This is a genomic window from Azospira inquinata (genome assembly GCF_018905915.1).
Lineage (GTDB): Bacteria > Pseudomonadota > Gammaproteobacteria > Burkholderiales > Rhodocyclaceae > Azospira > Azospira inquinata.
The window spans coordinates 744,767-800,911 of sequence record NZ_CP064782.1; the positions used below are offsets into that span (position 1 = coordinate 744,767).

Here is a 56,145-nt window from a genome sequence, read left to right on the forward strand (position 1 = left end):
GCATGGCTTTTTTGTATGCTGTGTCTCCAACCGGCAACTAGGACCGGCTTTTCACGGAGACCATCATGACCTTCACCACCCCGGATTTATGCGACGCCCACGAGTCTGCCATCGGCAAGACCCTGCGGGTGGTCACCCCCATGTTTAAGCGCTACGGCGCCCGTCCCCGTTTTGTGGGGCGCATCGTCACCCTCAAGGTGTTCGAGGACAATTCCCTGGTACGGGAAGCCCTGAATCAGCCTGGGGAAGGCAAGGTACTGGTGGTGGATGGGGGCGGCTCCCTGCGCTGCGCCCTGCTCGGCGACCAGCTGGCGTTTCTTGCCAACGACAAGGGCTGGGAAGGCATTGTGGTCTATGGCTGCATTCGGGATTCGGCGGAAATCGCCCGCATCGACCTGGGCGTCCGGGCCCTGGACACCCATCCCCAGAAGAGCATTAAGAAAGGCGTGGGGGAGAATAACGTGCCCGTCACCTTCGGCGGCGTAACATTCCATTCGGATGAATGGCTTTACGCTGATGAAGATGGCATTCTGGTTTCCGCCACGCCCCTGCTGTAGGGCCTGGGGAAGCGGCGAGGCGGCGCCGGAATACCGCCCTGCACCGGCCCCGGTCATTTCACGCCGGCAAACGCCGTTTCGCAATATGAAAATGCAATTTTAATATGATGATTTAAATAGAAAAAATAATGTCTTCTGTCTTATATAAGACATGATTCCCCAGCTCCTTTTGTCGCTATACTTTTTTCCCATCGACGGACCGTTGTAGAGGGAAGTCGAAACCATCCCCCACGACATTTAGAGAGGAACCAAAGATGACCACTCGCGAACAACAGATCGCTGCGCTGGAAAAAGACTGGGCCGAGAATCCCCGTTGGAAGGGTATCAAGCGGGGTTACACCGCTGCCGACGTGGTGCGTTTGCGCGGTTCCCTGGTTCCTGAAAGCACCTTTGCCCGGGCTGGCGCGGAAAAGCTCTGGGAACTGCTGCACACGGAAGACTACATCAACTGCCTGGGCGCCCTCACCGGCGGTCAGGCCATGCAGCAGGTCAAGGCGGGCATTAAGGCCATCTACCTGTCCGGCTGGCAAGTGGCCGCTGACAACAACTCCTACATGGCCATGTACCCGGACCAATCCCTGTATCCGGTGAATTCCGTGCCCACCGTGGTGGAACGGATCAACAGCGCCTTCCAACGGGCCGACCAGATCCAGTGGTCCAAGGGCATCCAGCCCGGCGACAAGGGTCATGTGGATTACTTCGCCCCCATCGTGGCCGACGCGGAAGCCGGCTTCGGCGGCGTGCTGAACGCCTATGAACTGATGAAGTCCATGATCCGGGCGGGCGCTGCCGGGGTGCACTGGGAAGACCAACTGGCCTCCGTGAAGAAGTGCGGCCACATGGGGGGCAAGGTGCTGGTGCCCACCGCCGAAGCCATCCAGAAGCTGATCGCCGCCCGTCTGGCCGCCGACGTCATGGGGGTCCCCACCCTGGTGATCGCCCGGACCGACGCGGAAGCCGCCGATCTGCTCACCTCCGACGTGGATGCCAACGACCTGCCCTTCTGCACCGGCGAACGGACCGCGGAAGGCTTCTACCGGACCAAGAAGGGCCTGGATCAGGCCATCTCCCGGGCCGTGGCCTACGCCGAATACGCGGACCTGGTGTGGTGTGAAACCGGCACCCCGGATCTGGAATTCGCCCGCAAATTCGCGGAAGCGGTCCATGCCAAGCACCCGGGCAAAATGCTGGCCTACAACTGCTCCCCGTCCTTCAACTGGAAGAAGAACCTGGACGACGCCACCATCGCCAAGTTCCAGCGGGAACTGGGCGCCATGGGCTACAAGTACCAGTTCATCACTTTGGCCGGCATCCACTCCATGTGGTACAACATGTTCGATCTGGCCCAGGACTACGCCCAGCGCGGCATGTCCGCCTACGTGGAAAAGGTGCAGGAGCCCGAATTCGCCGCCCGGGACCGGGGCTACACCTTCGTTTCCCACCAACAGGAAGTGGGCACCGGCTACTTCGACGACGTGACCACGGTGATCCAAGGGGGCGTCTCCTCCGTGACCGCCCTGACCGGTTCCACGGAAGAAGAGCAGTTCCACTAAAGAACGGTTTGCATCATCCCTTCTCCCTCCATTCAGGGAAAGCCGGTACCGGTGGTACCGGCTTTTTTTTGCCCGCTCAACGGGGCCCTTCCCAGAGAACGCCGTCCCCAGCCCGCCTGATACAAGCCAGTACAAAGCCCTCGGAATGCCTGTGGTATCTTGAAAAGACACACTCATATCGAGGAGCCCCATGCACGTCGAGACTCCCCTCATCTCCACCATCGTCGCCGGTCTGGTTCTGGCCTTTGCCTTCGGCAGCCTGGCTCTGCGCCTGCGCTTACCACCCCTGATCGGCTATCTGGTAGCCGGTATCCTGGTGGGCCCCTTCACCCCCGGCTATGTGGCGGACCAGTCCCTGGCCCAGGAATTGTCCGAAATCGGGGTCATTCTCCTGATGTTCGGGGTGGGCCTGCATTTTTCCCTGAAGCACCTGCTCTCCGTCTGGACCATCGCCGTACCCGGCGCCCTGGCCCAGATCGCCCTGGCCACCCTGATGGGGGCGGGCCTGGCCTACGGCTGGGGCTGGAAGCCCGGTGCCGGGCTGGTCTTCGGCCTGGCCCTGTCCGTGGCCAGCACCGTGGTACTGCTCAAGGCGCTCCAGGAACGGGACCAGGTGGACAGCCAGGATGGCCGCATCGCCGTGGGCTGGCTCATTGTGGAAGACCTGGCCATGGTCCTGACCCTGGTGCTGCTCCCCGCCCTGGCCGGTTTTCTCGGCGGCAAGGAAAGCGCCCAGGGCAGCACCAGCCTGGGGCTCACCCTGCTCCTCACCCTGGGCAAAGTCGCCGCCTTCGTGGCCGTCATGCTCCTCATCGGCCGCCGCTTCATCCCCTGGATGCTGGAACGGGTGGTGTGGACCGGCAGCCGGGAGCTGTTCCGCCTGGGGGTGCTGGCCACCGCCCTGGGGGTGGCCTACGGGGCCTCCCAACTGTTCGGGGTGTCCTTTGCCCTGGGAGCTTTTTTCGCTGGTATGGTGCTGGCTGAATCCGAATTCAGCCAGCGGGCAGCGGAGGAATCCCTGCCCCTGCGGGACGCCTTTGCCGTGCTATTTTTTGTCTCCGTGGGCATGCTCTTCGATCCCCGGATTCTCCTGGAAGCGCCCCTGGCCGTGCTGGCCACCTGCTTCATTATCCTGGTGGGCAAATCCCTGGCCGCCTGGGCCATCGTCCGCCTGGGACGCCGCTCCCAGGCCACGGCCCTGACCATTTCCGCCAGTCTGGCCCAGATCGGGGAATTCTCCTTCATCCTGGCCAGCCTGGGCCTGAGCCTGGAACTGTTGCCGGAGCGGGGTTACACCCTGATCCTGGCGGCGGCCATTCTTTCCATCATGGCCAATCCCCTGGCCTTCCGTCTGGCGGACCGGTTCGGGGGCAACGCCAAGGCAACCTGAGGCCCCCAGGTTTACCCCACGCCTATACTGAAAGTCGTATGATAGACGGGATCGTCTCCCCCGCTGCCGGGGCTAGGCGATACGCCCAGCAGAATATTTCCAGTATAGGAAAGGAGACAAACCATGCCGCAGCGCCTTGTTCGTGATGTGATCTCCAACCGCCCGCCCGTCAGCGTCAGTCCCCAAACCACCGTCCGTAAAGCCGCCCAGACCATGACCCTGACCGGGGTAGGCGCGGTGCTGGTGATGGAACGGGGAAAAATCCAGGGTATTTTCACGGAGCGGGATGCTCTCAACCGGGTGCTGGCCGTGGGCCTGGACCCGGACACCACCCCGGTGGATGGGGTCATGACCGCCCATCCCCGCTGTATGGAAGCGGACCGGCCTTTGAGCTACGCCATGGAAGTCATGCATGACAGCGGTTTCCGCCACATGCCCGTGACCGCCGACGGGGAAGCCGTCGGGGTCATTTCCATGCGGGACGCCCTGGGGGTGGAATTGATCCACCTGGAACAGAACGTGAATGATCTGGAGCACATCGCCCAGTCCCTCTGAGCTTTCCCTGCCCGTTCCCCCATCCCCGCCCCGTCTCCCGGGGCGGTTTCGTTTTCAGGCCTGCCGTTCCCAGTATTCCGGATTGCCGTAGGTGTTTTTCAGGTGGTCCATAAAAAGCCGCACCCGCAAGGGCAGATGGCGACGCTGGGGAAAAACGGCGTAAATGCCCACGGGGGGCGCCGCCAGCTCATCCAGCACGGGCACCAGGCGCCCCGCCGCCAAATCCCGCCCCACCTCCCACATGGAGCGCCAGGAAAGGCCCATCCCGGCCAGGGACCATTCGTGGAGCACGGCCCCGTCATTGCATTCCAGGCGCCCGCTCACCTTGATCATCACCGTTTCCCCGGGCCGCTCCGGATCGCTGAAGGTCCAGCCCCGCTGGGGCCCCAGGGACAGGCATTCATGGCGGGCCAGCTCCTCCAGGGTCCGGGGCGTTCCGGTCCGGGCCAGATAGGCGGGGGCGGCCACCACCACCCGGCGCATTTCCCCCAGTTTCAGGCTCACCAGGCTGGAATCAGACAATTCCCCGATGCGCACGGCGCAGTCGATGCCCTCGTTCACCAGGTCTACCAGCCGGTCTGACAGGTCCAGATTTACCGTCACCTCCGGATTGCTTTCCAGGAATTCCCCCACCAGGGGGGCCACATGGCGCCGCCCGAAACCGGCGGGGGCGGACACCTTGAGGTGGCCCGCCGCCTTCACCCCTCCCAGGCTCACGGAAGCCTCCGCATTGGCCAGATCGTTGAGAATACGGCTGCAATCTTCAAGAAAGGCCGTGCCCTCAAAGGTAAGGGAAAGCTTGCGGGTGGTGCGGATCAGCAGGCGCACCCCCAGGCGGGCCTCCAGGGCATCCAGGCGGCGGCCGATAATGGCCGGGGTGACCCCTTCCCGGGCGGCGGCGGCGGAAAGACTGCCCTGGGTCGCCACATCCACAAAGGCGGAAATCTGCTTGAAGGTATCCATGGGCTATTTATACAAAAAGTAAAAAATCATTACCGATTTATGGGGCTTATCTTTTACCTCGGGCAACAATACACTGTTTTCCAACCGAGGCAAGGCTATGCCCCTCGCCTTTTTTCCCTCCCCTCCGGTGGAAAACCATGGCCCTGCAACGCCCCATTACCGCCATCGCTTTCGACGCCTACGGCACCCTGTTCGACGTGTATTCCGTGGGCGCTCTGGCGGAGCAGCTCTTCCCTGGCAAGGGGGAGGCCCTGGCCCGGCTGTGGCGGGAACGGCAGATCGACTACAGTCGCATCCGCAGTATGAGTGGCCGCTACAAGCCCTTCTGGGCCATCACCCAGGATGCCCTGCACTTCGCCGCCGCCAGCCTGGGGCTGGACCTGGGGGCGGACAAGGGGGCCCGGCTCATGCACCAGTATTCCTGCCTCTCCGCCTTTCCGGAAAATCTGGGGGCCCTGAAAGCCTTGAAAGCCCTGGGCCTGCCCCTGGCCATTCTTTCCAACGGCAGCCCGGAAATGCTGGAAATCGCCGTCAAAAGCGCGGGCATGGCCGGGCTCTTTGACCACCTTCTCTCCGCCGACACGGTGGGTCAGTACAAGACCGCCCCTGCCGTGTACCAGCTGGGGCCCGACGCCTTCCGCTGCCCGGCCCGGGACATTCTCTTTGTTTCCGCCAATGCCTGGGATGCCTGTGGGGCCACCTGGTTTGGCTACACCAGCTTCTGGGTGAACCGGGCAGGCCAGCCCCTGGAAGCCCTGGACGTGGAACCCACGGCCCGGGGCCGCCGCCTCACCGATCTGGTGACCTGGCTGCAAGGGGAGGAAACGGCATGATGGGCAGCCAATGGCTCCTGGTGGGCGGGGGCGCCTTTTTGGCCGGGGGCATGAACGCCCTGGCCGGAGGCGGCACCTTCTTCTCCTTTCCGGCCCTACTGGCCGCCGGGGTGCCCCCGGTGATGGCCAATGCCACCAACACGGTGGGCCTATGCCCGGCCAGTCTGGCCGGCGCCTGGGCCTATCGCCGGGAAGCTTGGCGCCATGGCTCCTGGGCCCTGGTTCTGGCCCTGTTCTCCCTGGTGGGCGGGCTGGCGGGGGGACTGCTGCTTCTGGCCACGGGGGACGCGGCTTTTTCCCGGCTGATTCCCTGGCTGCTCCTCATCGCCACCGAGCTATTCGCCTTCAGCCGCCCCATCGCCCATCTGGTGGCCCGGGGCAAGCAACGGTTTCTGGGCGCCGTCCAAGGGGATCGGCGCCCCGGCAGTCCCGGGGGCGCTCTCCTGCAACTGGCGGTGGCCGTGTATGGGGGCTTCTTTGGCGCCGGGATGGGCATCCTGACCCTGGCGGCCCTGTCCATCCAGGGCTTTGAGGACATGCAGGAACTCAATGCCCTGAAAAACCTGACTTCTGGCCTGAATTACGCCGTTTCTGCCCTGACCTTCATCATCGCCGGGGCGGTCAGCTGGCCCCATGCCCTGCTCATGCTGGTCACCGGTCTGGCCGGGGGCTACGGCGGCGCCCGCCTAGCCCGGCGCATCCCGGGCCCCTGGCTTAAAGCCCTGGTGGTCGGCCTGGGCACCCTGCTGACCCTGATTTATTTTCGTAAGACCTACTTTCTTTAGTCACCGTACCCACTTTTCAACAAGGAGCCACCATGAGTCTGAATCTTCCCGCCGGCGTGGCCATTACCGGCCCCCTCCTGCCCCGTTTCGACCAAATCCTTACCCGGGAGGCCCTGGAACTGGTGGCCAAGCTGCACCGGGCCTTTGAACCCCGGCGCCAGGAGCTGCTGAAGGCCCGGGCCGCCCGCCAGGCCCGCATGGACGCGGGGGAAATGCCCGACTTTCTGCCGGAAACCAAGCACATCCGGGAAGGGGACTGGAAAGTGGCCCCCGTGCCCCCCGCCCTCCACTGCCGTCGGGTGGAAATCACCGGGCCGGTGGAACGGAAGATGATCATCAACGCCTTCAATTCCGGCGCCGATTCCTACATGACGGACTTTGAGGATTCCAACAGCCCCAACTGGTACAACCAGATCCAGGGCCAGGTGAATCTGTTCGACGCCATTCGCCGCAACATCAGCTTCACCAACGAGGCAGGCAAGGAATACCGGCTCAACGACAAAATCGCCACCCTGCAAATCCGTCCCCGGGGCTGGCACCTGGACGAAAAGCACGTGACCGTGGATGGCCAGCGGGTTTCCGGCGGCATTTTCGACTTTGCCCTGGTGTTCTTCCACAACGCCAAGGAACAGCTGGCCCGGGGTGCCGGTCCCTACTACTACCTGCCCAAGATGGAATCCCATCTGGAAGCCCGGCTGTGGAACGACATTTTCGTCATGGCCCAGGACCACATCGGCCTGCCCCAGGGCACCATCAAGGCCACCGTGCTGGTGGAAACCATCCTGGCCACCTTTGAGATGGAAGAAATCCTCTATGAGCTGCGGGAACACTCCGCCGGGTTGAACGCCGGGCGCTGGGACTACATTTTCTCCTGCATCAAGAAATTCAAGAAGAACAAGGACTTCTGCCTGGCCAACCGGGGCGCCATCACCATGGAAGTGCCCTTCATGCGCAGCTACGCCCTGGCCCTGGTCCAGGCCTGTCACAAGCGGGGCGCCCCGGCCATGGGAGGCATGAGCGCCCTGATCCCCATCAAGGGCGATCCGGAAGCCAACGAAAAGGCCCTGGGCGGCATTCGCCGGGACAAGGCCCGGGACGCCAAGGACGGCTACGATGGCGGCTGGGTGGCCCACCCGGGTCTGGTGCCCATCGCCATGGAAGAGTTCGTCAAGGTGCTGGGGGACAAGCCCAACCAGTTCGCCAAGCAGGTGGAAGGCAGCTTCGGGCCCAAGGACTGGCTCAACTTCCAGCCCGAACAGCCCATTACGGAAACCGGCCTGCGCAACAACATTAACGTGGGCATCCACTACCTGGGCTCCTGGCTGGCTGGCAACGGCTGCGTGCCCATCCACAACCTGATGGAAGATGCGGCCACCGCCGAAATCTCCCGCTCCCAAGTGTGGCAGTGGGTGGTGAGCCCCAAGGGCGTCCTGGACGACGGCCGCAAGGTGACCGCCGACATGGTGCGGGCCATGATCCCGGAAGAACTGGCCAAGGTGAAAGCCACGGTGACCGCCCAGGGGGAAAAGACCGAGACCTACGACCAGGCCGCCGGGATTTTCGAAACCATGAGCTTGAGCGAAGACTTCCCCGAGTTCCTCACCCTGCCCCTCTACGAGGCCATGGAATAACAAAGCGTCACCCCAACCCCAAGGAAGCAAAAGCCCCGGCCAAGGCCGGGGCTTTTTTTATGGGCGGCGGTCCCAAGGGCTGACCGCCCGGTCCGCTTTAGTCGAAGCGCCGCACCAGCTCGGCCATGGACTGGCGGCGCTTTTCCGGCTGGGGATTTTGCCGGTAGCCGAAGGCCACCATGAGGGCGGGGCGGAAGTGGGCCGGGTCCATGGCGCACTGGTCGGCCAGAACGGCGGTGACGCCTTCCGGATCGAAACCTTCGATGGGGCAGGAGTCGATGCCCAGCAGGGCGGCCACGGTCATCATATTGGCCAGGGGGATGTAGCACTGCTTGGCGGCCCAGTCCCAGATGGCCCGGTCGCTTTCCAGGAGCTTGAATTCCTGGGTCTGGAAATTGCCCAGCACGGCCCGGCGCTTGTCCGCCACCTCCGGGGGCAACTGGTCCACCGCCGCCAGATGGTGAGCGATGTAGGGGCTGTCATAGCGCATGTCCAGGCCGGTGCGGGCCAGAAGGATGACGAAGTGGCTGGCGTTATCCAGCTTGGTCTGGGCGCCCCAGGCCGGCCCCCAAAGCTTCTGCCGCAGGGCCGGATTCTGGATCACCAGGAATTGCCAGGGTTCCATGCCGAAGGAGCTGGGGGACAGGCGGGCCGCTTCCAGGAGGACCTGGAACTGGTCCTCCGGAATTTTCCGGGCCGGGTCAAACACCTTGCAGGCGTGGCGAAAGCGGAAGGCCTCCAGAATGGCTTCCGGGGCGAGGGTCAGGGGCGCGTTCATGGGGCAATCTCCTAAGAAAAGATGGGGTTGAAAAATATGAGGAAAAAACTGGGCGCCCAGGGGCATGGATAGGCGATCTAGCCTTTGGCCCCCGGCCCATGGGCTGAGGGAGCCGGGTTCCAGGGGAATGGGTTAAAGATTGGCTTAATCCGCCACTCTATGACCCCATAACCCTCTCAGGCTGATCCCTAGGGGCTAACAGGGGTAGGGCAGAGAAGAAGGCCGCCCTGCCTGGCTCTCCCGCCATTTTTTGGGAAGGGGGCGGCACCAATGTTGGTGGGCCACCGCCCCCCGCCTCACCTTCCAACCAGCCGGGTCCTGCTGGAAATGGGCGGCAGACGGGCAGCGGAAGCTAGCGGGCATCCAGCTCCCCCCTTCCGGCCCCGAATCAGGCTGGGAAATACCCCGGATAGCTGGTGTAGCCCTGTTCTCCGCCGCCAAACAGGGTGGCCGGGTCCGGCTGGGCCAGGGGCAGGTTTTCCTCCAGGCGCCGGGGCAGGTCCGGGTTGGCGATGAAGGGGCGGCCAAAGGCCACCAGATCCGCGTATCCGGCACCCAGCACGGCCTCCGCCCGGGCCCGGTCGTAGCGGCCAGCCACCACAATGGCGCCGTGGAAGGCCTGACGCAGGTCCTGGCGGAAGGAATCGGGCACCGTGGGGGCATCGTCCCAATCCGCCTCGGAGAGGTGGAGATAGGCCAGTTTCAAGGCATCCAGCTCACCGGCGGCATAAAGAATGGTGGGAATGATGTCCGGGCAATTCATGTTGCGGGCGGTGATGTAGGGGGCCAGCCGCACCCCGGTGCGGGAGGGGCCCACGGCCTCCGCCACGGCCCGGGTCACTTCCAGGAGAAAACGGGCCCGGTTTTCCCGACTGCCGCCGTAATCGTCCTGGCGCCGATTGGAGGTGGTGCGCAGAAACTGGTCGATGAGATAGCCGTTGGCACCGTGGATTTCTACCCCGTCAAAGCCCGCTTCCAGGGCATTCAGGGCCGCCCGCCGGTAGTCCAGGACAATGCCCTGGATTTCCTCCTGGCGCAGCTCCCGGGGCACGGGGCAATCCAGGAGGTGGCCCTGGCCGTCCCCCCCCGCCACCCACACCTGGGCGTCCGGCGCCAGGGCGGTGGGGGCCACGGGCAGGGCCCCGGCGTGGAAGACGGAGTGGGACATGCGCCCCACGTGCCAGAGCTGGGCGAAAATCCGCCCCCCGGCCCGATGCACCTGATCCGTCACCCCCTGCCAGCCTTCCACCTGGGCGGCGGTGTACAGGCCCGGGGTCCAGGAATAGCCCTGGCCCTGGCGGGAAATCTGGGTGGCCTCGCTGACGATCAGCCCGGCCCCGGCCCGCTGGGCGTAGTACTCCCCCATCAGCCGGTTGGGGATGTCCCCGGGCTGGCTGGTGCGGCAGCGGGTCATGGGGGCCATGACGATGCGGCTGGGCAGCTCCAGGGCGCCAAGGCGGAAGGGGGAAAACAGCAGTTCGCTCATGGAATTCTCCTCGCCGCGCCCGTCCGGGGCGGCTACCGTGGGAAAGCAATCGGGAACCATTATGGCCCCGGGCACCCCAGAGAAAAAGCGCCGTTTCGGCATATAATTTTCAACATTTCATTGATAATGAGCCGACCATGGACCGCCTCACCGATCTGGCCCTCTACGTGGCCGTGGTGGATACGGGCAGCATGAGCGCCGCCGCCCGGCGCCTGGAAACCACCCCGGCCCAGGTGAGCAAACGGCTTCAGCTCCTGGAAGCCAGCCTGGGCGCCCGTCTCCTCCACCGCACCACCCGGCGCCTCACCCCCACCACGGAGGGGGAACGGTTTCTCGAGCGCTGCCGCAACATCCTGGAAGAGGTGCGGGAAGCGGAGGCGGAAATCCGGGCCGAACAAAGCCAGCCCGCCGGGATCATCAAACTCACCGCCTCCGCCTCTTTCGGCCGCCGCCACATCGCCCCCGCCCTGCCCCAGTTCCTGGCCCGCTACCCGGCGGTGCAAATCCACCTGCTGCTCACGGACGCGGTGGTGGATCTGGTGGAAGAAGGGCTGGATCTGGCCATCCGCATCGGCGCCGCCCCGGACAGTCGGCTGGTGGCCTTTCCCCTGGCGGTAAATCGCCGGGTGCTCTGCGCCAGCCCGGCCTATCTGGCCACCCATGGCCGCCCCCAGACCCCGGAAGACCTGGCCGGGCACAACTGCCTGCTCCTGGACCGGCCCGGCATTCGGGAACAGAGCTGGCGCCTCCAGGGCCCCACCCAGCTGCACCGGGTCAAGGTGCGGGGCAATCTGGTGGTGAACAACGGGGAAGTGATCGGCGCCGCCGCCGAGGCGGGTCTGGGCATTGCCATCAAATCCACCTGGGACATCGGGGAAGCCCTGGGAGCCGGGCGCCTGGAGCGGGTCCTGCCCGACTACCGGCTGCCGGAAGCGGATCTGGTGGCCCTCACCCCCCACCGCCGTCACCTGCAACGCAAGGTACGCCTGCTCATCGACCACCTGAAACAGCACTTTGGCCCGGAACCCTATTGGGATCGGGAGACGACAACCGGGGAAGGAAGGGGCCCCGCTGCCCCCCAACCGGCAGCGGAAGACGGGGCAAGGGAAAACGGGGGACAAACGGCGGACTAAGCCGGAGGCACGCGCCACCTGGGCCGGGCCCCCAGAAAAGAAGGGGGCGGCCTAAAACCCAGGCGGGATGCCCAATGCCCCTCGGAGAGTCGGGGAGTGGAAGAAAAGAGGGAAAAGGAAAACGCCCAGGCAGCGTCACCGAGAGGTGGCCCTGCCGCTGCCCAGCCCTCGTCGGCGCTAGCGGAGCCTGGCGGCAACGCCTCCCCGAGACCCTTACAGGGAGGCCCCCGGCGCCGATCAGGCCTTAACCTGCATCAGGCTCAGCAAATAATCCACGGCCCCGGGGAAATCCGCCACCACCTTGGCGGGGGCGGGGGACATGCGGGTTTCGTCCCCAGGCCGGTATTTGCCGGTTTTCACCAAAATGCCCGGAATGCCCAGGGACTGGGCTCCCAGCACGTCGTCCCGCCAGTCGTCACCGATCAGCACCGCTTCCCCGGGGGGAACCCCCAGTTCCCGCAGGGGGCTGAGGAAAAACAGGGCGGCCGGTTTACCCGCCACCTCCGCCGCCACTCCGGCCCCGCATTCCAGGGCGGCCACAAAGCCCCCCAGATCCAGGGTCAGGCCGTCCGCCTCCTGAAAATAGCGGTTGCGGGCCATGGCGATAAAAGGATGGCCCGCCATGATGAGGCGGAAGGCCTTATTCATGGCGTCAAAGGAGAAATAGGAGCCCGCGTCCCCCAGCACCACCGCATCCGGCTCTTCCCCGTCCGGCCCCACCTCCTCCCGAATATCGGGATGGACCAGATAGTAGGGGTGGAGCCCCTGGTCCTTCACCAGTTGGCAGGTAGCCTGAACCGCCGTGCGCAGCTCCTCCGGCTGAATATCAAAGCCCAGGCCCTGGAGCAGGCGCACCAGGGCGGACCGGGGGGAACGGGTGGTGTTGGTGAGAAAACGCAGGGGAATACCCGTGGCCCGGAGCCGCCCCAGGGCTTCCACCGCCCCCGGAATGGCCTGGTTCCCCACATGGAGCACCCCGGCCAGGTCAATGAGAATGGCCCGGGGCCAGGGGCCGGCAGCGGCAGGAAGGGAGAAAGGGGGCATAAAGGGCCATCAAAGGGAAAAATCAGGCGCCATGCTAGCGCTTCCCCGGGGGAAAAGGGAGCCGAATAATTCCGCTTTTGCTGCACCGCACCCACCAACCCGGCGCCCCCATTGGCTGGGGGCGGGACATCATTTTTTTTGATGGGGGAAAAAGTGGAAAAAAAGCATTGATCAATTACTTGTAACCCATCAAATCTTTGCTCGGCCTCTATTACCCAAGCCAACAGATTAAAACTTACCCACTCCGAATAATTTACGGAATAGGAAATAGCCCCCCCTGACATTAAAATTCAGCACAAGCACAACCAAACAGAAAGCAATCAATCTTGGCAAAGCTTACTTATTCTTTTAACGGGTTGCAATGTTTCAGCATCTATAACCCCCAAGCTGCAACCCAGCTTTTCAGAAAACAGTAACGCATTAGTTTTAATAACACTAGCACCGCCAATAACTTTATATCGCCTACCTTCTTCTAGCTGCCCACCAAATACAACACTGCACACCGCATCCCCCGAAGAGCGACGCGAACTACTTGAATAGGAAATAAAAATTGGCCCATCCGTTGGCACCTGAATCTCTTTCCCCGTTTGATAATCGCCAGCCTTCATCTCAAATAAATTGCCATAGTGATAAACCTTATCTTTTTTACCGTTGCTATCATGCAAAGCAGCACAGCTATCCAAACCAATTGTCAGACTCGCCCTATCATTCTTTTGCAAGACTGGCTCCAACTCGTTTACAAGAGTAGCTTTTGGCCCAGTCTCAGGAGGTATATAAGTTTTGTATTCATAATGGGTAGTTCCCCCAGCGCACGCCCCAAGGAATAGAGAAAGAACGCAAATATATCGCCGAGAGCTTAATGAAACATATTTCATCTTTTTCTCACAATAGAAAATTTCTTCAAGAACATTAAAGCCAGAATAAAATCCCCACAAACAGACAACCAGAGTCGCAAATATAACTCCTCCATCGACCTAGCGGAAGAGAAGCCAATAAAATAGCATCACAACAAAAAATAATAGCTCCCGGCTTTTGGTGTTAAGAACACTCGAAGGAACTTAGCCGTTATTTTCCAATAACTACAAAATCCAGATAATTTTCAATGCACTAGCTAATCAAGCCATAAGATATGGCCTTGCTTTTTGTGATGTAATTTATCTCTTGTTGCGACTTTTTTGGTGAAGCCCAAATAGGGTACGCACTGATCCAAGGGAGAAACCGGTATTTCCAGCGCATACCGGTATGAAGGAATAAGTATTCCTTCCTCCGTTTGGTCCTCCTACCTTACCGCGCTAGAATAGCCGGGCCGGGCTTTCAAGCCCGGCATCGTTCGTCTTCAGGGCGGGGTGAAATTCCCCACCGGCGGTAAGGCTCCCCGTGGGCCGAGCCCGCGAGCGCTTTTTCCCGCGGTTTGGGGAAAAAGGTCAGCAGATCCGGTGTAAAACCGGAGCCGACGGTCACAGTCCGGATGAAAGAAGACGCCGCCAGGAACCCGGGGCGGGGGATGTTTTGCGTCCTCCACCCCGGGCGGAGCATTGCCCGTTGCCGCCCCATCCCCCCACCGTCCCTCCTTCGGGAACGGGTGGTCTGGCCCATGGGAAAAGGCGACCGGTCCCCCAAGGACCGGCGCTGGCTCGCCCCGCCCCCCGGTTCCGGCCGGTTCCCCGCATTGGGGTCCCGGCCTTTGCGCGCCTCCCCCTGAAACGTTTCTTGTCCCTTTTTTGTCAGGAGCGTTTCATGTCCCACATGTTGTCCCCCCAAATCCTGGGCCGTCCCGCCCCCACTCCCGCTCAACTGGTTCCAGAGCAGGTGGATGAAGCCGTACACCGGGCCCTGGCGGCCCTGAAACAGGGCCTGGCCGTGGTTTTGCAGGATGACCCGGACCGGGAAAACGAAGGGGATCTGGTGATCCCCGCCGCCACCATGGACGAAGCCATGATGGCTTTGTTCATCCGGGAGTGCAGCGGCATCGTCTGCCTCTGCCTGGAGGAAGCCCAAGCCCAGGCCCTGGACCTGCCCCCCATGGTGGCGGATAACCAGAGCCGCTATGGCACCGCCTTCACCGTCACCATTGAGGCCCGGGAAGGGGTAACCACCGGGGTTTCGGCCCGGGACCGGCTCACCACCATCCAGGCCGCTACCCGGGCAGGCGCCCGTCCCGAGGATTTGGCCCGGCCCGGCCACGTCTTTCCCCTCCGGGCCCATTCCCAGGGGGTACTGGGGCGACGCGGCCACACGGAAGGATCGGTGGATCTGGCCCGGCTGGCAGGCTTTGCCTCCGCCGCCGTGCTCTGCGAATTGATGAACCCGGACGGCACCATGATGAAGGGCTCGGCCCTGGCAGAGTTCGCCGCCAGCCACGGCTTTCCCCTGCTGAGCATTGCCGAACTGGCGGATTACCGCCTGCGCCACCACTGTTAAGCCCTGGGGGCGGGCCTGGAGTCCGCCCCTTTCTGCCCCGGCGGCAATCCTGGCCGCCGGAAATGCCTTCTTCCCCCTAGCCTCGCCCCGGGGCATCCCCCTCCGCCCCCTGAACGGCCTCCTCCCCGGAGAGCCAATATCCATGAGGCATAGCGCCTGGTCGAACATAATCAGAAATAGCTAATGCTAGGGATTGTGCGGGAGGCCACCCTAGCCGAACATCCGCCTGCCTAGAAAAGCCATAATAATGGTGAGATTAACCCTCACCTGGGAATTGTCATGCGCCATCCCGCCGCCCGTCTGCTTCACATCGATCCCTCCGCCACCTTCCGTGCCATCGTCGCCCAAACTGCCAAGGACGAAGGGTGGCGCGCCCACGGTTGCATTTCCGTGGAGGAGGCCCTGGCCCATCTGGACCATCACCCCTGCGACATGGTGGTCTGCGCCGCCCTGATCGGGGCGGAAAGCTATAAGGATCTGGTGGACCAAATCCGGCGCCGGGAAGACCAGCAGCAGATTCCCATCATGCTGCTCACCACCGGCACCCCGGAAATGGCGGAACAGGCCATGCAGGACGGCATCACCGAGGTGTTCTACAAGGACCACCTGGAAGATTTCGGCTTTTACCTGCGCATCGCCCGGGAGCACGAAACCAGCCTCACCCCGGCGCCCATGAAGCGGGCCCTGCTGGTGGAAGACGACAAGGCCCAGGCCAAGTTTCTCCAATGCGTCCTGGCCGACCTGGGTTACCAGGCGGTGCTGGCCTCCACGGCGGAAGAGGCCATGGCCCAGGTGGAGGCGGAAGACTGGCATTTGGCCGTGGTAGATCTGGTGCTGGCCCAGGGCCAGTCCGGCAATGCGGTAATCCGCTACATCCGCAGCCACGGCCTGCGCAACCGCATGCCCATCGTGGTTATTTCCGGCCTGCTGGACGAGGCCCGGCGGGTGGAAGCCCTGCGTTCCGGCGCCAATCTCTATGTGGAAAAGCCCATCCAGGCCGACACCCTGGGCCTCTACATCCGCAATCTGGAGGCCATCCATGGGGGCGGCCAGCAGAATGGGGACGCGGGCCTGGGGGACCGGATTCGTTCCCTCACGGAACGGGAACGGTCGGTGTACGAACTCATGGCCGGGGGCCATTCCGACAAGCAGATCGCGGAACGGCTGGGCATCAGCTTCTGGACCGTGCGCACCCACGCCGGGCGCATTTTCCGCAAATTCGACGTGACCAACCGGGTGGAACTGATCCGTAAGAGCAGTTCGGGCCAGGGGGCGGAAGCCGCCCTGCGCCCCGCAGACCCGGAAAGCGCTGAAAACGGGGGCATTGCCGCCTGCATGGAAGAATTCGCCCTGGGCATTGTCTGGGTGGATGAAAACGGCCTGATCCGCTTTGCCAACCGTTACGCCCAGGGCCTCACGGGCTACGACCGGGAAGAGCTGCTGGGGCTTTCCGCCGCCCGCCTCATCGCCGGACGCCACGGGGAACAGGCCATGGAACGGATCATGGCGGACGTGGACCGGGATGGGCGCTGGCTCAACCAGGGCCAGCTGCGCCGCAAGGACGGCAGCCGGGTGCGCAGCTGGGTTATCGCCCGTACCTTCCGCGCCCCCAAGGAAACCCGGCGCCTTTACGTAGTGCTCTTTTCCGACGTATTCATTGGCGACCCGGCGGGCCAGCAGCCCCTTTCCGTGCGCCTCCTCCACGACCCCCTCACCGGCCTGGCCAACCGCACCCTGCTGGAAGACCGGGGCCGTCAGGAAATCGCCCGGGCCTACCGGCAACACACCCTGCTGGGGGTGCTATTCCTGGATCTGGACCGGTTCAAGGCCATCAACGACACCTACGGCCACCGGGTCGGGGACAAGGTATTGAAGCGGGTGGCCCAGCGTCTGGAACACATTTTCCGTAAGACCGACACGGTGAGCCGCTTCGGCGGCGACGAATTCGTCATCCTGGTGCCCGATCTGAAGGAAAAGGAAAGCTGCGTCCTGCTCGCCATGAAGGCCCTCCAGGCCTTGCAGGAACCCATCCGCATCGGCGAGGTGGAACACCGGCTGGGGGCCAGCATCGGCATTTCCTGGTATCCGGATGACGGGCTAGAAATGACCACCCTGATCGGCTGCGCCGACCAGGCCATGTACCGGGCCAAGGCGGACGGGGGCAATGTGACCCGCTGCTTTAACGAGGCCATGCGCCAAGCCGCCAGCCACGTACAAAGCACCGCCTCCCAGCTACGCAGCGCCCTGGAAAACGGCGACCTGCGCCTCCATCTCCAGCCCCGCCGCCACCTGGACGGCAGCCCGGTCGCCTGCGCCGAGGTGTCCCTGCACTGGTTCCAGGGCACGGAAGAAATCCCCGCCCCCCGCCTGTTGCAGATCGCCGAGCAGAGCGGCCAGATCGACACCCTCAGCCATTTCCTCATCCAGGCCAGCTGCAAGACCCTGCGGGAGCTGCGCAAAAAGCAGGGGGGCTCCCTCATGCTGGCCCTCAACGTCACCCCCAGCATGCTGTATCTGCGGGGCTTCGGCCAATTCCTGGCCAGCTGCCTGGCGGAAAACGGCCTGGCACCGACGGATTTGGCCCTGGAATTCCCGGAAAAAGCCTTTATCAATCCCCCCCAGACCGGCCACGCCACCATGGAGCGGCTGCGCCAGCAGGGCTTCCGCCTGGTTCTGGACAATTTCGGCGCCGGAGCTTCCAACCTGGAACTGCTGCACCGCTTCCATTTTGATGCGGTGAAAATCGCCGCCCCCCTGGTGGCGGACCTGCCGGCAAGCCCCTACAGCCGGGCCCTGGTCAGCGCCCTGGTGGATATGGGCCGGGAACTGGGCCTGGTCATTATCGCCGCCGGGGTCAGCAACGCCGCCCAGGCCACGGCCCTGGAAGAACTGGGATGCCAGATCGTCCAGGGGCCCTGGGTATCCCCTCCCCTGGAAGTGGAAACCTTTCTCCGGGAAACCCCTTCCCCTCTGATCCGGGAGCGACAGCGCCCCTCGGCCAAAGAAACCCTCAAGTAAGTAAGGTCTGAACCATGCAGTGGACGGTCAAACGTAAGATTCTCGGCGGTTTTTATGCCCTCCTCGCCCTGATGCTCCTTTCCAGCGGCATTACCGCCTTAAAGCTTTCCCGGCTGGTGGGCACCCTGGATGAAATCGTGCAGCAACGCTATGTGCGCATCCAGCTGGCCGCCACCATGCACACCCGGGCCCTGGAAGTGAGCGGCTATCTCACCCGGGCCATCCTGGCGGGGAATGCCCAGACCGCCCGCCAATACCTCCAGTCCGTGGCCGACATCCGGCAACAGAACGGGGCCGCCCAGGAAAAGCTCCAGGCCCTGGCCACGGAGGAAGAGGAAAAGGCGCCCCTGGCGGAAATCGAGACCGCCCGCAACGCCCTAGCCAGCAAATACGCCCCCCTGCTGGAACTGATCCAGGCCGGGGATCAGTCCCGCAGTCTGGCCTATTTCTATAACGACTTCATGCCGGCGGACCACGCCTTCATCCAGGCCCTGCAAAAGGGCCAGGACTTCCAGCAGCAGCGCATGGCGGAAGCCCAGGAAGAAGCGAAAGGAGAATACCGGAGCGCCTATCTGATCCTGGGCCTGGCCTGCGCCATTAGCCTGGTGGCCGGGCTGGTGCTGGCGGGCATGATCGCCCACGGCATCGGCACTAAGGTGGAACAGGCCAAGGATGCCCTGGGCCGGGTGGCGGGGGGCGATCTGGCCACCCCCATTCGCCTGGCGGCCCAGCCCCAGGACGAGCTGGACCTGCTGCTCCAGACCATGGAAGCCATGCGCCGGGATCTGGCGGGCACCATGCAATCGGTGATTGGGGACGCCCAGCAGCTCATCGCCTCCGCCAGCCAGCTTTCCGCCAGCTCCCACACCGTGGCGGAAAGCTCGGAAACCCAGTCCCAGGCCACCTCCTCCGCCGCTGCGGCCATTGAGGAAATGACCGTGAGCGTGGATCACATCGGCAGCAATGCGGAGGACGCCGCGGGCAACGCGGAAGAAGCGGGGCGCATCGCCCAGGGGGGCGGCGACGTGGCCCGCTCCGCCGCAAAGTACATCGACGAAGTGAAACGCAGCGTGGAAGTCACCTCCCGGGACATTCTGGTGCTCTCCGACCAGGTGCAGAAAATCGGCAGCATTGCGGTGGTCATCAAGGACGTGGCGGACCAGACCAATCTCCTGGCCTTAAACGCCGCCATCGAGGCCGCCCGGGCCGGGGAACAGGGCCGGGGCTTCGCCGTGGTGGCGGACGAGGTGCGCAAGCTGGCGGAGCGGACCACCAAGTCGGTCCAGGATATTTCCAGCACCATCGCCACCATCGCAAACGATGCCCAATCCGTGGTGGCCAGCATGGAAACCAGCCGCAATGCAGTGGGAGAAGTGGTGGATATGGCGGAAAAAACCTCCGGCGCCATGCTGGACATTTGCCAGGCCACGGACTCGGTACGCCAGTCCATCGGGGAAATTTCCCTGGCCCTGCGGGAACAGCGGGCTGCCTCCACGGACCTGGCCCGCAATGTGGAAGGCATCGCCCGCATGTCGGAAGACAACAATGCGGCGGTCCAGACCGTGGCCAGCACCGCCGAAAATCTGGGCGCCATTTCGGACAATCTCAAGGCCAGCATCGCCCGCTTCCGCCTGTAATTTCCCGCGCCGGCCCCGGGTCGGCGCGCCTTCCCTCGCCCCAGCCGGGCTTTGTTTCTCCCCCCGGCTGTGGCAGACTTGCCCCATGGCAAGCCATTTCGCCCCCCTCTTCCTGATTCGCCGACGGCGCCGGTCCTTCGACCGGCCGTGCCGTTGCGCCTTCCTTTCCGACGCCTGAAGCCCTCAGTCGTCCCCCGTTTTTCCCAAGGCCACGGTTACCCGTGGCCTTTTTATTTTCTGCCAACCCAAAGGAGTTTGTTCCATGGCCCCATCCCTTGCCGCCCAAAATTCCCTCATGTGGATTACCCCCCGCCCCGATCTGGTATTCGTTGCCGGTCAGGGCTCCTGGCTCACCGACGGGGATGGCAAGCGGTATCTGGACTTTATTCAGGGCTGGGCGGTGAATTGCCTGGGCCACGGCCACCCGGCCCTGGTCCAGGCCATCACCGACCAGGCCGCCCGGCTCATCAATCCCAGCCCGGCCTTTTACAACGCCCCGGCCCTGGCCCTGGCCCAGGGGTTGGCCCAGGCCTCCGGCCTGGAGCGGGTGTTTTTCGCCAACACCGGAGCGGAAGCCAATGAAGGGGCCATTAAGCTGGCCCGCAAATGGGGCCAGGTGCATCGCCAGGGCGCCCACCAGATCATCACCTTCACGGACGGCTTCCATGGCCGCACCCTGGCCACCATGTCCGCCTCGGGCAAGGCGGGCTGGGATCAGCGTTTTGCTCCCCAGGTGCCCGGCTTCCCTAAGGCCCGTTACAACGATCTGGATTCGGTGGCCGCCCTGATCGACGACCGCACCGTGGCGGTGATGCTGGAACCCATTCAGGGGGAAGCGGGGGTCATTCCCGCCACCCGGGAATTTCTCCAGGGCCTGCGCCAGCTCTCCACGGAGCGGGGCCTGCTGCTCATCGTGGATGAGGTACAGACCGGCATGGGGCGGAGCGGCAAGCTGTTCGCCCACCAGCACGCGGGCATCCGCCCCGACATAATGACCCTGGGCAAGGGCATCGGCGGCGGGGTGCCCCTTTCCGCCCTCCTGGCCCGGGAGGAATGCTGCTGTTTCGAAGCTGGGGACCAGGGGGGCACCTACAATGGCAATCCCCTCATGACCGCCGCCGGGGGCGCCGTGCTGGACATTCTCACGGCCCCCGGTTTTCTCGATTCGGTGGTCGCCCTGGGGGATTACCTGGGAGCCGGGCTGCAAAAGCTGGCGGAACGCCACGGTCTGCCCGGGGAACGGGGCACGGGCCTGCTCCGCGCCCTGGTCCTGGCCGACGACCGGGGGCCCCGGCTGGTGGCCGCCGCCCGGGCCCGCCAGCCCGAGGGCCTGCTGCTCAATGCCCCCCGGCCCCACCTGCTGCGCTTCATGCCCGCCCTCAATGTGAGCCGGGAGGAAATCGACCTGATGTTGGGCTGGCTGGACGAACTCCTGGCTGACCCGACCCTGGCCTGAGGACTAGGCTTTAGGCTTATCCTGGCGGGCCCCATAGCGGTTCGCCAGGATGGAGCAGATGAAGAGCTGGAGCTGGTGGTAGAACATGATGGGCAGCACGATCAGGCCCAGGGCCGGATGGGCGCCGAACAGCACCTTGGCCATGGGAATCCCGGAGGCTAGGGTTTTCTTGGAGCCACAAAATACGGTGGCGATTTCATCCTCCTTGGAAAAGCCCAGGCGCCGGGTGAGCCAGGTGCTGAAGAGCAACACCAGCCCCAGGATCAGCCCGGCCCCTACTAGGGCCAGGGCAATCACCCCCAGTCCATTGTTGCGCCACAGGCCCGAGGCCACGGATTCGCAAAAAGCGTTATAGACCAGGAGCAGGATTACCCAGCGGTCCAGCAAATTGGTGAAGTGCTTGTGGCACAAATGCCAGGCATGGAGCAGGGGCCGCAGCACCTGACCCAGCACCAGGGGCAGCAGGAGCAGTTTGGCAATGCCCAGAATAGCTTCCCCCAAGGAAATCCAGTGGCCCCCGGTGGACACGAACAGGGCCACCAGCAAAGGGGTGAACACAATGCCCAGGAGGCCGGACAGGGTGGCGTTGAAGATGGCTGCCGGCACATTGCCCCGGGCCAGACCGGTCATGGCCACGGAAGACGACACAGTGGACGGCAAAGCGCACAGGTAGCAAAAGCCCAGGGCCAGCCCCGTGGGCATCCAGGGGCTCACCACGCCCCGCAGGGCGAACCAGAGCAGGGGGAAAAAGACGTAGGTCAGGCACTGCACCGCCACGTGTACCTTCCAGCGCATCACCCCATCCCGCAGGTTGGCCATGGACAGGCCCAGACCGTGGAGAAAGAAGACCAGGGCAATGCCCCAATCCGTCACCAGATCGGCCCGCAGCACCCCGCCGCTCTTGCCCAGATCCGGGTACAGGCTGGCCAGGGCCACGGCCCCCAACATGCCCACCAGGAACCAGTCCTTATGCAGGCGGCCAAGGAGACGACGGCCCAGTCCGGGGCGGGGAGCGGGTGAGGGGGCAAGGGGTTTGGGCTGGGACATGGGCAACTCCAACAACGCAAGAATGGGGGCAGACGCCGAGGCCGAACGCTAACGGCATAATGCTCCGACCCGATGACGGGAGGGACGGCGCTCCCTAAAGAAAATCCTCCGCCGCCCCACCCCGGAAGGCGGTTAAACTGTGCCTCCGGCTCCGCCCAACCGGGCCGGGCTGCGGCACCGGAAACGCTTGAATTGGGGGGACTAGTGAACGGGGAGGATGAAAACAGCCCCATGGTACCCGGCCCCATTCCGTCTTTCTAGCGACAAACTGACCACTTATATCGACAAACAGACAGCCTTTTATTCCCATTCCCCGTCCCACCCCATGGCCGCCCAAGAACGTCTACTCCCCGAACTGGAAACCCTACCCCGCCCCTTTTACAGCCGCCGGGAAAGTCTGGTGGTGGATACGTGGACGCCGCCCCACACCCATCCCTGGGGCCAGTTTTCCTACGCCAGCCGGGGGGTACTGGGGGTGCGCACTTCCGCCGGGGACTTTACCGCCCCACCCCGCTACGGGGTCTGGCTACCCCCCGGGGAAGGCCATCAGGTCCTCAGCCACGGACCCACGGAAATGCGCAGCTTCTACCTCACCCCCGAGGCCGCCCGCCAGTTGCCAACCACCTGTCAGGTACTGGAAGTCACCCCCCTGGCCCGGGAACTGATCCGGGCGGCCGGGGAATTGCCGGTGGATTACGAGGAAGCCGGCCCGGCGGGGCGCCTAGTGGCCGTGCTCCTGGACCAGCTGGCCGCCCTGCCCCAGGCCGCCTTCACCCTGCCCATGCCCCGTGACCCGCGCCTGGTCATGCTCTGCCGAGCCCTGGAAGAAGCGCCGGATGACCGCCGCCCCCTGACCGCCTGGGCCGCCCAGGTGGGGGCCTCGGAACGCACCCTGGCTCGGCGCTTCCGCCAGGAAACGGGCATGAGCTTCCGGGAATGGCGCCAGGGCCTACGCCTCAACCTTTCCCTAGCCGCCCTGGAGCGGGGGGAAAGCGTCACCGCCGTCGCCCTATCCCACGGCTACGACTCCCCCTCCGCCTTCATCGCCGCCTTCCGCCTACGCTTCGGTACGACCCCGGGGAGTTTGGGGGGTTAGGGGGAGAGGAAATGGGGGCATCCGCCAAGGAACCCTCGTTTTGCGGGGGCTAAAAAAAACAGCAAGGGGACAACGGGCGTGAAAATCCTCAAAAGGAGAGTAACGGCCATAGGCAAACTTGGAGCTCCCCCGCCGAAACTCCCTTTCCGGACCTTTGGCGTTCCCGCTTTGTTGCTCTCGTCCCCAGCTTAAGTTGAGACCTTCGCCGCTTAGGTCGAGATAGCCACTATCTGGTGCCACGAAAGTTTCCGAAGGTTCTCCACCGCAGAGGGCAGCAGAATCACGCGAATCTGGAAACCTGAGCATTGCGACACGGTTGAAGACGCCCGCTTTTCAAACCGACGAAAAGCACTCTGTCTGGCAGACGTGTCGGCCCATCCAATCGTTGGCCGATCCCAGCAAATCGGGCGACAAAATGGTAATTAACGGCCGGTGAGTTTCAATCAAACTAAGCGACCGCTTCCTACCCCAGCTCCCCTCCCAACCCAATGCAGCCTAATAATATTTTCATACATAAAAAATATTTCGAGCGAGTGCCTTGCCGTATCGAACAGATCGCGCATTGGCTGATGGGGAGGCGTTATTACGGGCACTTCAGCCTTCACCATGAGATATACTCTAGTCATTAGACTTGGTGCACACACAATGAACTTACTTATACTCCACCTCAGCGACATTCATATCAAAGATGAAAGTGACGCTATCCTTAAACGAGGAAATGCAATTGGCCGCACTGCATTTAAGGATATTCCATTAGTAGATGCGGTTGCTATTGCGTTAACTGGGGACATTGCGTTTAGCGGCAACGCAACTGAATATAATCTAGCGCGCACTTTCGTATCCGATATCGTTAAGTCTATTAAAACACAAAGCGATATACCAATTCACGTATTGATGTCTCCCGGCAATCACGACTGTGATTTTGGCTCTAGAAATGCAGACGTAAGAGAAATTGTAATCGAAAAAATTAGAGCCACAGACCCTGATAACATCAAAGAATCAATTATTGAAGAATGCACAAAAATCCAAGAAAGTTTTTTTAAATTTCGCGACGACCTTACGGTTAGCCCACCCCTACATTCAGACAAATTATGGCAATCATATATTATCGAGGTTGGTGGGAAAACGGTTATATTCCACTGTTTAAATGTTGCTTGGATGTCACAGTTGCATGAACAGCAAGGGCAAATTGTATTCCCGACGACACGCTATGAAACAATTTCTACCATAAAGGCAGATGCATCTATCGTTTGCATGCATCACCCAATCAATTGGTTTTCTCAAGCTAGCTACCGTCCATTCCGGCAGTTTGTAAGGAAATGCGGGCATCTAATTCTGACCGGGCATGAGCATGAACAGGCGGTTGCTTTTGTAGATGAAACTGATAGTGGCGAAAGCGTCTCTATTGATGGCGGTGTTCTTCAAGCAGATAATGAAGAGCAATCGCGATTCAATCTAATTTTCTTAGCTATTGAAAAACAGGAATATTCCGTTAGCTTCCACGATTGGGATGGTACGCGCTATGTTCCGATTGAGATTGACTCATCGTGGTCATCGTTTCGGCGTCTGCCTGAAAAGCGAAAAAATGAGTTCGAGATATCAGCAGATTTCTCTCGACAACTTGACGATGCTGGTGCTCGATTTACACATCATGGAAAAAGTAGAGATCTCGCATTAGATGATGTGTTCGTATATCCTGAAATGCGGTTGCTTGGAGAGGATGAAAAGAGGCGAAAATTTGTTGACTCGGCTAACCTACGTCGCCCCGAAAATTTAGAGCGCGGTGCGCTAATTAGAGGGCGTGAGCAATACGGAAAAACATCTCTTCTGAGGCAACTATTCCGTAGCTACCATTCCAGAGGCTTTGTGCCTATTTTTGTACCAGGAAAATCCATTATTAATAGCTCGCCTCGTGAAATGCAAAAAATTATAGAGGCTGCTGTAATTAAGTGTTATGGAAAGAGCACTATAACGTCATTTTGGCAGGTTGGACTTAAAAAACGCGTCTTGCTTCTAGACGATATTGACGAATCAAAATTATCGGGGAAGTTTTTTTCAAACGCCATTGAATATCTTAGCAAAACATTCGCCGTTTTAATCGTCACTTGTAGTGAAATGTTTGAATTCCGTGCACTCTTTGCACCCGAAAGTTCGAATTTTTTAAAGAGCATCAACCAATATGAGTTGCTAGAGTTTGGGAATAAACGCCGACATGACTTGATTAAACGCTGGGTTAGCCTTGGAGACGGAGCGGTTTCAGTAGAAAAACTGATCGCTCTTATCGACCAAGGCGAGGGATTAGTGATGGCAGTCTTGGGCGAGGGAGTCGTCCCATCAACACCTTTTTTTGTATTAACTCTACTTCAAAGCGTTGAGTCTGGCAGCATTGCCAATCTTCAGTACAGCGCTCTTGGCGAATACTATCGATACTTAATTATTCATAGTCTTGAGTTGCAGTCAGTTAGCAGAGAAGAGCATAACGAAATATTAAATTATTGCGCTCATTTAGCCTGGTTTATTTATCGATCATCCAATGAATGCGGACGAATTGATAAAAACGCATTCGAAAAATATCATCATACATTTGCTGATCTTCACGGATTATCACTGCCGTTCTTCGATAGGCGTGAATTACTGTTGGCTGCTAAGCTCTTAGATTCCCTAGATGGTGGATATGGGTTTAGGTACCCATATCTGTACTATTTTTTTCTTGGAATGTATCTGGCCGAGCATCTGGACGAGGATGAGGTGCAAGGCATAATTAGAGAATGCTGCAAAAATCTTCACCGCCAAGAAAATGGAAACATTATTCTATTTTTAGCGCACCACTCCAGAGATAAACGCGTATACGAAAGCATACTTACTGTAATGCAAACTCATTACAGTAAGCACCGTCCGATCACTTTCGATGATGATGTTGGCGTAGTAAATCGTCTCGTCGAATCCGCACCGCAGCGCATTTATGAGGACACCGATATTCTTAAGAATCGTGCTGAACTGTGTGAATTGCGGGATGAGCATAATAATGCTAATAGGGTTATGCTGGAAAATCCTGACACCCTCCCAAGCGAACTAATCGCAATTATGTCGCTAATGAGGACGATAGATATTCTTGGGCAATTTTTAAAGAATCATTATGGACAGTTGCCAGCGACGATTAAGATCACTCTGATTAAAGAACTATTTGATGGTGGCCTTCGGGGGCTTAGGGACCTCTTTGAGTTACTTTTTGCCAATTCAGATGGACTTGTTCGCAGCATTGAAGGTGTTCTCGAAAAGCGTGGCATTGAAAACAATCCAATTCGTCGAAACGCCCGAGCAAAACGAGAGATGTTTGAGTTTTTGGGAATTTTAGCATTTGCCTTTATTCGACGTTGTGGGGTATCGGTTGCTTCACCTCACCTGCGAAAAGTAATCGAGAAAGTCATCGAAAACTCACCGACTACCGCAAATCGATTAATTCTTTCCGCTATAGAACTTGAAAAGTGTGGAGGCCTTGAAAATTTTGAGGCACTAAGAAGCTTTAACAAGGAAATAACGAGTAATTCGTTTGCGCAGTCCATTTTACAACAATTGGTCGTCACGCATATGCATCTATATCCGACTTCGGCGGCACAGAAACAGCGGGCTTGTGCTGAACTAAAAATCGAAATACGCGCACAAGGCGCCTTGGATCTGGTAAACAAAGGCAATAAGCGAATGTATAGATAATTTCTTCACGGAAGGCCTCCGCGATTATAAAACTTTGTTGCCAATTCCTTCCGTTTGCGTAACGAGCCAGGTTTGGGAGACCCATGGGCGCACGTGGAAATGCAACAGGCTTCCTTCCCGAATTAAGCAAGGGCGAGAGCCGCTTACCTTGCCCCCGCTCTGGCCTCCCCAGCCGGAGCCCCCCCCCCCCATTCCCGGATACCCCCCGCACCTAACGCCCCAGGCAAGCCTTCCCGAGTTCCATACTCAAAGTAAAGAATGCTTCGCCATTCCTACGGCTTATCATCCTGTTTTGCACTGAATACACTTCCCCTATCCCAACTCGGAGGTCTGTCTGTGATCGCCGCCCTGACTCAAATCCTGGTGTTCCAGCTGGTGGGTGAAATTATCGCCCACCACTTCAATCTTCCCGTGCCCGGCCCGGTGCTGGGTATGTTGCTGCTCTTCGCCTTTCTGGTGCTGAACCAGGGACCCAGCCACCAGCTCCACGACACGGGCCAACAGCTGTTGAAACACCTGTCCCTGCTCTTTGTCCCGGCGGGCACGGGCATCATGGTTCATCTCCACCGGCTGCAAAGCGAGTGGTTTCCCCTGGTCATGTCCCTGGTGCTGAGCACCGCCCTGGCCCTGGCCGCCACCGCCGGGGTCATGCTGTTGCTGGGCAAACGTCAGGCCCGGGCCAAGGAGGAAGCATGAGCGAAGGCATCTTTTCCATCTGGGTCTATCTGGAAACCTCCCCCCTGCTCTGGCTGACCCTGACCCTGCTGGCCTACCAGGCAGGCTGCTGGCTTTTCGCCCGGCTCAAATTCCATCCCCTGGCCAATCCGGTGTTTGTGGCGGTGGTGCTGCTGGTGGTCCTGCTCATGGTCACGGGCACCCCCTACCAGACCTATTTCAGCGGCGCCCAGTTCGTCCACTTTCTCCTGGGACCGGCCACCGTGGCCCTGGCCCTGCCCCTGTACGCCCAGTTTCACCGGGTTAAGGCCCTGGTGCTGCCCCTGGCCCTGGCCTTGCTCACGGGGAGCCTGGTGGCGGCCTTAAGCGCCGTGCTCATCGCCAAGGCCTGTGGTGCCAGCCTGCCCACCCTGCTTTCCCTGGGCCCCAAGTCCGTCACCACCCCCATCGCCATGGGCATTGCGGAGCGCACCGGGGGCATTCCTTCCCTGGCGGCGGTCATGGTGATACTCACGGGGATTCTGGGGGCGGTGGCTGGTCCCCCTTTCTTCCGCCTCCTGGGCATTCGGGATGACGCGGCCCGGGGCTTTGCCATGGGCCTGGCCTGCCACGGGGTGGGCACGGCCCGGGCCTTTCAGTGGAGCGAGCAGGCCGGGGCTTTCGCCGCCCTGGCCATGGGCTTGAACGGAGCCCTGACGGCCCTGCTGCTGCCCCTGGTGCTGAGCTGGATTAAACCCTGGCTGGCCTGACGCCCAGGCGGGGAGCGGGTCTCCCCGCCCCCCGCCCCTTCAGGCCGCCCGCCGGGCCAGGACTTCGTCCACCCGGTTTTTTTCCATATCCATGACCTCGAAACACCAGCCATCCCACTCGAAGCTTTCCGTCTTTTTCGGAATGCGCCCCAGCTGGTAGATCACGAACCCCCCCACGGTGTGGTAATTGCCCAGGTCTTCGTCGGGGAGTTCGGAGAGGTCCAGCAGCTCCTTCAGTTCATCCGTGGGCAGGAGGCCATCCAGCAGCCAGCTGCCGTCGTTGCGCTGCATGGCCATGGGGGATTCCACGGCCCCGGAGAGTACATCCCCCACCACCGTCCCCATCAGGTCGGAAAGGGTCACCAGGCCCTCCGTAATGCCGAATTCATTGACCACCAGGGCAATCTGGGTCTGTTTGGCCTTGAAAAACTCCAGAAGGCCGATGAGGGAGAGGTTGCTGGGCACGAAAAACGGGGTGGCGGGGGACAGCTTGCCGAAGTCCAAGGCCCGGCCTGAGAGCACCTCCCGCAGCAGTTCCCGGCTTTCCACAAAGCCTAGGGGATTGGCCAGGCCGCCCTTGCAGACCAGGAAGCGGGACACAGCCCGTTCCTCCAGGGTGCGCAGATTGGCATCCCGGGGCAGGGCCAGGTCCAGGATGGCAATGCCCGAGGCGGGGGTCATGATGGCCGCCACCTTCCGGTTATCCAGGCGGAACACATTGCCCAGAATTTCCCCTTCGGTCTGGTCCAGGGCCCCTTCCTTGCGGCTGGATTCAATAAGAAAGCGGATTTCGTCGGCGGCGGAGGCTTCCTCCCCGGCCTTCACGGGCAACAGGCCCAGGACCAGATCGGCACAGCGGGATACCACCCAGACCAGGGGACGGCAGAGGCGCAGAAGCCAATGCACGGGGGCGGCCAGGGCCACCGCCACCGCTTCCGGATAGGCCAGGGCCAGGCGCTTGGGCACCACTTCCCCGAACACCAGGGTAAAAAAGGTGATGCAGGACACCACCAACACCAGGGCCAGGCCGTAGCAGACCCCGAGGGATAGGGGAAACTGGGCCGCCAGCCAGGCTTCCACCCGGGGCACCCAGAGGGATTCCCCAAACACCCCGGAAAGCATGGCCAGGGCCGTGATGCCCAACTGGGTGGTGGCCAGGAGCCGGCTCAGGTGCTGGCGGAAGCGCAGCACCGTGGCGGCCCCCAGGGAGCCTTGCTCCTCCCGCATGGCCAGGTGGGTGTTGCGGCTCGCCCCCACGGCCATTTCCGCCATGGCCAGGAGGCCGCTGCCCAGAATCAGAAACACCAGTATCCAGAATTCCATGGCTCATCCTTTTTTGAAACCCGCCAGGGCCAGTCTTGGCGCCCGCCCCGGCTGGGGTCTTGGGCTGCCTGGGGGATTTTCCAGGCGACGGCTCGCTCCTAAGGAAGCCTCCGGGGCGCCAGCCGCCCCTTTACAGCTCCGTGTATTTCACCGCCCGGCCCCGCACCTTATCCGGCGGGTATTTGGCCCGGTTGATGGCCATTTTGGCGGTGAAAGCCTGGGGAATGTCGATCTGGAGCAAATCCGCCACCCGGATCACCCCCATCAGCACGTCGCACAGCTCATAACCCACCTGTTCCCGTTTTTCCGGGCTCAGATGAAAGCTTTCCTCCGGCGTCAGCCACTGGAAGTGTTCCAGCACCTCCGCCGCCTCCACGGCCAGAGCCATGGCCAGATCCTTGGGGTTGTGGTGGGCGTCCCAGCCCCGTTCCGTGACAAAGCGGCGGATGTCCGCCCCCATTTCTTCCAGCTGGGTCATGCCCCGCTCCTTACCGTATCAGCAGGCCCCCATGATAACCGAGGGGGCCAATGCCCCTACCCCCCAGGCATATCCATTGCCGCGCCGGGCCGCCTATCCTCTACAATATTCCCCTTTTCCGTCCCTCTTTAGGCCATTCCCATGCGCTTCCGTCGTGCCGCCGCTCCCCTGTTCCTGGCTTGTCCCCTGCTGCTCGCTCCCTGGGCCGCCCGCGCCCAGGAAGGGATTCCGGTGGATCAGCCCTCGGCCCTGCGCAATTTGGTCCCGGCCCAGGAAATTGAGCAGAGCGCCAATCAGCAATACCACGCCCTGCTCCAGCAGGCAGCGGCCAAGCATGCCCTGGCTCCGGACGACAATCCCCAGTTGAAACGCCTGCGCACCATCGTCAAACGTCTCATCGCCAACGCCCCCCGCTACAACTCCCGGGCCAAGGAATGGCATTGGGAGGTAAATTTGATCGGCTCCAAGCAAATCAACGCCTTCTGTATGCCCGGCGGCAAAATCGCCTTCTACACCGGCTTGGTGGAAGGCATGAAGTTGAGCGACGACGAAATCGCCATTGTCATGGGCCACGAAATGGCCCACGCCCTGCGGGAACACGCCCGGGAACAGACGGCCAAGAGTCAGCTGACCCAGATCGGGGCCAGCATCCTGGGCCAATTCATCGGCCGAGGCCAATACAACAGCCTGTTCCAGCAAGGGGGCAGCCTGCTTACCCTGAAATTCTCCCGGGATGACGAATCAGAGGCGGACCTGGTGGGCCTGGACCTGGCCGCCCGCTCCGGCTTTGACCCCCGGGCCGGGGTGGCCCTGTGGCGCAAGATGGCGGCCCAGAACCAGGGGGGCTCCCTGGAACTGCTGTCCACCCACCCGGCGGACGAAAACCGCATCGCCGCCATAGAGCAGCATTTGCCGGAAGTTATGCCCCTCTACGAGCAGGCCCGGGCCAAGCGCTAGGCCCATCCCGGGAAAACGCCCGGACAGGGCCGGCTTCCGGGGCTTTTGCCCGCTTCGCCCTCACCGCCAACGGCCCCATTCGGGGCCGTTTTTTATGTCTTACGTCATAACTTATGGAACATATTCGGTGAAATATTTCACATTTGAAAAATTGACATAAAACAATAAATAAATTTTATTGAAAACCAGCCATTTAACCTGGCTTTGTTTTCCTATACCATGGCCATTGTTTTCGCTGAAACAAAAAAATATATTTTTAATAATATCGAGTTAGAAGCACTTGTAATGCCATAACCATATAACAAAAGTTATATTTCTCGCCCCATTCGCCACAGGAAAACCATTTCATCATGAAAACGATTTTTCTCGTCGATGATTCCGCCACCATTCTCCTCAGTATCTCCAACATTCTGGGCAAAGCCGGCTACGGGGTGGAAAAGGCCAATTGCGCCGAAGAGGCCCTGAAAAAGTTTGCCGCCGGGGTGCAGGTGGATTTGCTCATTACCGACCTCAACATGCCGGGCATGAATGGCATCGACCTCATCAAAGAGGTGCGCAAACTAGCCCGCTACAAGTTCCTCCCCATCCTTTTCCTCACCACCGAATCCCAGCAGTCCAAGCGCATGGAGGCCAAGGCCGCCGGGGCGTCCGGGTGGATCGTCAAACCCGCCACCGCCGACGAATTGCTCAACACCATCAAGCTCGTGCTCCGGTAGACCGCCATGAACTTCCGCCAGATACTCAAACGGGCCACGGTGGTGTTCTTTATTGTGGCCTTCGCCGCCGGGGTGACCATCTACCTGTTCAACGACTGGTTCGATAACACCTTCCTTCCCGCCATCCACGTCACCCATCCCCTGGGGGACGCCATCGGCACCGTACTCATCGTGGCAGTGGCCTATCTGGCCCAGCGCCTAGCCTCCCTGGCCTTGTACCGGGATTACATGTTCGGTCTGGCCTCCCAGGCCAAACAGCCCCGCACAACGGAAATCACCGCCATCCACGAGGAAGTGGCCAAGGAACTGGACGGGGTGCCGGATTACAACCGGGTGCTAAAAAAGCAGCTGGAAGACATCGTGGCCCAGACCGAGCAGGCGGCCTATCAGATTACAGAACGCCTCCAGGCGGTGGATGAGGTGGTGGGCCACCTAAACAGCTTCGTTGCCCAGAGTTCCAGCCAATCCACCGAAATGGTGGAAGCCTCGGAAACCCGCATTGCAAACAATCAGCGGCTTATTGGGGAAATGGGGGAATACATCAAGAACCGCATCAGCGAAGCCCAGCAGGATCAGGAGCGCATTGCCCTGGTGGTGCAGCGGGCCCATTCCCTGGAATCCCTCACCAAGCTCATCAAGGACATCGCCAGCCAGACCAATCTGCTGGCCCTCAATGCGGCCATTGAGGCGGCTCGGGCCGGGGAAGCAGGACGGGGTTTCGCCGTGGTGGCGGACGAGGTCCGCAAGCTATCCGGGGAAACGGAAAACGCCGTGGTCAAAATCAATCACGGCATCAAGGAAGTAGCCGATTCCATTGAGGCCCAGTTCCGGGACAAGCTCTCCAATTCCAATCTGGACAAGGAAAAGCTGGCCCTGGATCAATTTGCCGCCCAGCTGGGAGATTTGGGCACCAGCTACGCGGAGGTGATGACTCACCAGAGCCACGTCATCGGCACCGTGCAGGACAGCGCCACGGCCCTGGCTAAGACTTTCATGGACGCCATGGCCAGCATCCAGTTCCAGGACGTGACCCGCCAGGAAATCGAGCACCTGATCCTGGCCCTGGCCCATCTGGAGCAACACGCCCAAACCCTGGCCCAACGCCTGCGTCAGGCGGATAACCCGGACTTTTCCTTTACCCCCCTGGCCAAGCATCTGGACCAGCTCTACGACCAGTACGTCATGCAGCAACAACGGGAGACCCACCAGCAGGCCCTGCAAGGGAGCACAACCGCCCCCGCCGCCGGGACTCCCAAAATCGAACTCTTCTAGGAGGGATCATGGCCGACCCTAGCCAGGCCCCGGGTTACCGGCAGCGCCTCAGTCTCACGGACAACCTCACCATCTACCAGGCGGAGGCCCTCAAGGCCCAGCTGCTCCAGGCCCTGGCCGCCGCCCCGGAACTGGAGCTAGACCTGTCCCAGGTGGGGGACATGGATACGGCAGGCCTGCAACTCCTCATCATGCTCAAGCGGGAAGCCCAGCAGCAGGGCAAGCAGCTCAGCCTCCAGGGCCACAGCCCCGCCGTGCGCAGTGTCATCGATTTCTGCAATCTGGCGGCGGAGTTTGGCGACCCCCTCTACCTCACCGCCGGGGAAACCCCTTAACGCCCCAAGGAGCCATCCATGGATGAACTGACCAGCGTCTTCGTGCAGGAAAGCCGGGACCAGCTGGCCGAAATGGAAGCCGGCCTGCTGCGCCTGGAACAAGCTCCGGAAGACCAGGACAACATTAACGGCATTTTCCGGGCCGCCCACACCATCAAGGGCGGCTCCGGGGTGATCGAATGCCATTTCGTGGAAGCCTTCACCCACAAGGTGGAGAACGTTCTGGACAAGCTGCGTAACGGGGAACTCCCCGTCTCCTCCCCCCTGGCCACCCTGCTCTTGGAATGCTGCGACCACATGGGCCGGCTACTGGACGTGCTAGCGGAGGGGCGGGAAGCCCCGGCGGGGGATCTGGCCCGCCAGGGAGACGCCTTGCAGGAACGGCTGGGCAGCTTTATCGCCGCCCCCGCCACCGAAAGCGCCGGGGAAGAAGCCACCATCCTCAGCACCACCCCGGCCCCGGGACCGGAGGGCAACCTGGCCGTGGAAGGGGGCGGGGTGGTCAGCACGGACGCCTGGCACATTTCCGTGCGCTTTGGCCCGGACGTGCTGCGCCACGGCATGGACCCCCTCTCCCTGCTCCATTTCCTCACCTCCCTGGGGGAAATTCTGGATCTGGAAACCCTGGCCGACGCCCTACCCCCGGCCGGGGAAATGGACCCGGAAAGCTGCTACCTGGGCTTTGAGATCCGCTTCCAGAGCCGGGCCAGCAAGGCGGAAATCGAGCACATTTTCGATTTTGTACGGGATGAGTGCAGCCTCCACATCCTCCCCCCCAACAGCAAACTCAGCGATTACCTGGCCCTCCTGCGGGAACTGCCGGAAGACAAGCTGCGTCTGGGGGAAATTCTCATCCGTACCGGCGCCCTGACCCCGGCAGAGCTGGAAGAGGGGCTCCGCATCCAGGCCCAGCAACAGGATCAGGCGGCGGGCAATCCGGAGGCAGCGGCCCCGCCCCTGGGAGAAATTCTGGTGGCTCAGCAGGCCGTGCCCCCGGAACTGGTCACCGCCGCCGTCCAGCGCCAGGGGGAAATCGCCCAGAAAAAGGCCACGGAAGCCCGCTTAGTGCGGGTCCAGGCGGACAAATTGGACCGCCTCATCGACCTGGTGGGGGAAATGGTCATTGCCGGAGCCTCTGCCAATCTCCTGGCCCAGCGCAGCGGCAAAACCGATCTGGTGGAAGCCACCTCCATCCTTTCCCGGCTGGTGGAAGACATCCGGGATTCGGCCCTGCAACTGCGCATGGTTCAAATCGGGGAAACCTTCAACCGTTTCCACCGGGTGGTCCGGGACGTGGCCAAGGAAATGGGCAAAGACATCGAACTGGTGATTTCCGGCGGAGAAACGGAGCTGGATAAATCCGTGGTGGAAAAAATCGGCGACCCCCTCATGCACTTGGTGCGCAATGCCCTGGATCACGGCATTGAGGCCCCGGAAGCTCGGGTCGCCCGGGGCAAACCGGCCCGGGGCCGGGTCTATCTCAATGCCTTCCACGATTCGGGCAGCATCGTCATCGAGGTGAAAGACGACGGCAACGGCCTCAACAAAGAAAAAATCCGGGCCAAAGCCCTGGAAAAGGGCCTCATCGGCCCCACCCAGGTGCTCTCCGACAACGAGATCGTCAATCTCATTTTCGAGGCGGGGTTTTCCACGGCGGACAAGGTTTCCAACATTTCCGGCCGGGGCGTGGGCATGGATGTGGTGCGCAAAAACATCCAGGGCCTGCGGGGCATGGTGGAAGTGGTCACCCAGGAAGGGCAAGGCTCCACCTTCAGCATCCGCCTGCCCCTCACCCTGGCCATTATCGATGGCTTCCTGGTGGGGGTGGGCCCGGCGGCCTACGTCATTCCCCTGGATACGGTGCAGGAGTGCATGGAACTGCCGGACTGTCAGACCGACCGCCACTACCTGAATCTGCGGGGCGAGGTACTGCCCTATATCCGCCTGCGAGAACTGTTCGAACTGGGGGGCGACCCCCCGGAACGGGAAAACGTGGTGGTAGTTAGCTTTGCCGGGCGTAAGGCGGGCATTGTGGTGGACATGCTGATGGGGGAATTCCAGACCGTCATCAAGCCCCTGGGCAGCCTGTTCCGCCATCTCCGGGGCATCGGCGGTTCCACCATTCTGGGCAGCGGGGAAGTGGCCCTGATCCTGGATGTTCAAGCCCTGGTCCATCACTCCTCCCGCCGGGAAGAGCAGGGTCAGGGCGGCCCGGAAGCCTTGCGTTCCGTTTCCTCCTCTTAATTTACTTTTTTTGCATCGACCTTTTCCCAAGGAGTTTTCCCCATGAAAAACCTGAAATTAGGTCAGCGGCTGGGCATCGGCTTCGGGCTGGTCGTCGCCATTCTGATCCTGCTCTCGGCCATCGCCGTCTTCCGCCTGGCGGCGGTGGGCGCCACCACCTCGGACGTCATCGACAACCGCATGCCAAAAATCGAGATGTCCTCCACCATGGTCATCAACACCCTGACCCTGGCCCGGGCGCTGCGCAACCTAGTGCTGGCGGACGACAAGATTTTTGAAAAAAAGCAGATGGATCTGATTGCCGACCTGCGCAAGAAAAACGGGGAAATCCAGGACACCCTGAAGCCCTTGATCAACACCCCCCGGGGCAAAGAACTGTTCGACAAAATCCAGACCACCCGCGCCCGCTTTGAAAGCACCCTGGACGTCGCCCTGCCCCTGGCTTACAGCCAATCGCCCCAATACAACCAAAAGAAAGCAAGCGAATATGTACTGGGGGAATACAGCGTGGCAGCGGGGGAATATACGGACGCCCTGCAGGCTTTCAGCAGTTACCAGAAAGACATGGCCACCGAAACCGGCAAAAGCGCCTCCGATCTGGTGGGCAGCACCCGGTTTTTGGTCACCACCCTGGCCCTGCTGGGGGTGCTCCTGGCCGTTTTCATCGCCTATCTGGTCACCCGCAGCATTACCCGCCCCGTGGGGGACGCGGTGAGCGCCGCCCGCAAAATGGCCCTGGGGGATTTCAATTTCAAGCTGGAAAGCGACGCCAAGGACGAAATCGGCGAAGTCATCCGGGCCGTGGCCGCCATCCAGCAGGCGGTGGGCGCCATGATCACCGATGTGGGCACCCTAAGCGAAGCCGCCGTTCAGGGCAAACTGGCCACCCGGGCCGACGCCGCCCGCCACCAAGGGGATTTCGGCCGCATCGTGGCGGGGGTCAACCAGACCCTGGATGCGGTCATCACCCCCCTCAACATGGCGGCGGAGTACATGGATCGAATCTCCAAGGGAGACATTCCCCCCAAGATCACCGACGCCTACAACGGGGATTTCAACACCATTAAAAATAACCTGAACATCTGCATTGAAGCGGTGCAACAGCTCATCGCCGACACCCGGATGCTCAGTGAAGCCGCCGTCCAGGGCAAGCTGGCCACCCGAGCCGACGCCGCCCACCACCAGGGCGACTTCCGGCGCATCGTGGAAGGGGTAAACCACACCCTGGACGCGGTCATCACCCCCCTCAACATGGCGGCGGATTACGTGGATCGGATCGCCAAGGGGGACATTCCCCCCAAGATCACCGATAGCTACAACGGGGATTTCAACACCATAAAAAACAACCTGAATATTTGCATTGAAGCGGTACAACGCCTCATCGCGGATACCCAGAAGCTTTCCGGCGCGGCCTTGGCGGGCCAGCTGGACACCCGGGCGGAAGCCGAACAGCACCAGGGGGATTTCCGCAAAATCATCCAGGGCATCAACGCCACCCTGGATGCCATCGTCCATCCCATCAACGAAACCCGCCGCATCATGAGCGCCCTGGAAAACGGCGACCTGACCCAGCAAATCCAGCAGGATTACCGGGGAGATTTCAAGCTGCTGAAGGAAGCCATCAACAATACGGTGGGCAAGCTGGCGGGCACGGTGGCCCAGGTCAAATCCTCGGCGGACAACCTTTCCAACGCTTCCAATCAGGTGTCCGCCACCGCCCAATCCCTCTCCCAGTCTTCCTCGGAGCAGGCGGCCAGCGTGGAGGAATCCTCCGCCTCCATTGAGGAAATGACCGCGTCCATCAACCAGAATGCGGAAAACGCCAAGGTCACGGACAACATGGCCACCAAGGCCGCCAAGGAAGCCAGCGACGGGGGCGAAGCGGTGAAAGACACGGTGGTGGCCATGAAGTCCATCGCCAACAAAATCGGCATCATCGACGACATCGCCTACCAGACCAATCTGCTGGCCCTGAATGCGGCCATTGAAGCGGCCCGGGCCGGGGAACACGGCAAGGGCTTCGCCGTGGTGGCGGCGGAGGTACGCAAGCTGGCGGAACGGAGCCAGGTGGCGGCCCAGGAAATCGGCCAGCTGGCCTCCAATTCCGTCAGTCTGGCGGAAAAGGCCGGGCAGCTGCTGGGGGAAATTGTCCCCTCCATCAACAAGACTTCCGATCTGGTCCAGGAAATCGCCTCCGCCTCCCAGGAACAATCCGCCGGGGTGGCCCAGATCAACACGGCCATGAGCCAGCTCAACCAGACCACCCAGCAGAATGCCTCGGCCTCCGAAGAATTGGCCGCCACGGCGGAAGAACTGGGCGGTCAGGCCCAGCAGTTGCAGGATTTGATGGACTTCTTCGTCATCGCCGGACAAAGCGCCGGACACGCCCAGCCAGCCCCCCGAGGCGGGCATTCGGAACGCCCGGTCCATGCCATTCCCCTGCGCCAGCCGTCCCGGGGGGATGACGGCGACTTTGAAAAATTTTGAGTCCGGGAGCTGCCATGAATGACCTTGTGCCCAGCCGGGCGCCCCAGACCTCCGGGGAGGAAGAGGACGGCGCCCAATATCTGACCTTCACCCTGGGGGGAGAAATGTTCGCCCTGGGCATCCTCAATGTGAAGGAAATTATCGAATTCGGCAGCATCACGGAAATTCCCATGATGCCCGGCTTTATCCGGGGGGTAATCAATCTGCGCGGTGCCGTGGTGCCGGTAATCGACCTGAGCAGCCGCTTCGGCGGCCATCCCACCCCCATTTCCCGGCGCACCTGCATCGTCATTGTGGAACTCCAGGAAGACGATCAACGCCAGGACATCGGGGTGGTGGTGGATGCGGTTTCCGAGGTACTGGAAATTCCCCACAGCGAAATTGAGCCGCCGCCCCCGTTTGGAGCGAAAATAAGGGCGGATTTCATTTATGGCATGGGCAAGATCAATGGCCGGTTCGTCATTATTCTGAACATCGCCAAGGTCCTGTCCATCGATGAAATCGCCCTGTTGGGCCAGTTGGCTGGGGAGGATGCTCCTCCTCCGGCTCCGGGGGCTGCCGCGCCCCAACTGGCTTCGCCCTGAGCAATATCCCCAGCAAGCCTCCCTACGCCTGTCGCCATGGACTTCGCCAACCTGCCCCCCCGGGAAATTGAACGCATCGCCCGGCTCATCCCCCCCGGGGGCTGGGGCGTGGAGAACACCCGGCCCCTGTCCACCCTGCTCGGCTCCTGCGTGGCGGTGTGCATGTACGATGTGGGAATGGGCATTGGCGGCATGAACCATTTCATGCTGCCGGTCATGCAGCGGCGTAACAACAGCGACGTGGATGCTCTCCTGGCCGGGGATTACTGCATGGAAGCCCTGCTCAACGCCTTAATGAAGCGGGGTGCCCGGCGGGGGAGGCTACAGGCCAAGGCTTTCGGTGGGGGCACCATCATCGAAGCCCTGGGCCAGAAAGCCCTGACCATCGGCAAACGCAATGCGGATTTCACCCAGGAATGGCTGGACCGGGAAGGCATTCCCCTGGTGGCCGCCGATTTCTTGGGGCCCTGGTCGCGAAAATTACTCTTCATTCCCGCCACAGGGGACGCATATTGCCGGAAAATGGTGACCAGCATGGCCACTGAGGAATTGATCGCCAAGGAGCAGGCCTACGCCCGCTCCCTCAGCCAGCAGTTCCCCAGCCCGCCAGAGAAAAAAATCGAACTGTTCTGAGGCTCTATGCCCTACATGCCCGCCGCCACCAACGCCTCCGTGGCCATCACGGACCAGGAATTCGCCCTTTTCCAGCGTCTCATCTACAAACTGGCCGGGATCCATCTAAGCGACGCCAAAAAGGTGCTGCTGGTGGGCCGTCTTTCCCGCCGCCTGAAGGCCCTGGATCTGAGTACCTTCAGCGAGTATTACCGCCTGCTCACCGGTGACGAGCAGCCGGAGGAAATGCAGCGCATGGTGGATTTGCTCACCACCAACGAAACCTATTTTTTCCGGGAACCCAAGCATTTCGAGTATCTGCGGGACAAAATCTTGCCCGGTACCCCTCTCCAGCCCCCCTTCCGGGTCTGGAGCGCCGCCTGTTCCTCCGGGGAAGAGCCCTACACCCTGTCCATGGTGCTGGCCGAATACCGCCAGGGCCCCTGGGAGGTGTTCGCCTCCGATATCAGCACCGTGGTTCTGGAAAAGGCCCGCAACGGCCACTACCCCTTGGAACGCCACGAAGGCATCCCGGCAACCTTTCTCAATAAATATTGCCTCAAAGGAGTGCGCTCCCAGGCCGGCACCTTCCTGGTGGCCAAGGAACTGCGGGACCGGGTGCATTTCCGCCAGATTAACCTGACCCACCCCATTCCTGCTGAAATCGGCGAATTTCAGGTAATCTTCCTGCGCAATGTGATGATCTACTTCGATACGGAGACCAAGCAGAAAGTCATCGACAACCTGCTGCCCCGGCTCAAATCAGGCGGCTATTTCATTATCGGGCACTCGGAATCCTTGAACGGGGTTACCGACAAGCTCCGCCCGGTGCAACCCACCATTTATCGCAAGCCCTAGGGCCTGCTTCTCCAGCCCCTTACGCCACCAACGACCATGACAGAAAAAATCAAAGTAATGATCGTGGACGACTCCGCCATCGTGCGCCAAGTCGTCGCCCAGGCCCTCAACGCCGACCCCGGCATCGAAGTCATCGGCGCCGCCTCCGACCCCCTTTTCGCCATGGAGCATATGAAGCGCCAATGGCCCAATGTTATCGTTTTGGACATTGAAATGCCCCGCATGGATGGACTCACCTTCCTGCGCAAAATCATGGCCGAGCATCCTACGCCGGTGGTGATCTGCTCCTCCCTGGCGGAAAGCGGCGCCCAAGCTTCCCTGAACGCCCTGGCCGCCGGCGCCGTATCCATCATCACCAAGCCCAAGGTGGGCCTGAAACGTTTTCTGGAAGACGCCAGTTCGGACGTGGTGGGAGCGGTGAAAGCCGCCGCCCACGCCAATGTGCGCCGTCTGGTAGCCACCCGGAGCAGTGGTGACGCCGTTCCCGCCCCCCGGGACCCCAGCCTCATCACCCGCCCCAAGCTTTCGGCGGATGCGGTCATTTCCGCCACCGGCCTGGGCAACGGGGCCTCCATGGTGCAGACCACGGAACGGATTGTGGCCATCGGCACCTCCACCGGCGGAACCCAGGCCCTGGAGGCGGTGCTCACCCGCCTGCCCGCCGTCAGCCCGGGTATCGTCATCGTCCAGCACATGCCGGAACGTTTTACCGCCATGTTCGCGGAGCGCCTCAATAACCTCTGCCAGATCGAAGTGCGGGAGGCCAAGAACGGGGATCGGGTGATGCCCGGTCGGGCCCTCATCGCCCCCGGAGGCAAGCATATGCTGCTCAACCGTAGTGGCGCCCAATACACGGTGGAAGTGGTGGACGGCCCCCTGGTGAACCGGCACCGCCCCTCCGTGGATGTACTGTTCCGCTCCTGTGCCAAATTTGCCGGCCGCAACGCCCTGGGCATTATCATGACCGGTATGGGGGACGACGGGGCCCGGGGGCTGAAAGAAATGGTGGATAGCGGCGCCGATACCATTGCGGAAGACGAATCCACCTGCATCGTCTTCGGTATGCCCAAGGAAGCCATCAAAATGGGGGCGGCCAAGCGGGTCATGCCCCTGGAGCGGATTCCGGAAGCCATTGTGGCCTCTTGCAAGCACTGACGGCCCCTGCAGCCATGATCGAAATCACCGAATTGCAACGGGACGCCCTGGTGGAGGCCTTCAACATCGGCATCGGCCAGGCCGCCGCCAGCCTGGCCGCCCTGGTTCAGGACGAGGTCAAGCTGTCCGTCCTGTCCCTGCAACTTCTGCCCCCGGAAGAAGCCTACCGGCGCTTCAGCTTCCAGGAAGAGCGGAAAATTTCTGCCGTCAGCCAGCGTTTCAGCGGCGCCTTCAATGCCCTGGGCTTTCTCATTTTTCCGGAAGACCAGGGTCTGGAAATCGTGCGCCGCATGGTGGGGGAAACCCTTTCCCTCCAGGAACTCACCGAACTGGAACGGGAGGCCATGAGCGAAATTGGCAACATTCTGCTCAATGCCTGCGTCGGCACCCTGGCCAACCTGTTCCAGTCCGAATTACAAAGCTCCCTGCCCACCTATCTGCTGGGCACTCCCGAAGAAGTGCTGAGTGAAAATCTGGGCAGCGAAGTGGTGCTCCTACTGCACCTCAATCTGACCCTGGAACAAAATCACACCCGGGGCTATGTGGCCTTCCTCCTCAACCTGGACGCGGTACATCAGCTGCTGGCCCAGGTGGACCGCTTCATCGCCCGCATCGGCAACTAAGGCAACACCCATGTTTTCCGAATACACCAATTCCCCCTCCTTCCTCCTAGAACTAACCCAGGTCGTCAACCTGGGTCTGGTCCTGGTGGATGGGGAAGAACGCATCGTGCTCTGGAACCGTTGGATGGAAGAGCGCTCCCAGCGCACCGCCGCCCAGGTGCTGGGCCAATCCCTCACCAGCCTGTTTCCCGACCTGCAAGGCAGCCGCCTGGAACACGCCATCCGCACCGCCCTGCAACAACACCTGCCCTCCGTCCTCTCCCAGTCCCTGAACCGCTCCCCCTTTCCCCTCTTCGACCCCATCCGGCGCCAGGGGGACCGTCTGGAGCAGGCCATTACGGTCCTGCCCCTGATCCGCAGCGACCAGGGCCATTGCCTGATCCAGATCCAGGACGTAACCGCCGCCGTGCACCGGGAACGGACCCTGCGGGAGCAGGCCCAGCAATTGCAGATGCTCTCCAGTACCGACGGTCTGACGGGGGTTCCCAACCGGCGCAGCTTTGACGACCGCTTTCAGGAGGAATTCCAGCGCTCCCTACGCAAGGGCACTTCCCTTTCCCTGCTCATGCTGGATATTGACCACTTCAAGCTCTACAACGACACCTACGGCCACCAGGTGGGGGACGCCTGCCTGATTGCCGTGGCCCATGTGCTGCGCAGCAGCCTGCAACGGGGGAGCGATTTCGTCGCCCGCTACGGCGGCGAGGAATTCGCCATGCTGCTGCCGGAGAGCGATCCGGAAGGGGCCGGGCACATCGCCCAGCGAGTGCTGGAGCGGGTCGCCGCCCTACGCATTCCCCAGGGGACGGGACGGGGCTTTTCCCAGGTCACGGTCAGCATCGGCATTGCCTCCCGGATTCCCCATCGGGGCGACACCCCGGAAGTTCTGCTCCAGGAAGCGGATCAGGCCCTCTACCAGGCAAAAGAACAGGGGCGAGCCCAGGCCAGCCTCTCCCCCGCCGCCGATGCCCCCGCCGGGGACAACCCGGCCTAGAAGGGGCAGCCGCTCCCTCGGCTACGGCCCCTTTAGCCCGCCTGAAGTTTCCCCGATTCCCGCCGGGCCAGGGCCCGGTCATGGACAGGCCCCAGCACCACCAGGGCCATGGCCGCCCCCATAAGGGCGGTAAACATGTCCCACTGGGTATCCCAGGGGTCTCCCTGGGTGGCCAGGAAATCATCCGCCTTCTGGCCCCAGGCCACTGCCGTCCACCACTCCAGTAATTCGTAGAAGGCGGAAAAAGCCAGGCAGACGCACAGCACCAGGAAATTACACCAGGCCTTTCCCCGCACCACCTGCCGCCGGAGCAGAATTTCCCGGGCCGCCAGGGCAGGCACGAACCCCTGCATGAAATGGCCGATCCGGTCATAGGGATTTCGGGACAGATGGAGCCAGTCCTGTATCCAGAAACCCAGGGGCACCCGGGCGTAGGTGCAGGCGCCGCCCCAGATCAGCACCAGGGCATGGAGACCGATAAAAAAATAGAGCAGGTGGGTAAGGGGAAAGGTGCGCCGGCTCAGGTAGAGCAGGGGGAAGACGATGAGCACCGGGAAGGTTTCCAGGAACCAGGTGGCCCGGTCATAGGGCCACAGGCCGGTCCCGACCCAGGCCAGCATTACCCCGGCAAACCACAGGCGCAAGGGGAGGGAAAGGACGGCGGGGCCGGGCGCCGCCCCTCCCCGGGCAGGGTTAGACCAGGACAAAATTCACTTCCCCCACGCCGTCGATGGTTCCCTGGAGCCGATCTCCCCGCAGCACGGTGGAAACCCCGGCGGGGGTTCCGGTAAAAATCAAATCCCCGGGGGCCAGACGCACATAGCGGGAGAGATTGGCGATAATTTCCCCCACTTTCCAGGTCATGTCCGCCATATCCCCGTCCTGCCGCAGCTCCCCGTTTACCTGGAGGCTCACCCGGCCCGAGGCGGGATGGCCACAGGTGGTCACCGGCATCACCGGGCTGATGGGGGCAGACAGGTCAAAGCCCTTGCCCATATCCCAAGGATGGCCTTTTTCCTTGGCCTGGGCCTGCAAGTCCCGGCGCGTCATGTCCAGACCCACGGCGTAGCCAAAGACACAGTCCAGGGCCGCCACCGGAGGAATCACCGCCCCTCCGGCCTTAAGGGCCACCACCAGCTCCACCTCATGCTGGAGCTTTTCCGTCAAAGGCGGATAGGTGACCCGGGCCGGTTCGGGCACCAGGGCGTCGGCAGGTTTGCTGAAGAAAAAGGGGGGCTCCCGGCCATCGGCCTGATCCAGGGCCCCCATTTCCCGGGCATGTTCCGCATAATTGCGCCCGACGCAATAAACCCGGCGGACGGGAAAGCGCCGGCTGTCGCCCACCACGGGCAGGCTCACCAGGGGCGGCGGGGTAAAGACATAATCCATGACCATCTCCTAGACGGGGTTGGGAATATCCACAAAACGGCAATCCAGGCCGCAGTGGGTTTGCAGATGGGTAGCCAGGGCCTGGATACCGAAGCGCTCCGTGGCATGGTGGCCGCAGGCCAGATAGGGAACGCCCGATTCCCGGGCCAGATGCACCGTCTGTTCGGAAACCTCTCCGGACAAATAGGCATCCGCGCCCCGCAGAATGGCGCCTTCGAAAAAGCCCTGGGCGCCTCCGGAACACCAGCCCAGGCGCTTCACCAGCCGCTCCCCGTCGCCGAAGAGCTGCACCGGCCGCCCCAGGCAGGTGGAGACCCGCTCCGCCAGGGTGGCGGCGTTGAGGGAAATGGGCAGATGCCCGAGCCAGCCCAGATCCTGGTCGCCAAAGCGGCCTTCCGCCGCCCAGCCACAGGCCTTGGCCCACTGGGCGTTGTTGCCCAGGACCGGGTGGGCATCCAGGGGCAGGTGATAGGCGAAGAGGTTGATATCCCGGCCCAACAGGGTCGCCAGGCGCTGCTTGCGAAAGCCCGTCACCCGACCATCTTCGCCCCGCCAGAACCAGCCATGGTGCACCAGCACCCCATCTGCCTCCTGGGCCACCGCCGCATCCAGCAAGGCCTGGCAGGCGGTCACCCCGCAAACCAGGCGCTGTATGGGTTCCCGGCCTTCCACTTGCAGGCCGTTTGGGCAATAATCCTTGAAACGGCCGGGTTCCAGAAGCTGATCCAGATAGGCCGCCAGTGCGTCTCTTTGCATTTTGTCCTCGATAAAGTGCCAAATCCTTCGAATTCCGGGTCCGCCACGCAGATGCGTAAACTTTGGCTGATTTTTGCACAATCCGTTACTGTCAGTCTCGCCCTGTTGTTCGTCATCACCACCCTGAAGCCGGAATGGCTGAATCAGGAGAGCGGCGGCACCATTTCCCTGCGTGAGGCGGTAATTCCCGGCGGCAGCCGCAATGCCCCGGATTCCTACCGGGAGGCGGTGCGCCATTCCCTGCCCTCGGTGGTGCATATTTACACCAGCAAGGCGGTGAAAACGCCCCGCCATCCCCTTTTTGACGACCCCATGTTCCGCCATTTCTTTGGCGACCGCTTTGACGGGGAAGCCCAGCGGGCCGCCGGTCTGGGCTCCGGGGTCATTGTCAGCCCGGAAGGCTACATCCTCACCAACTACCATGTGGTGGAGGCGGCGGATGACATTGAAGTGGCCCTGAACGACGGCCGCACCTTCAAGGCCGAGGTCATCGGCACGGACCCGGACACGGATCTGGCCGTGGTACGCATCCGCCCGGGCAAGATGCTGGCACCCAAGCTGCCCGCCATCACCTTCGGCCAAATGGACAATGTGAGCGTAGGGGACGTGGTCCTGGCCATCGGCAATCCCTTTGGCGTGGGCCAGACGGTGACCATGGGCATTGTCTCCGCCCTGGGCCGCTCCCACCTGGGTATCAACACCTTTGAAAACTTTATCCAGACCGACGCCGCCATTAATCCGGGCAATTCTGGCGGCGCCTTGGTGGATGCCCGGGGCAACCTGATCGGTATCAACACCGCCATCTATTCCCGTTCCGGCGGCTCCCTGGGGATCGGTTTTGCCATCCCCGTCTCCACGGCCAAGAACGTCATGGAACAGATCATCCGCTCCGGCACCGTGGTACGGGGTTGGATTGGGGTAGAAGCCCAGGAACTGACCCCGGATCTGGCCGATTCCTTCGGCCTCGCAGACAACCAGGGCGCCATTATCGCCGGCGTCCTGCGGGGCAGCCCGGCGGCAGGGGCGGGGATTAAACCGGGGGATATTCTCACCAAGGTGAACGGTCGGCCGGTAAAAGATCCCCAGGCCATGCTCGACCTGATCGCCAGCCTGCGCCCGGAAAGCGTGATTCCCTTTGAATTGCGCCGGGGCAAGCAGACCCTGGATCTGCCCGTCAAAGTGGGCAAGCGCCCCCCCATGCAGCGCCCTAAGGGCCAGGACGACGACGACCTGGACCCGGATCAATAAGCCCCAAGGAGTTTCCCATGTGCCAGTTGCTCGGCATGAATTGCAATGTGCCGACGGACATCTGCTTTTCCTTCACCGGCTTTCGCGCCCGGGGCGGGCTCACGGACGTGCATCGGGACGGCTGGGGCATCGCTTTTTTCGAAGGCCGGGGTGCCCGGCTGTTTCTTGATCCCCAGCCCTCCGCCCAATCCCCCATTGCGGAATTGGTGCACAACTACCCGATCCGCTCCCGCAACGTCATCGCCCACATCCGCAAGGCCACCCAGGGCCAGGTGTCCCTGGAAAATACCCATCCCTTCATGCGGGAGCTGTGGGGGCGCCATTGGATTTTCGCCCACAACGGCAATCTCCTGGATTTCGACCCGCCCCTGGACGGCCTCTACCTGCCCGTGGGCAACACGGATAGCGAACGGGCCTTCTGCTGGCTGCTCCAATCCTTGCGCCGCCGTTTTGGCCAGACCCCGCCCCCTCCGGAAGCCCTGTTCCAGGCCCTGTTAGAACTGACCCGGGAAGTGGGGCGCCATGGGGAATGTAATTACCTCCTATCCAATGGGGAGCGGCTCTTCGCCCACTGCTCCAACCAGCTCACCTACCTGATCCGCCAGGCCCCTTTCCGCAAGGCCCATTTAAAGGATCAGGATGTCACCGTGGATTTCGCCGACATCACCACCCCGGATGACCGGGTAGCAGTCATCGCCACCCAGCCCCTGACGGACGACGAACATTGGATCACCCTGCCCCCGGGCAGCCTGTGGTGGTTTGAAAACGGTCAGGTAATCAGTCACGGGGAAACGGTACCCGGACCGGTGAAAGGGGCTTGCAGACAAAACGGCGGGTAAGCAGAGGAAGAACCCGGCCGGGACATGAGGGCACCATCCACTCCCCCTGAATCTCCGGCATAAAAAAAGGCGCTCAAAGCGCCTTTTTTATGGGGAACCAAGCGCTCCGAACCTATTCGTCCTTACCCGCCTGACGCTCCCGGAGCTCGGCCTGGGCCGCTTCCATCTCCGCCGCGTTCAAGGCCTGCCAATCGCCCTCTTGGCCTTCCTGGGCCGGAGTAGCTGCGGGGGGCTGGGCGAAAAAGCGGGCCAGCAGCACCCCCAGTTCAAAGAGGAGCCACAGGGGCACCGCCAGCATCAACTGGGAGAGCACGTCCGGCGGCGTAAAAATGGCCCCCACTACGAAGGCTCCCACAATCACGTAGGGCCGCCATTCCTTGAGCTTGGCCACGGAGACCAGGCCGATGCGCACCAGCACAATGACAATCACCGGCACTTCAAAGGTGACGCCGAAGGCCATGAAGGTGGACAGGACAAAGGACAGGTATTTGTCGATGTCCGTCATCCAGGCCACTCCCTGGGGCGCCACCCGGGCCATGAAGCCGAAGACGGTGGGGAAAACCAGGAAATAGGCGAAGGACATGCCGGTGAAGAAAAGCACCACGGAAGCCACGATCAGGGGCGCCACCAGGCGCTTTTCGTGGGCATAGAGGCCGGGAGCCACAAAGGCCCAGGCCTGGTACAGCACGTAGGGCAAGGCGATGAGGAAGGCCACCATCAAGGCCACTTTGGTGGGCACCAGAAACACCCCCACCACGTCCGTAGCGATCATTTGCCCGCCCTTGGGCAGCACATGGAGCAGAGGTTCGGCCAGCAGGGCATAGAGGTCTTTGGCCCAGGGAAAGAGGCAGACAAAGACGATAAGGACGGCCAGCAAGGCGTGAATCAGCCGGTCCCGCAATTCCATCAAATGGGAAAGGAAGGACGCTTCCGGTTCAACTTCGCTCATGACTGGTGGTTCTTTTCAGGGGAGGGAGGGGGAACAAGGGGGGCAGGCTCGGGCACCGCAACCTGCCGGGGGGGCACGGGGATGGGCATGTCCCCTTCCCCCACCACCGCCGGAGTAGCAGCCCCAGGCAGGGCCTCCACCCGGGCGGGTTCTGCCGCGGGAGCCTGGGTCCCAGGCGCCGCCTCTCCGACCGTCGCCGCCGGGGGCTCTGCTGGCGGCGGGGCCACCAGTTCCTTAAGGGAAGCCTGGGTGGATTGGAGCTGGGAGGAAACCGCGTCCTGCAATTCCCGGGCCGATTCCTGGACCTGGGACTGGAGGCGTTTCAATTCCTCGATCTGCATTTCCCGGTTGATGTCCGCCTTCACGTCATTGACGTAGCGTTGCAACCGTCCCAGCAGATGGCCTGCCGTGCGGGCCACCCGGGGCAGGCGCTCCGGGCCGATAACGATGAGGGCCACCACGGCGATGACCACCAATTCGGAAAAACCAACGTCAAACATGGGATTCCAGACGAAAAAGGCTGGGGCCCAAGGCCCCCGCCTGTCAGCTGTTGGTCTTTTCCTTCACTTCTTTCACTTCGCCTTCAATGGTCTGACCGCTGTTACCGGTCAGCTGTTGGGACGGGGCGGCAGGCTTGGCCTCCTCCGTACCTTCCTTGAGGCCGTCCTTGAAGCCCTTCACCGCACCGCCCAGATCCTGGCCGATGTTGCGCAGCTTCTTGGTACCAAAAATCATCATGACGATGACCAGTACGATCAGCCAGTGCCAAATGCTCAATCCACCCATGTCGTTCTCCTTACAGTCGCTTCAGCATGGGCCCCACGGGCTCCGGGCCGCCCACGATGTGGGCGTGGAGATGGGGCACTTCCTGTTGGCCGATCCGGCCGGTGTTGATAATTACCCGAAAACCGTCCGGGCTGCCTTGTTCTTGGGCAATTTTATTGGCCACGGCCAGAATTTTACCCAACACCGGCACATCTTCCGGGGTCACATGGGCCAGGGAGGTGATGTGGCGCTTGGGAATCACCAGCACATGCAGGGGCCGCAGGGGATTGATGTCGTGGAAGGCGAGCACATCCTCGTCTTCATAGACCTTGCGGGAGGGAATGTCCCCCGCCGCGATTTTGCAGAAAAGGCAGTCGCTCATTTGGCGGTCCGGGAATTCTTTTCGTCAATGCCGGAAATGCCTTCCCGGCGACGCAGTTCCTGCAACACGTCCTCCATGGTCAGGCCGTAGAAGGCCAGTAGCACCATGGCGTGGTAGAGCACGTCGGTGGTTTCCCAGACGATGTGGAGGCGGTTGCCTTCCTTGCCCGCCATGATCAGCTCCGCCGATTCCTCGCCGATTTTTTTCAGGATGGAATCCGGGCCCTTGGCCATCAGCTGGGCGGTATAAGAGGTTTCCGGATCGGCGTTGCGGCGGGACAGCAGGGTCTCGGAAAGCCGTTGCAGGACGTCAATGTTCATCGGTAGATTTCCTTAGGGTCTTTCAAAACGGGATCCACGGCTTGCCAGCGTTCCCCGTCCAATACATTGAAAAAGCAGCTCTCCCGGCCCGTGTGGCAGGCGATGCCGCCCTCCTGGTCGATGCTAAGCAGGAGCACGTCCCCGTCGCAGTCGGTGCGTAATTCCCGCACCCGCTGGTAGTGGCCGGATTCCTCGCCCTTGCGCCAGAGGCGGCCCCGGGAACGGGACCAATACACCGCATTGCCGGTGCGCACCGTTTCTTCCAGGGATTCCCGGTTCATGTAGGCGAACATCAGCACCCGACCGCTTTCCCTGTCCTGGGCGATGGCGGGGATGAGGCCGTCCCGGTCCCAGTGCAGAGCATCCAGCCAGGGCAGAGCAGGGTTCAAATCCTGGCTCACAGGCGCACCTCTATGCCCTGATCCCGCAGATATTCCTTGGCCTGCCGCACCGTGTATTCACCGAAATGGAAAATGGAAGCGGCTAGCACCGCATCGGCGCCGCCCCGGGTCACCCCGTCGGCCAGATGCTGAAGATTGCCCACCCCACCGGAAGCGATTACGGGCAGACTCACCGCGTCGGAAACGGCCCGGGTCAGGGCCAGATCAAAACCGTTTTTGGTACCGTCCCGGTCCATGGAGGTAAGCAGGATTTCCCCCGCCCCCAGTTCCTGAACCTGGCGGGCCCAGGCCACCGCATCCAGGCCCGTATCCTTGCGCCCGCCGTGGGTAAAGACGTGCCACTGGCCGTCCCCCACCTGCTTGGCGTCGATGGCCACCACAATGCACTGGGAACCCACCTTGTCGGAGGCTTCTTTGACCAGGTCCGGGTTCTGTACGGCGGCGGTGTTCATGGACACCTTGTCCGCCCCCGCATTGAGCAGGCGGCGCACATCCGCCACGCTGCGTACCCCGCCCCCCACGGTGAGGGGGATGAAGACCTGGGAAGCGCAGGCTTCCACCACATGAAGAATGATGTCCCGCTGATCGGAACTGGCGGTAATGTCCAGGAAGGTGACTTCGTCCGCCCCCTGTTCATCGTAGCGGCGGGCGATTTCCACCGGATCCCCCGCGTCCCGCAGGGAAACGAAGTTAGTGCCCTTAACCACCCGTCCGGCGGTCACATCCAGACAGGGGATGATGCGTTTGGCCAGTCCCATGACTACTTGGCACCCTTGGCAACAGCCGCCTGATCGGCGGTGGCCTGGGCCGACTTGAAGTTTAGGGAGCCGTCGTAAATGGCCCGACCCGCAATGGTGCCCATAATGCCTTCGTCTTCCACGGCGCAGAGCTTGCGCACGTCGTCTTCGCTGGACAAGCCACCGGAGGCGATCACCGGAATGCGCAGGGCTTGGGCCAGACGTACCGTGGCGTCGATATTAATGCCGGACAACATACCGTCCCGGCCGATATCCGTATAAATCACGGATTCCACGCCGTAATCCTGGTACTTGCGAGCCAAATCCACCACGTCGTGGCCGGTGAGCTTGGACCAGCCGTCCACCGCCACCTTGCCGTCCTTGGCATCCAGGCCGACGATGATGTGGCCGGGAAAAGCAACGCAGGCGTCGTGGAGGAAACCGGGGTTTTTCACCGCCGCCGTACCGATAATGACGTAGCTGATGCCCCCGTCCAGGTAACGTTCGATGGTGTCCAGGTCCCGAATGCCGCCCCCCAGCTGTACGGGGATGTCATCCCCCACAGCCTTGACGATAGCCTTGATGGCCGCTTCGTTCTTGGGTTTACCGGCAAAGGCACCATTTAGGTCCACCAGATGGAGGCGGCGGGCGCCCTGTTCCAGCCAGTGGGCGGCCATGGCGCCCGGGTCTTCGGAAAAAACCGTGGCCTGGTCCATCACCCCTTGTTTCAGACGGACGCATTGGCCATCTTTCAGGTCAATCGCGGGAATGATCAGCATGGGAAATTTTCTTGCAGAAAAAGAAGAAGGAAAACGGGGGCAATCAGGGTTGCCAATGTAGGAAATTCTTCAGCAGGGCCAAGCCGTCCCGGGCACTCTTTTCCGGGTGGAACTGGACCGCAAAGATATTATCTTGGGCCACCGCACAGGTAAAGGGCAGGCCGTACTCCGTACGCCCCACAATAATGCCATTGTTCTTAGGCTCCACATAGTAGCTGTGCACAAAATAAAAACGGGCCTGATCCCCAATCCCCTGCCACAGGGGATGGGTGGCGCCGGCCGGAGCCATCTGGGCCACCTGATTCCAGCCCATATGAGGCACTTTCAGGCGTTGACCGGCGGCATCCGTCATTCCCTCCAGGGGAAAACGTTTCACCTGCCCCGCCAGCACCCCCAAGCCGGGCACATCCCCTTCCTCGCTATGCTGGAAGAGCATTTGCAGGCCGATACAGATGCCCAAGAAAGGCTTGTCCCGGGCGGCTTGCAGCACCGCCGGTCGCAGCCCCCGAGCATCCAGTTCAGCCATGCAGTCAGGCATGGCGCCCTGGCCGGGAAACACCACCCGGTCAGCGGCCGCCACCTGGGCCGGGTCGGCGGTCACCACCACTTCCCGGCCATCGGCCACCTGCACCAGGGCCTGCCAGACGGAGCGCAAATTGCCCATGCCATAGTCGATAACGGCAATCTTGCCCATTACAGCGCTCCCTTGGTGGAGGGCACCACCCCGGCGGCCCGGGGATCCGCTTCCACCGCCATGCGCAGGGCTCGGCCAAAGGCCTTGAACACCGTTTCGCACTGGTGGTGAGCGTTGTCGCCCCGCAGGTTATCCACGTGCAGGGTGATAAAGGCGTGATTTACCAGGCCTTGGAAAAATTCATGGACCAGTTCCGTGTCCAGATCCCCCAGGCGGGCCCGCTGAAAGTCCACATGGAATTCCAGACCGGGGCGACCGGACAAATCCACCACCACCCGGGAGAGGGCTTCATCCAGGGGCACGTAGGCGTGGCCGTAACGGCGTACCCCTTTCTTGTCACCCAGGGCTTGGGCGAGCGCCTGACCGAGGGCAATACCGATGTCTTCCACCGTGTGGTGGCCATCCACCTGCAAGTCCCCCTTAGCCTCCACCTGCAAATCCACCAGGCCGTGGCGGGCAATCTGGTCCAGCATGTGGTCGAGGAAGGGAATACCGGAGGCCAGCCGGGCCTGACCGGTGCCATCCAGATCAAGGCGGACCGTGATCTGGGTTTCCAGGGTGTTACGGGTAATTTCGGCTTGCCGCATGGGAGTTACCGTGGCGTAGGGTCGGAAAGGGAAAGAAAGGAACGCAAAAAGATGGGGAAACGGGGGCATGATACCATTTCGTGTTTTCAACGTGCTTCGCCGCGCAAGCGGAACCACCGTCCATGAGCCGATTTTGGAGTCCCCGGGTCCATCAGTTGACCCCCTATACGCCGGGCGAACAGCCCAAGCTGACCGATCTGGTCAAGCTCAACACCAACGAAAACCCCTATCCTCCCTCCCCCCGGGCCGTGGCGGCCATGACGGGGGAAATCGGGACGGATGGGGCCAGTCTGCGCCTCTACCCGGACCCCAACGGGGATCGGCTCAAGGAGGCCATTGCCGCCCATTACGGGGAATGGGGCCTGACGCCCCGGCAGGTGTTCCTGGGGAATGGCTCGGACGAGGTGCTGGCCCATGTCTTCATGGCCCTCCTGCAACAGAACGCCCCCCTGCTCTTCCCGGACATTACCTACAGCTTCTACCCGGTCTATTGCGGTCTCTACGGCATTACCTACCGTACCGTGCCCCTGGACGGGGAGTTTGGCCTGAACCCTCGGGATTACGAAGACAGCCCGGACAGTCCGGTGATTTTCCCCAACCCCAACGCCCCCACGGGCCGCCTCCTGCCCCTGGACCAGATTGAAGCCCTGGCCGCCGCCCACCCGAACCGGGCAGTGGTTATCGACGAGGCCTATATCGACTTCGCGGAAGACGCCCAGGGTCGCATTCCCACCGCCGTCAGCCTGATCCAGCGCCACCCCAATCTGCTGGTGATTCAGACCCTGTCCAAATCCCGCTCCCTGGCCGGGCTGCGGGTGGGCTTTGCCCTGGGCAGCGAGGAGTTGATCGAAGCCCTGGAACGGGTGAAGAACAGCTTCAACTCCTACCCCCTGGACCGAATCGCCCAGGCGGGAGCCCAAGCCGCCATGTCGGACCGGGAATGGTTTGACCGCACCCGGCACCAGGTCATGGCCAGCCGGGAACGGCTGAGCGCTGAACTGGCACAGCGGGGCTTCCAGGTGCTGCCCTCCGCCGCCAATTTCGTCTTTGCCCGGCATCCGGCCTGGGCCGGAGCCGATCTGGCCCAGGCCCTGCGTCAGCGGGCCATTATCGTGCGCCACTTCCAGGCCCCCCGCATTGATCCTTTCCTGCGCATTTCCATCGGCGCGGACGCCCAGTGTGATCGGCTGCTGGCGGCCCTGGATCAGATCGGAGTCACCGCCGCTTAAGCCTCCGCCCCGGGCTTCACTATCCAGTCCCTCCAGTCCCGGAAGAAAGCGCGCAGCGCTCCAACCAAGCGCCCACAAAAAAGCCCCGGCCACCCTCCCAAACAGGAGAGGGGCCGGGGCTTTTTTCAGTTCTGATCCGACGGCGGAACTAAGGACTAATCCTCAACCCGATAGGAAGCGGATTGGGCGTGGGCCGGCAGGCCTTCCCCGTCCGCCAAGGTGGCGGCAATGCGTCCCAGGGTTTGGGAGCCTTCCCGGGAGACCCGGATTAGGCTGGTGCGCTTCTGGAAATCATAGACCCCCAGGGGCGAGGAAAACCGGGCGCTACCCGAGGTGGGCAGCACGTGGTTGGGCCCGGCGCAGTAGTCCCCCAAGGCTTCCGAGGTATAGGGGCCGATGAAGATAGCCCCGGCGTGGTGGATTTTTTCCACCCAGGCATCCGGTTCCGCCAAGGACAGTTCCAAGTGTTCCGGGGCCACCCGGTTGGCGATGAGGCAGGCTTCTTCCAAATCCCGCACCTGAATCAGGGCGCCCCGGTTTTCCAGGGAGGCCTGAATGACAGCCCGACGGGGCATAGTGGGCAGGAGTTTTTCAATGCTGGCCTGCACCCGGTCGATATAGGCCCCATCCGGGCAAATCAGCACGGCCTGGGCCAGTTCATCGTGTTCCGCCTGGGAGAAAAGATCCATGGCCACCCAGTCCGGGTCCGTGGAGCCATCCGCCAGCACCAGAATTTCCGAGGGGCCGGCCACCATGTCGATGCCCACAATACCGAACACCCGGCGCTTGGCGCAGGCCACATAGGCGTTGCCCGGACCCACGATCTTGTCCACCTGGGGCACGGTCTGGGTACCGAAGGCCAGGGCGGCCACGGCCTGGGCCCCGCCAATGGCAAAGACCCGATCCACGCCCGCCAGGCAGGCGGCGGCCAGCACCAGGGGATTCCGTTCCCCCCCCGGGGTGGGCACCACCATGATCAATTCCTTGACCCCCGCCACCTTGGCGGGAATGGCGTTCATGAGCACGGAGGAAGGATAGGCGGCCTTGCCGCCGGGCACGTAGAGCCCCACCCGGTCCAGGGGAGTCACCATCTGGCCCAGCAGGGTGCCGTCTTCTTCCTCGTAACGAAAACCATGGCCCAACTGGCGTTCGTGGAAGGCGCGAATACGGCCCGCCGCCGCTTCCAGGGCTTGGCGCCGGGGTGCGGGCAAGCCGTCCAGAGCCGCCTGAAGTTCAGCCCGGGGCAGTTCCAGGGCGTCCATACCGGCCACGGCGAGGCGGTCAAAACGGTTGGTGTATTCCACCACCGCCTGATCCCCCCGGGCCTTCACGTCCGCCAGAATGGCGGACACGGTCCGGTCGATCTGGTCGTCCTGGGCCGCTTCAAAGGCCAGCAGGGCGTCGAGCCGGGCCTGAAAATCCGGCGCCGTGCTCTGCAAACGTTTGATGGCAACACTCATGCGATTTTCTCCACCGCTTGGGTAAAGACTTCCAGAATGGGCCCCAGGGTTTCCCGCTTCAGCTTCAAGGCCGCCTGATTGACGATGAGCCGGGAGGAAATGGGCATCACCTCTTCCACCGCCACCAGGTTGTTGGCCTTCAGGGTGTTGCCGGTGGACACCAGATCCACGATGGCATCGGCCAGCCCGGTGAGGGGCGCCAGCTCCATGGAGCCGTAGAGCTTGATCAAGTCCACGTGCACACCCTTGGAGGCGAAGTGGTTACGGGCGATGTTCAGGTACTTGGTGGCCACCTTGAGCCGGGCCCCCTGCCGCACCACATGGTCGTAATCAAAGCCCTGGGGCACCGCCACGCACATGCGGCACTTGGCGATTTTCAGGTCCAGAGGTTGATAGAGTCCGGCGCCGCCGTGCTCGATGAGCACGTCCTTGCCCGCTACCCCCAAATCCGCCG

At 61.8% G+C, this 56,145-nt stretch carries 54 protein-coding genes and 1 riboswitch (1 of these 55 running past the window's edge); of the genes, 31 read left to right on the forward strand and 23 right to left on the reverse strand.

Translation table 11 applies throughout. From position 1 onward, the window contains the following. Nucleotides 1-65 precede the first annotated feature (65 nt). The 4 genes from rraA to Azoinq_RS03295 all read left to right on the forward strand — a co-directional run bounded on the left by rraA (nt 66) and on the right by Azoinq_RS03295 (nt 4,055). Nucleotides 66-557: a ribonuclease E activity regulator RraA gene (rraA, locus tag Azoinq_RS03280; protein ID WP_216126170.1), complete on the forward strand. Its 492-nt coding sequence runs from the start codon at nt 66-68 to the stop codon at nt 555-557. A 254-nt stretch (nt 558-811) separates the two neighbouring features. After that, complete coding sequence (gene aceA, locus Azoinq_RS03285) at nt 812-2,110, forward strand: isocitrate lyase (protein WP_216126167.1); 1,299 nt, start codon at nt 812-814, stop codon at nt 2,108-2,110. A gap of 190 nt (nt 2,111-2,300) precedes the next feature. Then, entirely contained in the window at nt 2,301-3,500 is a 1,200-nt protein-coding gene (locus tag Azoinq_RS03290) for a cation:proton antiporter domain-containing protein (protein ID WP_216126164.1), read from the forward strand. Between the two features lie 123 nt (nt 3,501-3,623). Continuing rightward, the gene (locus tag Azoinq_RS03295) at nt 3,624-4,055 is read left to right on the forward strand and encodes a CBS domain-containing protein (protein WP_216126161.1); all 432 of its coding nucleotides are present in this window, start codon (nt 3,624-3,626) and stop codon (nt 4,053-4,055) included. Between the two features lie 54 nt (nt 4,056-4,109). On the opposite strand, the gene Azoinq_RS03300 is transcribed toward Azoinq_RS03295, so the two are convergent. After that, entirely contained in the window at nt 4,110-5,018 is a 909-nt protein-coding gene (locus tag Azoinq_RS03300; RefSeq protein WP_216126158.1) for a LysR family transcriptional regulator, read from the reverse strand. Between the two features lie 137 nt (nt 5,019-5,155). Here Azoinq_RS03300 and Azoinq_RS03305 point away from each other — a divergent pair, with 137 nt between their 5' ends. The 3 genes from Azoinq_RS03305 to aceB are packed head-to-tail and all read left to right on the forward strand — an operon-like array spanning nt 5,156 to nt 8,267. Beyond that, entirely contained in the window at nt 5,156-5,851 is a 696-nt protein-coding gene (locus Azoinq_RS03305) for a haloacid dehalogenase type II (RefSeq protein WP_216126156.1), read from the forward strand. Further along, entirely contained in the window at nt 5,848-6,636 is a 789-nt protein-coding gene (locus Azoinq_RS03310) for a sulfite exporter TauE/SafE family protein (protein ID WP_216126154.1), read from the forward strand. The genes Azoinq_RS03305 and Azoinq_RS03310 overlap by 4 nt, the downstream gene beginning before the upstream one ends. 32 nt (nt 6,637-6,668) lie before the next feature. After that, nucleotides 6,669-8,267 carry a malate synthase A gene (gene aceB / locus Azoinq_RS03315; RefSeq protein ID WP_216126152.1) on the forward strand — a complete coding sequence of 533 codons (1,599 nt, stop codon included), beginning with the start codon at nt 6,669-6,671 and terminating at the stop codon, nt 8,265-8,267. Nucleotides 8,268-8,364: 97 nt separating this feature from the next. Here aceB and Azoinq_RS03320 read toward each other — a convergent pair whose 3' ends face one another. Both Azoinq_RS03320 and Azoinq_RS03325 read right to left on the reverse strand, forming a co-directional pair. Further along, entirely contained in the window at nt 8,365-9,045 is a 681-nt protein-coding gene (locus Azoinq_RS03320; protein WP_216126150.1) for an NAD(P)H-dependent oxidoreductase, read from the reverse strand. A gap of 388 nt (nt 9,046-9,433) precedes the next feature. After that, nucleotides 9,434-10,531: an alkene reductase gene (locus Azoinq_RS03325; protein WP_216126148.1), complete on the reverse strand. Its 1,098-nt coding sequence runs from the start codon at nt 10,529-10,531 to the stop codon at nt 9,434-9,436. Between the two features lie 137 nt (nt 10,532-10,668). On the opposite strand from Azoinq_RS03325, the gene Azoinq_RS03330 reads away from it, so the two are divergent. After that, on the forward strand, nt 10,669-11,664 hold the full coding sequence (locus Azoinq_RS03330; protein WP_216126145.1) for a LysR family transcriptional regulator: 996 nt from the start codon (nt 10,669-10,671) through the stop codon (nt 11,662-11,664). 237 nt (nt 11,665-11,901) lie between these two features. Here the strand turns inward: Azoinq_RS03330 and Azoinq_RS03335 are convergent, their stop codons facing one another. Both Azoinq_RS03335 and Azoinq_RS03340 read right to left on the reverse strand, forming a co-directional pair. Beyond that, the gene (locus Azoinq_RS03335) at nt 11,902-12,708 is read right to left on the reverse strand and encodes a TIGR01458 family HAD-type hydrolase (RefSeq protein ID WP_216126125.1); all 807 of its coding nucleotides are present in this window, start codon (nt 12,706-12,708) and stop codon (nt 11,902-11,904) included. A 320-nt stretch (nt 12,709-13,028) separates the two neighbouring features. Next, nucleotides 13,029-13,427: a hypothetical protein gene (locus tag Azoinq_RS03340; RefSeq protein WP_216126113.1), complete on the reverse strand. Its 399-nt coding sequence runs from the start codon at nt 13,425-13,427 to the stop codon at nt 13,029-13,031. A gap of 609 nt (nt 13,428-14,036) precedes the next feature. Then, a riboswitch (FMN riboswitch) is annotated at nt 14,037-14,192 on the forward strand. A gap of 253 nt (nt 14,193-14,445) precedes the next feature. On the opposite strand from Azoinq_RS03340, the gene ribB reads away from it, so the two are divergent. The 4 genes from ribB (at nt 14,446) to Azoinq_RS03360 (ending at nt 21,240) form a co-directional block, all read left to right on the forward strand. After that, the gene (gene ribB / locus Azoinq_RS03345; protein WP_232368542.1) at nt 14,446-15,129 is read left to right on the forward strand and encodes a 3,4-dihydroxy-2-butanone-4-phosphate synthase; all 684 of its coding nucleotides are present in this window, start codon (nt 14,446-14,448) and stop codon (nt 15,127-15,129) included. Between the two features lie 279 nt (nt 15,130-15,408). Next, nucleotides 15,409-18,147, forward strand: coding sequence for an EAL domain-containing protein (locus tag Azoinq_RS03350; protein WP_216126109.1), 2,739 nt, complete (start codon nt 15,409-15,411; stop codon nt 18,145-18,147). A 14-nt stretch (nt 18,148-18,161) separates the two neighbouring features. Then, nucleotides 18,162-19,784 carry a methyl-accepting chemotaxis protein gene (locus Azoinq_RS03355; RefSeq protein WP_216126106.1) on the forward strand — a complete coding sequence of 541 codons (1,623 nt, stop codon included), beginning with the start codon at nt 18,162-18,164 and terminating at the stop codon, nt 19,782-19,784. A 262-nt stretch (nt 19,785-20,046) separates the two neighbouring features. Next, on the forward strand, nt 20,047-21,240 hold the full coding sequence (locus tag Azoinq_RS03360; protein WP_216126105.1) for an acetylornithine transaminase: 1,194 nt from the start codon (nt 20,047-20,049) through the stop codon (nt 21,238-21,240). 3 nt (nt 21,241-21,243) lie between these two features. Here the strand turns inward: Azoinq_RS03360 and Azoinq_RS03365 are convergent, their stop codons facing one another. Then, entirely contained in the window at nt 21,244-22,287 is a 1,044-nt protein-coding gene (locus Azoinq_RS03365) for a bile acid:sodium symporter family protein (protein WP_216126103.1), read from the reverse strand. 325 nt (nt 22,288-22,612) lie between these two features. On the opposite strand from Azoinq_RS03365, the gene Azoinq_RS03370 reads away from it, so the two are divergent. The 4 genes from Azoinq_RS03370 to Azoinq_RS03385 all read left to right on the forward strand — a co-directional run bounded on the left by Azoinq_RS03370 (nt 22,613) and on the right by Azoinq_RS03385 (nt 28,518). Further along, on the forward strand, nt 22,613-23,383 hold the full coding sequence (locus tag Azoinq_RS03370) for an AraC family transcriptional regulator (RefSeq protein WP_216126101.1): 771 nt from the start codon (nt 22,613-22,615) through the stop codon (nt 23,381-23,383). 645 nt (nt 23,384-24,028) lie between these two features. Next, a complete protein-coding gene (locus tag Azoinq_RS03375) occupies nt 24,029-27,094 on the forward strand; it encodes an STAND family AAA ATPase (protein WP_216126099.1) in 3,066 nt (1,021 codons plus the stop codon). A 336-nt stretch (nt 27,095-27,430) separates the two neighbouring features. Next, entirely contained in the window at nt 27,431-27,790 is a 360-nt protein-coding gene (locus Azoinq_RS03380) for a CidA/LrgA family protein (RefSeq protein ID WP_216126097.1), read from the forward strand. Continuing rightward, nucleotides 27,787-28,518 (forward strand): LrgB family protein, encoded by a 732-nt coding sequence (locus Azoinq_RS03385; protein ID WP_216126095.1) that lies wholly within the window; start codon nt 27,787-27,789, stop codon nt 28,516-28,518. The genes Azoinq_RS03380 and Azoinq_RS03385 overlap by 4 nt, the downstream gene beginning before the upstream one ends. Before the next feature lie 39 nt (nt 28,519-28,557). Here the strand turns inward: Azoinq_RS03385 and Azoinq_RS03390 are convergent, their stop codons facing one another. Together Azoinq_RS03390 and Azoinq_RS03395 are read right to left on the reverse strand one after the other, a co-directional pair. Next, a complete protein-coding gene (locus Azoinq_RS03390; protein WP_216126093.1) occupies nt 28,558-29,841 on the reverse strand; it encodes a hemolysin family protein in 1,284 nt (427 codons plus the stop codon). A 130-nt stretch (nt 29,842-29,971) separates the two neighbouring features. Beyond that, nucleotides 29,972-30,319 carry a nucleotide pyrophosphohydrolase gene (locus tag Azoinq_RS03395; protein WP_216126091.1) on the reverse strand — a complete coding sequence of 116 codons (348 nt, stop codon included), beginning with the start codon at nt 30,317-30,319 and terminating at the stop codon, nt 29,972-29,974. 141 nt (nt 30,320-30,460) lie between these two features. Between Azoinq_RS03395 and Azoinq_RS03400 the strand changes: the two genes are divergently transcribed. The 12 genes from Azoinq_RS03400 to Azoinq_RS03455 all read left to right on the forward strand — a co-directional run bounded on the left by Azoinq_RS03400 (nt 30,461) and on the right by Azoinq_RS03455 (nt 43,156). Continuing rightward, nucleotides 30,461-31,276, forward strand: a complete 816-nt coding sequence (locus Azoinq_RS03400) for a M48 family metallopeptidase (RefSeq protein ID WP_216126089.1) — start codon at nt 30,461-30,463, stop codon at nt 31,274-31,276. Between the two features lie 350 nt (nt 31,277-31,626). Continuing rightward, nucleotides 31,627-31,992 carry a response regulator gene (locus tag Azoinq_RS03405; protein ID WP_216126087.1) on the forward strand — a complete coding sequence of 122 codons (366 nt, stop codon included), beginning with the start codon at nt 31,627-31,629 and terminating at the stop codon, nt 31,990-31,992. Between the two features lie 6 nt (nt 31,993-31,998). Beyond that, nucleotides 31,999-33,264, forward strand: coding sequence for a methyl-accepting chemotaxis protein (locus Azoinq_RS03410; RefSeq protein ID WP_216126086.1), 1,266 nt, complete (start codon nt 31,999-32,001; stop codon nt 33,262-33,264). A gap of 8 nt (nt 33,265-33,272) precedes the next feature. Next, complete coding sequence (locus Azoinq_RS03415) at nt 33,273-33,599, forward strand: STAS domain-containing protein (protein WP_216126084.1); 327 nt, start codon at nt 33,273-33,275, stop codon at nt 33,597-33,599. A gap of 18 nt (nt 33,600-33,617) precedes the next feature. After that, on the forward strand, nt 33,618-35,843 hold the full coding sequence (locus Azoinq_RS03420) for a chemotaxis protein CheA (RefSeq protein WP_216126075.1): 2,226 nt from the start codon (nt 33,618-33,620) through the stop codon (nt 35,841-35,843). A 42-nt stretch (nt 35,844-35,885) separates the two neighbouring features. Next, nucleotides 35,886-38,330, forward strand: a complete 2,445-nt coding sequence (locus Azoinq_RS03425; protein WP_216126062.1) for a methyl-accepting chemotaxis protein — start codon at nt 35,886-35,888, stop codon at nt 38,328-38,330. Between the two features lie 14 nt (nt 38,331-38,344). Continuing rightward, the gene (locus tag Azoinq_RS03430; RefSeq protein WP_216126059.1) at nt 38,345-38,914 is read left to right on the forward strand and encodes a chemotaxis protein CheW; all 570 of its coding nucleotides are present in this window, start codon (nt 38,345-38,347) and stop codon (nt 38,912-38,914) included. Between the two features lie 36 nt (nt 38,915-38,950). Then, nucleotides 38,951-39,547: a chemotaxis protein CheD gene (locus tag Azoinq_RS03435; protein WP_216126055.1), complete on the forward strand. Its 597-nt coding sequence runs from the start codon at nt 38,951-38,953 to the stop codon at nt 39,545-39,547. Between the two features lie 6 nt (nt 39,548-39,553). Next, nucleotides 39,554-40,384 (forward strand): CheR family methyltransferase, encoded by an 831-nt coding sequence (locus Azoinq_RS03440; protein WP_408627095.1) that lies wholly within the window; start codon nt 39,554-39,556, stop codon nt 40,382-40,384. 36 nt (nt 40,385-40,420) lie between these two features. Continuing rightward, a complete protein-coding gene (locus Azoinq_RS03445; protein ID WP_216126053.1) occupies nt 40,421-41,539 on the forward strand; it encodes a protein-glutamate methylesterase/protein-glutamine glutaminase in 1,119 nt (372 codons plus the stop codon). 14 nt (nt 41,540-41,553) lie between these two features. Then, nucleotides 41,554-42,162, forward strand: a complete 609-nt coding sequence (locus Azoinq_RS03450; RefSeq protein ID WP_232368543.1) for a chemotaxis protein CheC — start codon at nt 41,554-41,556, stop codon at nt 42,160-42,162. 10 nt (nt 42,163-42,172) lie between these two features. Beyond that, nucleotides 42,173-43,156, forward strand: a complete 984-nt coding sequence (locus Azoinq_RS03455) for a GGDEF domain-containing protein (protein WP_216126052.1) — start codon at nt 42,173-42,175, stop codon at nt 43,154-43,156. A 32-nt stretch (nt 43,157-43,188) separates the two neighbouring features. Here the strand turns inward: Azoinq_RS03455 and Azoinq_RS03460 are convergent, their stop codons facing one another. Genes Azoinq_RS03460 through Azoinq_RS03470 form a run of 3 tightly spaced genes read right to left on the reverse strand, consistent with a single transcriptional unit; the run spans nt 43,189 to nt 45,301 of the window. Next, nucleotides 43,189-43,863 carry a DUF2238 domain-containing protein gene (locus Azoinq_RS03460; RefSeq protein WP_232368544.1) on the reverse strand — a complete coding sequence of 225 codons (675 nt, stop codon included), beginning with the start codon at nt 43,861-43,863 and terminating at the stop codon, nt 43,189-43,191. Beyond that, nucleotides 43,850-44,545: a fumarylacetoacetate hydrolase family protein gene (locus Azoinq_RS03465; protein WP_216126050.1), complete on the reverse strand. Its 696-nt coding sequence runs from the start codon at nt 44,543-44,545 to the stop codon at nt 43,850-43,852. The genes Azoinq_RS03460 and Azoinq_RS03465 overlap by 14 nt, the downstream gene beginning before the upstream one ends. 9 nt (nt 44,546-44,554) lie before the next feature. Next, entirely contained in the window at nt 44,555-45,301 is a 747-nt protein-coding gene (locus tag Azoinq_RS03470; RefSeq protein WP_216126048.1) for a Nif3-like dinuclear metal center hexameric protein, read from the reverse strand. A 51-nt stretch (nt 45,302-45,352) separates the two neighbouring features. On the opposite strand from Azoinq_RS03470, the gene Azoinq_RS03475 reads away from it, so the two are divergent. Continuing rightward, entirely contained in the window at nt 45,353-46,549 is a 1,197-nt protein-coding gene (locus tag Azoinq_RS03475) for a Do family serine endopeptidase (RefSeq protein ID WP_216126037.1), read from the forward strand. Nucleotides 46,550-46,566: 17 nt separating this feature from the next. Continuing rightward, nucleotides 46,567-47,388: a class II glutamine amidotransferase gene (locus Azoinq_RS03480; protein WP_216126035.1), complete on the forward strand. Its 822-nt coding sequence runs from the start codon at nt 46,567-46,569 to the stop codon at nt 47,386-47,388. Nucleotides 47,389-47,500: 112 nt separating this feature from the next. On the opposite strand, the gene tatC is transcribed toward Azoinq_RS03480, so the two are convergent. From tatC to hisB, 10 genes are read right to left on the reverse strand one after another with little or no spacing between them, the layout of a single operon-like run. Then, nucleotides 47,501-48,337: a twin-arginine translocase subunit TatC gene (gene tatC / locus Azoinq_RS03485; protein WP_216126033.1), complete on the reverse strand. Its 837-nt coding sequence runs from the start codon at nt 48,335-48,337 to the stop codon at nt 47,501-47,503. Continuing rightward, nucleotides 48,334-48,837 (reverse strand): Sec-independent protein translocase protein TatB, encoded by a 504-nt coding sequence (gene tatB / locus Azoinq_RS03490; protein WP_216126032.1) that lies wholly within the window; start codon nt 48,835-48,837, stop codon nt 48,334-48,336. The genes tatC and tatB overlap by 4 nt, the downstream gene beginning before the upstream one ends. A 43-nt stretch (nt 48,838-48,880) precedes the next feature. Beyond that, nucleotides 48,881-49,123 (reverse strand): Sec-independent protein translocase subunit TatA, encoded by a 243-nt coding sequence (tatA, locus tag Azoinq_RS03495; RefSeq protein ID WP_216126030.1) that lies wholly within the window; start codon nt 49,121-49,123, stop codon nt 48,881-48,883. A gap of 10 nt (nt 49,124-49,133) precedes the next feature. Further along, on the reverse strand, nt 49,134-49,484 hold the full coding sequence (locus Azoinq_RS03500) for a histidine triad nucleotide-binding protein (protein ID WP_216126027.1): 351 nt from the start codon (nt 49,482-49,484) through the stop codon (nt 49,134-49,136). Next, entirely contained in the window at nt 49,481-49,804 is a 324-nt protein-coding gene (locus tag Azoinq_RS03505; protein WP_216126025.1) for a phosphoribosyl-ATP diphosphatase, read from the reverse strand. Before Azoinq_RS03505 ends, Azoinq_RS03500 begins: the two co-directional genes overlap by 4 nt. Then, nucleotides 49,801-50,193 (reverse strand): phosphoribosyl-AMP cyclohydrolase, encoded by a 393-nt coding sequence (hisI, locus tag Azoinq_RS03510; protein ID WP_216132239.1) that lies wholly within the window; start codon nt 50,191-50,193, stop codon nt 49,801-49,803. The genes Azoinq_RS03505 and hisI overlap by 4 nt, the downstream gene beginning before the upstream one ends. 8 nt (nt 50,194-50,201) lie before the next feature. Beyond that, nucleotides 50,202-50,963 carry an imidazole glycerol phosphate synthase subunit HisF gene (gene hisF / locus Azoinq_RS03515; RefSeq protein ID WP_216126021.1) on the reverse strand — a complete coding sequence of 254 codons (762 nt, stop codon included), beginning with the start codon at nt 50,961-50,963 and terminating at the stop codon, nt 50,202-50,204. A 2-nt stretch (nt 50,964-50,965) separates the two neighbouring features. Further along, a complete protein-coding gene (gene hisA, locus Azoinq_RS03520; RefSeq protein WP_216126013.1) occupies nt 50,966-51,721 on the reverse strand; it encodes a 1-(5-phosphoribosyl)-5-[(5-phosphoribosylamino)methylideneamino]imidazole-4-carboxamide isomerase in 756 nt (251 codons plus the stop codon). 43 nt (nt 51,722-51,764) lie between these two features. Then, nucleotides 51,765-52,415 (reverse strand): imidazole glycerol phosphate synthase subunit HisH, encoded by a 651-nt coding sequence (gene hisH / locus Azoinq_RS03525; RefSeq protein ID WP_216126010.1) that lies wholly within the window; start codon nt 52,413-52,415, stop codon nt 51,765-51,767. Then, nucleotides 52,415-53,002 carry an imidazoleglycerol-phosphate dehydratase HisB gene (hisB, locus tag Azoinq_RS03530; protein WP_216126001.1) on the reverse strand — a complete coding sequence of 196 codons (588 nt, stop codon included), beginning with the start codon at nt 53,000-53,002 and terminating at the stop codon, nt 52,415-52,417. The genes hisH and hisB overlap by 1 nt, the downstream gene beginning before the upstream one ends. 122 nt (nt 53,003-53,124) lie before the next feature. Here hisB and hisC point away from each other — a divergent pair, with 122 nt between their 5' ends. Then, nucleotides 53,125-54,231 (forward strand): histidinol-phosphate transaminase, encoded by a 1,107-nt coding sequence (gene hisC, locus Azoinq_RS03535; RefSeq protein ID WP_216125998.1) that lies wholly within the window; start codon nt 53,125-53,127, stop codon nt 54,229-54,231. 155 nt (nt 54,232-54,386) lie between these two features. Here hisC and hisD read toward each other — a convergent pair whose 3' ends face one another. Then, nucleotides 54,387-55,691, reverse strand: a complete 1,305-nt coding sequence (hisD, locus tag Azoinq_RS03540) for a histidinol dehydrogenase (RefSeq protein WP_216125996.1) — start codon at nt 55,689-55,691, stop codon at nt 54,387-54,389. Beyond that, nucleotides 55,688-56,145 carry the 3' portion of an ATP phosphoribosyltransferase gene (gene hisG, locus Azoinq_RS03545; protein WP_216125993.1) on the reverse strand. It continues 193 nt past the right edge of the window, so the window shows 458 of its 651 coding nt (coding positions 194-651); its start codon lies off the right edge, out of view — the gene reads right to left on this strand; it ends in the stop codon at nt 55,688-55,690. Before hisG ends, hisD begins: the two co-directional genes overlap by 4 nt.

Bases quoted from the DNA above. Each gene is read 5' to 3' on its own strand.
- Azoinq_RS03505 (WP_216126025.1), bottom strand. From the start codon at position 49,804: ATGAACATTGACGTCCTGCAACGGCTTTCCGAGACCCTGCTGTCCCGC.
- Azoinq_RS03320 (WP_216126150.1), bottom strand. From the start codon at position 9,045: ATGAACGCGCCCCTGACCCTCGCCCCGGAAGCCATTCTGGAGGCCTTC.
- Azoinq_RS03365 (WP_216126103.1), bottom strand. From the start codon at position 22,287: ATGTCCCAGCCCAAACCCCTTGCCCCCTCACCCGCTCCCCGCCCCGGA.
- aceA (WP_216126167.1), top strand. From the start codon at position 812: ATGACCACTCGCGAACAACAGATCGCTGCGCTGGAAAAAGACTGGGCC.
- Azoinq_RS03430 (WP_216126059.1), top strand. From the start codon at position 38,345: ATGAATGACCTTGTGCCCAGCCGGGCGCCCCAGACCTCCGGGGAGGAA.
- hisB (WP_216126001.1), bottom strand. From the start codon at position 53,002: ATGCGGCAAGCCGAAATTACCCGTAACACCCTGGAAACCCAGATCACG.
- Azoinq_RS03325 (WP_216126148.1), bottom strand. From the start codon at position 10,531: ATGAGCGAACTGCTGTTTTCCCCCTTCCGCCTTGGCGCCCTGGAGCTG.
- hisC (WP_216125998.1), top strand. From the start codon at position 53,125: ATGAGCCGATTTTGGAGTCCCCGGGTCCATCAGTTGACCCCCTATACG.
- tatC (WP_216126033.1), bottom strand. From the start codon at position 48,337: ATGAGCGAAGTTGAACCGGAAGCGTCCTTCCTTTCCCATTTGATGGAA.
- rraA (WP_216126170.1), top strand. From the start codon at position 66: ATGACCTTCACCACCCCGGATTTATGCGACGCCCACGAGTCTGCCATC.
- Azoinq_RS03415 (WP_216126084.1), top strand. From the start codon at position 33,273: ATGGCCGACCCTAGCCAGGCCCCGGGTTACCGGCAGCGCCTCAGTCTC.
- Azoinq_RS03420 (WP_216126075.1), top strand. From the start codon at position 33,618: ATGGATGAACTGACCAGCGTCTTCGTGCAGGAAAGCCGGGACCAGCTG.
- Azoinq_RS03475 (WP_216126037.1), top strand. From the start codon at position 45,353: ATGCGTAAACTTTGGCTGATTTTTGCACAATCCGTTACTGTCAGTCTC.
- Azoinq_RS03405 (WP_216126087.1), top strand. From the start codon at position 31,627: ATGAAAACGATTTTTCTCGTCGATGATTCCGCCACCATTCTCCTCAGT.
- Azoinq_RS03290 (WP_216126164.1), top strand. From the start codon at position 2,301: ATGCACGTCGAGACTCCCCTCATCTCCACCATCGTCGCCGGTCTGGTT.
- Azoinq_RS03400 (WP_216126089.1), top strand. From the start codon at position 30,461: ATGCGCTTCCGTCGTGCCGCCGCTCCCCTGTTCCTGGCTTGTCCCCTG.
- hisD (WP_216125996.1), bottom strand. From the start codon at position 55,691: ATGAGTGTTGCCATCAAACGTTTGCAGAGCACGGCGCCGGATTTTCAG.
- Azoinq_RS03455 (WP_216126052.1), top strand. From the start codon at position 42,173: ATGTTTTCCGAATACACCAATTCCCCCTCCTTCCTCCTAGAACTAACC.
- Azoinq_RS03470 (WP_216126048.1), bottom strand. From the start codon at position 45,301: ATGCAAAGAGACGCACTGGCGGCCTATCTGGATCAGCTTCTGGAACCC.
- Azoinq_RS03465 (WP_216126050.1), bottom strand. From the start codon at position 44,545: ATGGATTATGTCTTTACCCCGCCGCCCCTGGTGAGCCTGCCCGTGGTG.
- Azoinq_RS03385 (WP_216126095.1), top strand. From the start codon at position 27,787: ATGAGCGAAGGCATCTTTTCCATCTGGGTCTATCTGGAAACCTCCCCC.
- hisF (WP_216126021.1), bottom strand. From the start codon at position 50,963: ATGGGACTGGCCAAACGCATCATCCCCTGTCTGGATGTGACCGCCGGA.
- Azoinq_RS03295 (WP_216126161.1), top strand. From the start codon at position 3,624: ATGCCGCAGCGCCTTGTTCGTGATGTGATCTCCAACCGCCCGCCCGTC.
- Azoinq_RS03335 (WP_216126125.1), bottom strand. From the start codon at position 12,708: ATGCCCCCTTTCTCCCTTCCTGCCGCTGCCGGCCCCTGGCCCCGGGCC.
- Azoinq_RS03370 (WP_216126101.1), top strand. From the start codon at position 22,613: ATGGCCGCCCAAGAACGTCTACTCCCCGAACTGGAAACCCTACCCCGC.
- Azoinq_RS03375 (WP_216126099.1), top strand. From the start codon at position 24,029: ATGAACTTACTTATACTCCACCTCAGCGACATTCATATCAAAGATGAA.
- Azoinq_RS03360 (WP_216126105.1), top strand. From the start codon at position 20,047: ATGGCCCCATCCCTTGCCGCCCAAAATTCCCTCATGTGGATTACCCCC.
- hisH (WP_216126010.1), bottom strand. From the start codon at position 52,415: ATGGGCAAGATTGCCGTTATCGACTATGGCATGGGCAATTTGCGCTCC.
- Azoinq_RS03300 (WP_216126158.1), bottom strand. From the start codon at position 5,018: ATGGATACCTTCAAGCAGATTTCCGCCTTTGTGGATGTGGCGACCCAG.
- Azoinq_RS03395 (WP_216126091.1), bottom strand. From the start codon at position 30,319: ATGACCCAGCTGGAAGAAATGGGGGCGGACATCCGCCGCTTTGTCACG.
- Azoinq_RS03435 (WP_216126055.1), top strand. From the start codon at position 38,951: ATGGACTTCGCCAACCTGCCCCCCCGGGAAATTGAACGCATCGCCCGG.
- Azoinq_RS03410 (WP_216126086.1), top strand. From the start codon at position 31,999: ATGAACTTCCGCCAGATACTCAAACGGGCCACGGTGGTGTTCTTTATT.
- Azoinq_RS03330 (WP_216126145.1), top strand. From the start codon at position 10,669: ATGGACCGCCTCACCGATCTGGCCCTCTACGTGGCCGTGGTGGATACG.
- Azoinq_RS03310 (WP_216126154.1), top strand. From the start codon at position 5,848: ATGATGGGCAGCCAATGGCTCCTGGTGGGCGGGGGCGCCTTTTTGGCC.
- Azoinq_RS03355 (WP_216126106.1), top strand. From the start codon at position 18,162: ATGCAGTGGACGGTCAAACGTAAGATTCTCGGCGGTTTTTATGCCCTC.
- tatB (WP_216126032.1), bottom strand. From the start codon at position 48,837: ATGTTTGACGTTGGTTTTTCCGAATTGGTGGTCATCGCCGTGGTGGCC.
- Azoinq_RS03500 (WP_216126027.1), bottom strand. From the start codon at position 49,484: ATGAGCGACTGCCTTTTCTGCAAAATCGCGGCGGGGGACATTCCCTCC.
- aceB (WP_216126152.1), top strand. From the start codon at position 6,669: ATGAGTCTGAATCTTCCCGCCGGCGTGGCCATTACCGGCCCCCTCCTG.
- Azoinq_RS03440 (WP_408627095.1), top strand. From the start codon at position 39,554: ATGCCCTACATGCCCGCCGCCACCAACGCCTCCGTGGCCATCACGGAC.
- tatA (WP_216126030.1), bottom strand. From the start codon at position 49,123: ATGGGTGGATTGAGCATTTGGCACTGGCTGATCGTACTGGTCATCGTC.
- Azoinq_RS03425 (WP_216126062.1), top strand. From the start codon at position 35,886: ATGAAAAACCTGAAATTAGGTCAGCGGCTGGGCATCGGCTTCGGGCTG.
- Azoinq_RS03305 (WP_216126156.1), top strand. From the start codon at position 5,156: ATGGCCCTGCAACGCCCCATTACCGCCATCGCTTTCGACGCCTACGGC.
- Azoinq_RS03450 (WP_232368543.1), top strand. From the start codon at position 41,554: ATGATCGAAATCACCGAATTGCAACGGGACGCCCTGGTGGAGGCCTTC.
- Azoinq_RS03480 (WP_216126035.1), top strand. From the start codon at position 46,567: ATGTGCCAGTTGCTCGGCATGAATTGCAATGTGCCGACGGACATCTGC.
- Azoinq_RS03445 (WP_216126053.1), top strand. From the start codon at position 40,421: ATGACAGAAAAAATCAAAGTAATGATCGTGGACGACTCCGCCATCGTG.
- Azoinq_RS03390 (WP_216126093.1), bottom strand. From the start codon at position 29,841: ATGGAATTCTGGATACTGGTGTTTCTGATTCTGGGCAGCGGCCTCCTG.
- hisA (WP_216126013.1), bottom strand. From the start codon at position 51,721: ATGCTGATCATTCCCGCGATTGACCTGAAAGATGGCCAATGCGTCCGT.
- Azoinq_RS03350 (WP_216126109.1), top strand. From the start codon at position 15,409: ATGCGCCATCCCGCCGCCCGTCTGCTTCACATCGATCCCTCCGCCACC.
- ribB (WP_232368542.1), top strand. From the start codon at position 14,446: ATGTCCCACATGTTGTCCCCCCAAATCCTGGGCCGTCCCGCCCCCACT.